We start from the raw sequence: 44,820 nt of genomic DNA, 5'->3' as shown, positions 1-44,820 counted from the left end.
GGTAACAACTCAAGCTGATGCGCTAACGCTCGTATCTGGCGAGCCCAATACTGCGAGCTCCCACACCGCTCAAGAGCGACTGTGGAAGGCTCCAAACGCACCAGGTGCTCCAGCAACTGCTTGCGGCGGACTTTCCGCTTCCACCCGCTGTGACCTTTAGGTGCCAGCCCAAAAAGCACAAACCTCTTCTTTGCGAGACGAATGCCAACCGTTGTAACCTTACTCATGGTCTCCTCCCACTCGTTTCTGATAGGAAAATTCTCCTTCCCTATCCTGGCGCATTGCGACGCCGATTAGGAGGGGAGGAGACCATCTCATCGACCTACCTGTGTTGGCGGTTTGCACGGAGTATGGGTGGTCAGCGGGGAGAAGGTTTCCAAAACTGTGCGGAGCCAGGGATGGCGGAGCCCAAGCGTCACAGGGATGTGCCGTAAGGAGCGTGTTATGGAAACCTTCTCCGCGCTGACCACTGGCACCAAATCAAGCCGGCTTGGAAGCCCCAATTATCCTGGTGCGTTGGGGCCGGAAGCCTGCCGTGGCCAGTAGCGCTAGCACCGCCGTCACACCGGCGGTAATCCCGTAAGCCATCGGATTCCACTCCAGGTACAGCGAGAAGCGGATCGCCTCGACCGCGTGGGTGAACGGATTGAACTGGCAGATCCAGTACAGCCAGGGGCTGGCCTCGTTCATGCGCCAGAGCGGATAGAGCGCCGAGGACATGAAGAACATCGGGAAAATGACAAAGTTCATCACCCCGGCGAAGTTCTCCAGCTGTTTGATCCAGGTGGCGATCAGCAGGCCCAGAGCGCCAAGCATCAGACTGGTCAGAATCAGCGCTGGCAACACCGCGAGGTAACCCCATAGCGGTGGCTCCACATCCACCAGCAGTGCCAGCAGCAGGAACACATACACCTGGCCAATGGACACCACGCCCATGGCCAGCAGTTTGGTGACCAGCAGGAACGGCCGGGGCAGGGGGCTCATCAGAAGCACCCGCATGCTGCCCAGCTCCCGGTCGTACACCATGGACAGGGCACCCTGCATGCTGTTGAAGAGGATGATCATGCCGCACAGCCCCGGGGCGATGTAGGTCTCGTAGGTGATGTAGGTTTCGTAGGGCGGGATGATGGAAATACCCAGCACTGCCCGGAACCCGGCGGCGAACACCACCAGCCAGAGCAGTGGCCGCACCAGGGCGCTGGCGAAGCGGGTGCGCTGCTGCCAGAACCGCAGCCACTCCCGGGTCTGGATGCCCACAAAACAGTGCCAGTAGTGTGCTGCCTTCATATCAGCCGGCTCCGGTCAGGGAATGGAAAGTTTCGGCCAGATCCCGGGTGCCTTCGGCTTCGCAGATGGCCTGGCCATTGCCGTCGGCCAGCAACTGGCCCTGGTGCAGGATCAGCACCCGGTCGTCAGTGCGAACTTCTTCGATCAGGTGGGTGGCCCAGAGTACGGTCAGGCCGTCTTCTTCGCACAGGGTACGCACGTGCTCGTTGAGCGCTTTTCGGCTTGCAACGTCCAAACCCACCGTGGGTTCGTCGAGTAACAGCAGCGAGGGTTCATGCAACAGGGCTCGGGCAATTTCCACGCGCCGGCGGTGACCGCCGTTGAGCTGGCGGACGGCATCGTTGGCCCGGTCCAGCAAGTTGAAGCGTTCCAGTTCCCGGTCACCGCGGGTGCGGGCTTCTTTGCGGGACAGCCCGTGTAACGCCGCGTGGTATTGCAGGTTCTGGCGAACGGTCAGGTCCAGATCCAGGGCATTCTGCTGGAACACCACGCCAATCTTGCGCATGGCCTCCGCCGGCTGCTTTTTCAGTGATTGGCCACCCAACAGAATATCACCCTGCTGCAGGGCCAGCAGCCGGGTGAGCAAACCAAAAAGGGTGGATTTACCCGCCCCGTTTGGCCCGAGCAGGGCGTGAAAACGGCCAGAGGTCAGCACAAAGCTGACCTCCCGGAGCACCGGCTTGTCGCCGTAACGAAAGCTGAGGTTGCTCGCTTCGATGGTCATGACGTCGGATCGATGACCACACCCCAGGGGTAGCGGCCCACCTTGATGGATTTAATGACCTTCATGTCCTCCAGATTGATCACGGACACGTCCCCGGAAACGCCATTGGTGGTGTACAGATGCGTCTCGTCCTTGTCGAGATCCAGCTGCCAGACGCGTGCACCCACCAGCAGGTAATCCAGAACCTCATAGGTTTTTGCGTCGACTACCGCCACATGATTTGAGGGGCCAAGCGCCACAAACGCGTACTTGCCGTCAGACGTCAGCTCAATACCTACCGGTTGGACCCGATCCTGATTCACACCGGGCACCTTGAAGGACATCTCGTGGATCTGCTCCAGGTTTTCGACATCGATGATGTGCACGGTGCCGCCAATTTCCGCGGAGGCCCAGGCAGTCTTGCTGTCCTTGCTGAACTCCACGTGGCGCGGACGCTGGCCCACTACGATGTTCTTCTCGATCTCGAAGGTCTCGGTGTTGATCCAGTGCAGCATGCTGGTGGTTTCGGAGGTGTTCACGGCCCACTTGCCATTCGGGCTCACCGCCATGCCCTCCGGCTCGATACCTACGTCAATCTGGGCGAGCACCTCTTTGCTGTCGACATCCACCACGGTCACGATGGCGTCGTCCTCGTTGGCGATGTACAGGTGCTTGTTATTCGGATGCAGCGCGAATTGTTCCGGATCTTCACCGGAAGGCAGGGTGTCGACAATCTTGCGGGTAGCCAGATCCAGCACCTGAACCGTGTCATCGTCGCTGGCGCAGATGTAGAGCTTGGTATAGTCCTTGGAGAGCAGAATGCCCCGGGGCCGCTGGCCGACGTCGATGGTTTCAATCACTTTCTGCGTTTCGGTATCGATTACCGACAGGGTGTTGTCCTTCTCGTTGGACACATAGGCCACGCTGGCCAGGGTCGGTGTCGACAGACCAATCATCGTGGCCAGGGCAGCGCGCTTGATCAGGGTTTTCATGGTATCGCTCCTTTTTGTTGTAACCGGTAAGGCGGTATCGGTTTAGCCGTTGATCCGGCACTCGCTTTCTGGCCGGTCGAAACCGAGGGTGTCCATCTGGCTGTTGGGGTGGAGAAAGCCTTCGAAGGGTGCGCGCGCCACCAGTCCCCGGGGATGAACCAGCGGAATCGGTTGTCTCAGCTGGCCATTCCAGTCGCGGAAAGTGAGCTTACGGCCCTTGAACGCAGCCAGTTGGAACTTGTCACTGAACAGGTAATTCCGGATCTCGGCGGGACTGGCGGAGTTCAGGTCGGTGATGGCGGTACCGATGGAGCGAACGGCTGTCCAGGCGGCGTAGTCCTCGCTGTTCATGTCCCTGCCTGCCAGCTCGCGAAAACGATTCTGGAGCTGGGCAGCCCCCCAGCTCTCCACTACCCGGTGCCAGGTAACGGGTGACATGCCCTGTGTACCCACCACCGGTCGCGGCAGCCAGGTATTGAAGGGCACGTACTCGCCAAAATCCCCGCGTACATCAGCAACCACCACAGCGTCGTAATCGCTGGCCTGGGTGAATAGCGGCAGCTCCTTCGAGGCGGTTCGGCGCAGGTCGGCGTCAAAGGTCCAGGGCTTGTCTTCGACGATCTCCAGCCCGAAGCGCTTCGCTGAACGGTGGAAGGCATCGGCCCAGCCTTTGTCGGCTTCGGTTGGCCCGGTAATCAGGAACACCTCATCCCAGCGTCGCTGGTTCAGCCACTGGCCGAGGGCATCGGTGAGCATCGAATAGCTGGGCATTGTGTGCAGCAGGTTCACGTGGCACTGGCCGGTGCGCAGGGCGTCGTCTTTGGCGCCGGCATTGAAGATCAGGGTGTTGTCGCCTGCTTTTTCCGTGAGGGTTTTCAGGGTCGAGGCCGGCGCGTTCACCACGAACAGGTCGAGACCGCTTTCGCGCATGGTCTCAAAGGCCGCGATAGCCGCTTCTTCGGTATCGGCAACGTCACTCTGGAGTGAGTAGGTCTGGCCCAGAAATTTACCGGTGGTGCTGTTGTCGTTCATGGCCAGTTCGGCACCCCGAAGGCCGGCATCGTCCGGCTCCGGGATCACGTTGGAAAGTACCGGTCCCTGGTCCGGAATCCACTGTAGATAGCCAATCCGCACGTCCAGGGATTCCGCCTGCAGCGGGCATGCTGCTGCCATGGTGATTAATGAAGTGGCCGCTGTCCGGGACAGAAAAGACATGGGGTTCTCCGGTTTGTTGTTGTGCTTCCAGCTTATGGAAGGGGGAGAAGCCCGGAAATATTCAGAAAGTAGGAATCAGGCAGTACCAAAGGATGAGATTTCCGCTCGGGGACCAAAAATCTACTACCAAGGAACTAAGCCAAAACCCCCAAAGTGGCATTCGGATTGGACATGGGGATTCCTAGACTGGTGGTCAGCAAGTTGGCAACTGACAAATCCAATAGCCAACCACGGGGAATCCAATAACAGAGGTAAGACCAATGGCAATGTCCTTTTCACTCAAAACCATCGTGGCTTCGGCCATGTTTGGCCTGGCCGGCTTCGCTATTGCCCACGGCAATGTCACACCACAGGAAGTGGATACGGGCAACCTGCCGGAGCTGGGTGACGACGTGCGCATCGAAAACCCCTTCCGTGAAGGCAGTGAGTTCGGCGAGTTCAACGCCCAGGCCATCAAAATTGGCGAGAGTGCCTATGCCGGCAACTGTGCCGCCTGCCATGGCATCCGGGCGATGTCTGGGGGCCTGACGCCTGACCTGCGGGAACTGACCGAATGGGACGACGAGTATTTTATCAATCGTGTTCGCAATGGGACGGATCGGGGCATGCCTTCCTGGAAGAAGAGCATGGATCAGAATGCCATGTGGGCAATCCGCTCCTATGTGGAATCCCTGCCCAAGCCGGAGTGATGAACTCGGCCCCTGTCAAAACGAGCGCCTGAATTCGGGTCGGCCATCTGCCGGCCCTTCGTCGTTGGGAGAAAAGGTGGGAGAAAACAATGAAAAGTCTACTTCGAATACTTGCCCTGTTGCTGTTCGCCCAGGTGGTCATGGCCCAGGAGGTTAACGACGGAAACGAACTGCTCAACCGGCCTGCGGAGCGCACCTACGACATCATTCTGGATTCCGGCTATCTGAAAGTCGGCGTCTACGAGGATTTTCCACCGTATTCCTACCAGATTGATGGTGAACCACGAGGCATCGACATCGAACTCGGGCGACGGATTGCCGAGGAAATGGGCGTTGAGTTCAAGGTGCACTGGATCATCCCCGACGAGAATCTCGGAGACGACTTGCGTAATAACGTCTGGAAAGGGCACTACCTGGCCAAACAGCGGCTTGCTGATGTGATGCTTCGGGTGCCCTACGACAAGACCTACGCCTACATGCAGGATTCCACCGGCGAATACATCAACGAACAGGTCGTTCTGTTCGGCCCGTATCAGCAGGAAACCTGGCAGATTGCCTACAACCCCGAAAAGCTTGATGCCGTCGAAACCGTGGCGGTTTTTCAATACAACCGTATTGGCGTCGAGATAGATACCTTGCCTGATTTTTATCTGACCTCCGCGTTCGGCGGTCGCATGCGGGAACAGGTTCGCCATTACACCAACGTGGCGGACGCGTTCGAGGCCATGCGCAAGGGTGAGGTAAGTGCCGTGATGGGTATGCGCTCGGAGATCGATCACGAACTGGCCAAATCCGAGAACGCCATGTTCGAAGCCGCTGGAAACGGGTTTCCGGGTATCGGCAAACAGGTATGGGATGTGGGTATGGCGATCAAACACACCCATCGCCAGCTGGGCTATGCCCTTGAAGCCATCATCGACAGGCTGGTGAAGACCGGCGAGATGAACGAGCTGATGGCCAGCCAGAAACTCCGATACAGCGTGCCGGGTTATTACCGGGAATTTCTGGATGAGCAGGCTATCGCCAGGGCTGAAGGGGATCTCTGAGGGTTTGCCCCGAACGCCGGGGCCGGAAGATCCGGTGTAGTCGTACTACCAAGTGATGAGAAAACCTGTTCCGGCGAGCAATTGTTGGTTTTGCCCCCGAGGCGAAGAATCGTATCAGAGGCGGGAAAAGTTCCCGGTTCGGCCTGAAACGAACTCAAGAGAACTGAAAACAAGAGACTTGGAGAGCGCAACCATGAGAACCAACAAGTTCGGGATTCGCATTGCGGCCAGCGCCCTGGCCATGGCTGTTTCCTACGGGGCCCATGCGGTAACCGACGAAGACATCATCAACGATCACAAGACCCCTGAAGACATTGTCAGCTATGGCATGGGTACCCAGGGACAGCGCTACAGCATCCTGGAAGATCTGAACACCAGCAACGTTCAGTATCTGCAGCCGGCCTGGGCTTTCTCCTTCGGCAGCGAAAAAATGCGCGGCCAGGAATCCCAGCCGCTGATCAAGGACGGCGTCATGTACGTGACCGCCTCCTACTCCCGCATCTATGCCATCGATGCCAGGACCGGCGAAGAAATCTGGCAGTACGATGCCCGTCTGCCCGATGGCATCATGCCCTGCTGTGACGTGGTGAACCGCGGTGCCGCCATCTACGGCGACAAGGTGATCTTCGGTACCCTGGACGCCAAACTGGTTGCCCTGAACAAGGACACCGGCAAGCCGATGTGGATCAAGAAGGTGGCCGATTACCAGGCCGGTTATGCAATCACCGCCGCGCCCATGGTCATCAAGGGCAAGGTCATTACCGGCGTTTCCGGTGGTGAATTCGGTATTGTCGGCAAGGTGGAAGCCTACGATGCCAATACCGGTGATCTGGTATGGACCCGTCCGACGGTAGAAGGCCATATGGGCTATGTCTACAAGGATGGCAAAAAGATCGAAAACGGCATTTCCGGTGGCAAGGCAGGCGTGACCTGGCCCGGCGAAATGTGGAAGAACGGCGGCGCGGCTACCTGGCTGGGCGGCACCTACGATCCGGACACCGATTCCCTGTTCTTTGGTACCGGTAACCCGGCGCCCTGGAACTCGCACCTGCGCCCCGGCGACAACCTGTTCTCCTCAAGCCGACTGGCGATTGATCCGGACGACGGCAGCATCAAGTGGCACTTCCAGACCACCCCGAACGATGGCTGGGACTATGATGGTGTTAACGAACTGATCTCCTTCAACTACGAAGAGAACGGTAAAACCGTGAAAGCAGCGGCCACCGCCGACCGTAACGGGTTCTTCTACGTACTGAACCGCGAGAACGGTGACTTTATTCGTGGCTTCCCGTTCGTGGACAAGATCACCTGGGCAGAGGGCCTGGATCCGAAGACCGGCCGTCCGATTTACACCGAGGGCGGACGCCCGGGCAATCCTGCCGATATGGAAGGTGGCAAGGGTGAAATGGTTCTGGCTCAGCCAGCCTTCCTCGGCGGCAAGAACTGGATGCCCATGGCCTTCAGCCAGCAGACCGGTCTGTTCTACGTGCCCTCGAACGAGTGGTCCATGGATATCTGGAACGAGCCTGTGTCCTACAAGAAGGGCGCTGCGTTCCTGGGTGCAGGGTTCACCATCAAGCCGGCCAACGATGACTACATCGGCGTACTTCGGGCCATGGATCCGAAAACCGGTGAGGAAGTCTGGCGTTACGAGAACACCGCACCGCTGTGGGGTGGCGTGATGACAACGGCCGGTGGTCTGGTGTTCACCGGTACGCCCGAGGGCCATCTGAAGGCGTTTGATGCCAAGACCGGCGAAGAGCTCTACCGCTTCAACACCGGTTCCGGTGTCGTGGGCACGCCCATCACCTGGACCATGGATGGCGAGCAGTACGTCTCTGTGGCGTCCGGCTGGGGTGGCGCGGTTCCGCTCTGGGGTGGCGAAGTGGCCAAGGTAGTGAAGGACTTCAACCAGGGCGGTATGGTCTGGACCTTCAAGCTGCCGAAGGATCGGGTTGCCAGCAACTGATCCAAGCGAAAGTGAAAAAAAAGGTCGCCCTGGGGCGACCTTTTTTATTGAGCTGTCCGTTAGATCAGGCGGCCTGATTACGGGTTGTCTCGCTGACCGACTGATGAATGTCCTCGAACAGTTTTCGATCCGTCTGGCCTATCGGCAAGTCGTAGGTGATGGTGGCACCGAATGCCTGTGGGTCATGGGGATCGTTGCGCACCTTGTCGAACACCAGCAGTCGGGTGCCCAGGTAAAAACCTTCCTTCAGATCGTGGGTTACCATGAAAATGGTGGTGCCGGTTTCCTGCCAGAGTTTCAGCAGCAGGTCGTGCATGTCACCGCGAATACCCGGGTCCAATGCGCCGAAGGGCTCATCCAGCAGCAGAACCCGTGGGCGCATGATCAGCGACTGGGCAATGGCGAGTCGCTGCTGCATGCCGCCCGACAGTTCATGGGGCCATTTGTTGGCCGATGGGCTCAGGCCCACCGACTCCAGCATGTCGTCCACTTTCTCGAGAGCTACCTTGCGGGCGCCGCCGAACAGCTTGCCCAGCCAGGGTTTCTGTTCCAGCTCCAGACCCATCAGCACGTTCTGGCGCACCGTCAGATGTGGGAACACCGAGTAGCGCTGGAATACGATACCCCGGTTCCGGTCCGGCTCGCCGGGGAAGGCCTCGCCCTCCAGTAGCAGCTCGCCGCGGGTCTGGGTTTCCTGGCCCAAAAGCATTTTCAGGAAGGTGGACTTGCCACACCCGGAGGCGCCCACGAGGGTGCAGAACTCGCCCTGTTTCACGCTCAGGTTCAGGTTCTCCAGGATCACCTGATCGCCGTATTCCTTCCAGAGATTGTTAACGGTGATAAAGCTCATCAGTGGCCTCCTGCGTTGTACCAGGGGAACAGCCTGCGGTTTGCCAGACGCAGGCACTGGTCGATAACAATGGCGAGAATGGTGATCCAGATGACATAGGGCAGGATCACGTCCATGGCCAGGTAGCGTCGCACCAGGAAGATCCGGTAGCCGAGGCCTTCGGTGGAGGCAATCGCCTCGGCGGCAATCAGGAACAGCCATGCGGGGCCAAGGCTCAGGCGCACGGTGTCGATCAGGCGGGGCAGCACCTGGGGCAGGGCCATGCGGGTGATCACCTGCCAGGAATTTGCGCCCAGGGTCTGGATCTTGATCAGCTGCTCGCCCGGGAGCTCGCGAACCCGCTGGGCCACATCCCGCATCATGATGGGCGCAGTGCCGATCACGATCAGCATGACTTTGGAAAGCTCGCCCAGCCCGAACACAATGAAGAGAATCGGTAATATGGCCAGCGGCGGCACCATGGAAAGGGCAGAAACCAGAGGAGCAAGGTTGGCCCTGACCAGTGGCAACACTCCATTGAGAATACCGACCACCAGCGCCAGCGAGGCGGCGATACCGACGCCCATTCCAAGGCGCGCCAGACTGGCGGTCGTGTCCTGCCACATCAGGTAGTCGCCGCTGCGACGGTCCTCCTGAAAAGCCATGCGATCCACGGCCGCGGTCATCTGCTCCAGACCTGGGAGGAGTTTGTCGTTAGGGTTGTCTGCCAGGCGCTCCTGAGACGCCAGGCTGTAAATGAGCATGATCAACAGAAAGGGCAACAGGCCCAGGATGGTAGCGGAAACACGCCCGGGGTGATGGTTGATCATTCGCATGAATCGTCTCCTCTGGTTACACAACACGGCAAGGTCATCGCGGGTAACAGCGTCCCTTGCGATTCAGTCTCCCGGGCTTTTGTCCCGCCGTGTAACCTCCCCAGAGGTCGGTAACTCTCGGACCAGCCATCCGGGAATCTTGACTGCCCGGACCGGAACCCTAGTCACCCATTTTGTCCGTCGCTCTGTCTGCGGTGTTGTGAACAGTGCTTTGAACGGATCGGGTTTTTGAAAACCGTCAGTCGGAAACAGTGCAGATGGCATGCCAGATCCGAAGAGCGGGCGAAAACGGGTCATCCCGGCAAAAGCATCGGCAAAAATATGCACCGGGTTGGTGCGGCATAGGTTCGGATGCTCGATCATGACGCCTTTCCCGAGAGCAAGGCCCGGGCGGCCGCAAGGATGCGATTGTGGCTTGCAGCCTCCCGGCCCGCACCACCGGCAACGTGGCCCCAGTCCGATTCCAGCGATTCCACGGTTGCGCCGGGCATCCGGCGGCGATCCTCACTGGCGTCCTCCTCGGTAAAGTAGAGATCGGTGGTGCAGGGCATCATCCGGGTAGGCATGGCAATGGCAGAGAGCGCCGCTTCGTAATCCATGCCGAATACGGGGTTGTCGCTGATATCGCCGTTCTGCCAGGTGTTCAGTACGGTGAGCAGATCATTGGCGTCCTGGCCCAGCTGATCCTGCTCCCAGAATCGAAGCAGCTCTTCAATGGAGCCAAAACCCTGTTCGCGCCAGAGCTCATGACGGAAAAACGCCTGGGAATAAGCCCAGCCCGCATAAACCCGGCCGAAGGCCCGGAGTCCGCGTTCGGGTGGAGTCCGGTAGCGGCCATTCTCGAAGGCGTGGTCACAGGTCAGTGCCGCCTTTACGCCCTCAAGAAATACCCGGTTGTGGGGATAGCACCGCGCGGTGCAGCAGGTGGCCAGCACTGCGCGCACCTGCGTCGGAAACAAACAGCCCCACTGCAGCGCCTGCATCCCGCCCATGGACCAGCCCATCACCAGCGCGATCCGGGCGTCTCCGAAGATGTCCTCCACCAACCGCTTTTGTAGCATCACGTTGTCATACAGGGACACGGCAGGAAAGCCCGGGCCGCCCTGTGCTCCGGCGGTGTTCGAGGGTGAGGATGATTCGCCTGCGCCCAACAAAGCGGGAATAACGATGCAGTAACGGTCTGGATCGAGGGGGCTGTTGCCTCCAACCCACGGGTGATTACCCGCGGCTGCACCACCGTAGTACGTGGGCAGCATAATCAGGTTGTCTTTTGGTGCGTTCAGCTCGCCGATGCGGTGGTACCGCAATCTCGCGGAGTGCAACGTTTCGCCGGAAGTCAGAGGCAGGTCACCTGCTTCGTAATCTTCTACAAGCCATTGCTTCGACGCCATTTTCCCCTCTCTTTCAGGCTGACTGTTTGCCTGAAGTCTCTCGCCTTCGCTCTTATATATACACGCTGGCATGTAAGTTGAATGGCAAAAACAAAGAAAGAAACGTGCCAGAACCCAAACTGATTGCCCGCATGACGGGCCGGAGAAAAACAGGATGACGGAATTGACCAACACCCAGGCCCTGAAAGAGAAGCTCACAGAGGAAGGTGTGAAATACGCCATTGCCAGCTACGTGGACATCCACGGTGTGACCAAAGGCAAGTTCGTGCCCGTGGCTCACTTGGGGCAAATGATGGAAGGCTCGGAGCTTTACACAGGCGCCGCCCTGGATGGCGTGCCCCAGGATATCTCCGACGACGAGGTCGCCTCCATGCCGGATGCCGATGGGCTGGCCATCTGCCCCTGGAATCGCCAGCTGGCCTGGTTCCCGGGCAATCTGTTCCTGAACGGCGCGCCTTTCGAAGCCTGTTCCCGGAATATTCTACGTCGTCAGCTGAGTGCGGCGGCCGATATGGGGTATCGCTTCAATCTCGGTATTGAAACCGAGTTCTTCCTGTTCCGGGATACCGAGGATGGCGGCTTTGCCCCGCTGAGTGATCGCGACAACCTGGGCAAGCCCTGTTATGACCCCCGCACGCTCATGGATAACCTGCCCATCATGGATGAGCTGGTAGACGCCATGAACGAGCTGGGCTGGGATGTGTACTCGTTTGATCACGAAGACGCCAACGGCCAGTTCGAAACCGACTTCAAATATGCCGACGCACTGACCATGTCCGACCGCCTGGTGTTCTTCCGGATGATGGCCAACGAGATTGCCCGCAAACATGGCGCTTTCGCGAGCTTCATGCCCAAGCCCTTTGCCGACCGCACCGGCAGTGGCGCCCACTACAACATGTCGCTGGCGGATCTGAAAACTGGCGAAAACCTGTTCGAGCCCAAGGGCGACGATCTGCACAACTGCGGTATCAGCAAGATCGCCTATCACTTCACTGCCGGTGTACTGAAACATGGCGCTGCCATCAGTGCCGTGATTGCGCCGACAGTGAACAGCTACAAACGGCTCGTTCGCCAGGGCAGCATGTCGGGTTCCACCTGGGCACCGGTATTCATGTGTTATGGCTCCAACAACCGCACCAATATGATCCGGATTCCCGGCATGGGCGGGCGCATCGAATGCCGTGCCGCAGACATTGCCTGCAATCCCTATCTTGGCAGTGCGCTGATTCTCGCTGCAGGGTTGGAAGGCATCCGTGAAGGTCTGGACGCGGGCGCCCCCCACCACGAGAACATGTACAACTACAGCGATGCCGAGATCACCGAGCAGGGCATTGAGTATCTGCCCCGGAACCTGGGCGAGGCGGTGGAGGCCTTTGAGGCCGATCCGCTGGCGAAAGAAGTCTTCGGTGAAGCCATGTTCAAAAGCTTTATCGACTTCAAGAAAGGCGAGTGGGAGAGCTATCAGAACCACGTGTCGGCCTGGGAAGTGGACCGTTATCTGAAAATGTTCTGATAGCTACAGGGCCTGATGTCAGCTTCGGAAGCCTGGATCGATGCGGTCCAACTTCCGGAGAAGTCCTGGCCAGGCAAGGTTGCCACCCATGCCCTTGGTGACCTTTTTGGCCTGCTCCCGAATGGAGCTGAGAATGGTATCGGGAATACGTACCAGCGGCTGGCCTCCGGACATGGCCTGAATCTGGACCTCGCAGGCGCGCTGCAGGATGTACATGTTCAGGAAGGCCTCGGCGACGCTGGGTCCCGTGGTCAGCAGGCCGTGGTTGCGCAGGATCATGAAACGGGCGTGGCCCAGATCTGCCTGCAGGCGCGCTTTCTCGTCTTCGCGCAGCGCCACGCCTTCGTAATCGTGGTACGCGAGTCCGGATAGCGGAAAAAGACTTTGCTGGGACAAGGGCAGCAAGCCTTCCTTCTGCGCTGACACAGCGACACCGGCGGTCGTGTGGGTGTGCATGACACAGGCAGCATCCTCACGAACCGCATGGATGGCGCTGTGAATGGTGAAACCGGCAGGGTTGATGTCGAAATCGTCTGGATTGATCTTGTTGCCTTCCTGATCAATGCGCACCAGGCTGGAAGCCGTAATTTCCTCGAACATCATTCCGTAGGGGTTGATCAGGAAATGATGCTCGTCACCGGGAATTCGCACCGAGAGATGGGTGAAGATAAGGTCGTCCCAGCCGTAGAGAGCAATCAGTCGGTAGGCGGCGGCAAGGTCAATGCGAAGCTGCCACTCCTCCTCACTGACTTCACCCTTTTTGGATGGAATTGCCAATTGCTCGGACATAGTGCTGACCCCTCGGAATCGGTTGGTTTTATTGTTGATTGACGGTCAATGTAGCGCCCGCAAGAATCGGATGGAAGGGGGCGAAGCAAACGCGCATCATATGGATGATGGGTTGTGCGCACATGAAGGAGCCGAAGCATGGAAAGTTTCCGAACCCCGATGCAGGACGAGAAGGATAGTGACGCGAAAGCATCCATGCCCGTTGCCGATCGAATGGTCGCACTGGCCAGGTACATCGAGAGCCGGCCAGATGAGCCGTTGAGCCTTGCCGACCTCGGCGCTGTGGTTGGGTTGTCGCCATCCCGCGTACAGCGGGTGTTCAAGGAAACCTTCGGTGTCTCACCAAAGGCTTATCAGGATGCACTGCGCCTGAACCACTACAAGCGGGCGTTGAGAACAGGCCGGACCGTGACCGATGCAATCTACGATGCCGGCTTTGGTTCGGTCAGTCGCGTCTATGGCAAGGCAGACCGACAGGTCGGCATGCCGCCTTCCCGCTACGGCAAGGGTGGGGAAGGTGAAACCATTGCCTATGCCTGCCGGGAAACGGCTCTCGGCCTGCTGATGATGGCCGCCACCGATCAGGGTGTGTGTTTTGCCGAATTCGGGGATGATGAGACGGCACTGGGAGATCAGTTACAGAAGGAGTTTCCGAAGGCTCGACTGGCTCCGTCTGGGGCAAAGGCATCGCCGGAGCTGGATGCGTGGATGTTGGCTCTGGATGAGCATTTGAGCCAGAACATGCCCAGACCGGATGTCCCTCTGGATATCCGTGGCACGGCTTTTCAGACAAGGGTCTGGAAACTCCTGCTAAGCGTCCGTGAAGGTGAGGTGGTAAGTTACACGGAGTTGGCAAGGCGACTGGGCGAGCCCAAAGCCGTTCGGGCTGTGGCCTCCGCCTGCGGGCGAAACCGCATCGCCGTGCTGATTCCCTGCCATCGGGTGTTGCGCAGTGACGGTTCCCTCGGTGGTTACCGCTGGGGCCTCGACCGAAAACAGCAATTGCTGGAGAAAGAGCGCTCAGCCTCGACCCAGTAGCACCCAGAACTGTCGCTGGAAAAACGCCGTTTCCTGTTTCAACGAAAACAGCTTCGGCGCAAACAGCCAGGTCTGGGTAATCCCCATCAGATAGGTGTAACTCAGCAGCCCCAGATCCTCAGGATCTTCCTGCGTACTGATCAGACCCCGCTCAGCGGCCTGGCCCACCAGATCCCGGAACATCGTAATAATCGACCTGGTCAACGCCCGTTCCCGCTTCAGCGTCCGGCTCATGGCATCGGTCAGTTCGGTCTTGTTCAGCAGAATCTCGAACGACTGGCGATATTTACGATCATTGGCCAGCAGGCCCAGCCAGCGCTCGATGAAATGGTCCATGGCCTCAATGGGCGTTTCCCGCATGCCGGCACATTCCGCAACCAGCGCTTCCAGTGGTTCCTGGGAGTAAGCCAGCACGGCCTCGTACAAATCGTCCTTGTTCTCGAAATGCCAGTAGATTGGTCCACGACTACAACCGGCTTCTTTGGCGATACGACTCAAGGTTGTCAGTGAGTAACCGTCCCGGCTGAAGAGCTTCAGAGCAGCTTCCAGGACCGTTTGGCGTGTCTTTTCGGCATCTTCCTTGGTACGGCGCATAGGTCTTTTTCTCGACGCTTCACTCAGGGTATGGGGGTGTGGGCTGATGGCTTCTCCAAAACTGTGCGGAGCCATGGATGGCGGAGCCCAAGCGCCCCAGGGATGGGCCGAAGGAGCGTGTTTTGGAGAAGCCATCAGCCCACACCCATGCTCCGAAGCCCACAAAAAAGGGCACGACTAATCGTGCCCGATCCTAGCAGAGTTTTAGAAGACGATCGCTCAGATCTCCCCGTCTGCCGCCATCTGCATGTAGCTGTCGTTAAACCGAAGCTTCACATTACCGGTGTCACCCATGATCGACCCATCCGGAAACTCGATGCCGACAAAGTCCGGGCTCATGGCACCCTGACCCAGCAGCCCCTTCTCGAAGGAGAACTGGCGAACGCTGTCCATGGCGTCCAGGGCTTCATTGCTGTTAATGAAATCCACTGACATCTGCGGTTCCCAGAACATCTTCATACCGGCCAGTTGAGCCTCATAACCGGCCTGGTCGGTGCCGGAGAGCTCTCCGAGAAATGCTCGCGCTTCCTGACCTTCTTCACTATCGGAGGCGAGGATGTTCATGGTTTCGTACCAGGCACCTACAAGCGCCTTGCCCAGCTTCGGGTTGTCGGCCAGGGTTTCCGTGTTCACCAGCGTCAGATCCTTGATGTGACCCGGAATCTGACTGGAATCGAACAATTTGGTCGCGCCCGGGTAGGCTTCCACTTCCGCCAGCAGCGGGTTCCAGGTAGCCACATGGCGGACATCGTCGGTCTGGAACGCGGAAACCAGATCGGCATCGGAAATGTTCACCACGCTCAGATCACGCTCTTCGAGACCGACGCTTGCCAGTGCCCGTGCCAGAAGATAGTGCGATACGGAGAGCTCAACCAGGTGAACGGTTTCACCCTCCAGCTCTTCGATGGTCTTGGCATCCTTGGATACGAGGCCGTCGTTACCATTGGAGTAGTCGCCCACGATAAGCGCAGTCGTGTCCACGCCGGAGGCGGCCGGAATCGACAGGCCATCCATGCTAGTGGCTACCACACCGTCAAACTGGCCGGCGGTGTACTGGTTGATGGACTCGATGTAGTCGTTCACCTGCACGATATCCACCTCGATATCGTACTTGTCCGCCCACTTCTTCATGATTCCGTAGTCCTCGGCATACTGCCAGGGCACCCAGCCGGCATAGATGGTCCAGGCGATGCTGAAGGAATCCTTTTCCTGGGCCATTGCACCCATGGACAGGGAGGCCGTGAACAGACCGGCCGCCAGACGTTTGGTGATGTCGCGTGTATTCATGGTGTCTCTCCTCGGGCCTTGCCCGTGTTTGCAGGTTTGGTCTTTCTTCAGTTTTTTGGGGTTGCTGGCATTACTCGGTAATCTCTTCGACAATCACGACCGGCGTTCCGGGCGAGACCGCCTGTCCCGCTTCCCGGCGCACGTCTACCACGCGTCCGGTTACGGGGCTCAGTAATTCGATTTCCATTTTCATGGATTCAATAACCGCCACCGGCCGCTGGGCATCGATGGTGTCGCCTGGCTTGACCAGGCACTCCCAGAGGTTACCGGCTACGTGGCTTTCCACCGCGTGCTGGCCTGCTGGCAGGTTGGCAATGTCGTCTTCGCCGGTGTCCTCGATCGGTGCTTCGGAGCTGAAGTTGATTTGGCCCGACTCGATCCAGCGCTGCAGCTCCTCATCGAAGGCCCGTTTGCGCTTGGCTGTGAAGGTCTGAATTTCGTCGTCGTTGTTCGCCAGAAACTGCTCGTAGTCCTTCAGATTGAAGCGGGTTTCCTCGACCTTTATCGGGTAGTCGCCATTGGGAAAGTCCCGCCGGATTTGTTGCAGTTCTTCGGCACGGACCTCGTAGAAGCGCACCTGGTCAAAGAAACGGAGCAGCCAGGGCTTGCCGGGCTCGAACAGGTCGGTCGTGCGGTAGCGGTTCCACATCTGCAGGGTGCGACCAACAAACTGGTAACCGCCCGGGCCTTCCATGCCGTAGATGCACAGGTAGGCGCCGCCGATGCCTACGGAATTTTCCGCGGTCCAGGTCCGGGCCGGGTTGTATTTGGTGGTCACCAGCCGGTGCCGGGGATCCAGCGGGGTAGCGACCGGCGCGCCCAGATAAACGTCGCCCAGGCCCATCACCAGATAGGTTGCCTCGAAAAGCGTCTTTTTTACCTCATCGATGCCGTCCAGTCCGTTGATGCGGCGGATGAACTCCAGGTTGCTCGGGCACCAGGGGGCATCCTTGCGCACCGACTGCATGTATTTCGCGATGGCGGTCTGGCAGGCTTCGTCATCCCAGGACAGGGGCAAATGAACGATGCGCGCGGGCACATCCCACTCGGGCTGTTTTTCCAGTTCCTTTTCGGCGCCGATCAGCAGATCCAGCAGCGTGCGCTGGTTCAGTTTCTGGCTATCGTAATGCACCTGCAGGGATCGGATGCCGGGGGTCAGTTCCAGAATGGCATCGTGATTCTGCTCGCGCAGCCACAGCATCAGCGCATGGGCGCGGAAGCGCAATCGGATATCCAGCTCCATTGGGCCGTATTCCACCAGCACGTAGTTGTCGCCGGCGGCCCGATAAACCACGCCGGTTTCGTGTTCATCGTCACTGAGTGACGCCAGAATCGGAGAGGTTGGCGTGATCGGTTTGATATGGGCGGTCGCTGCGGTCAGGGTGGCGATGGACTCGTCGAGGGCTTCCCGCAGGGCCACAGCCTGGTCCTGACTTACCGGAACAAATCTAACCTTGTCACCGGCTTTCAGCTGGCCCAGTTTCCACAGGTCAGCGCTGATGACCGTCACCGGGCAGACAAAGCCGCCCAGGCTGGGGCCATCGGGACCGAGAATCACCGGCATATCGCCGGTGAAATCCACGGTGCCCACGGCGTAAGCGTTGTCGTGAATGTTGGACGGATGCATGCCGGCCTCTCCGCCGTCACTGCGCGCCCACTGCGGTTTCGGGCCAATAAGTCGTACGCCGGTGCGGCTCGAGTTGTAGTGAATCTCCCAATCGCTGGCGAAGAAGGTGTCAATATCTTCGTCAGTAAAATAATCCGGCGCGCCATGAGGCCCATAGGTAACGTGCAGTTTCCAGGTCTTGCCGATGGTCGGTTTGAGGTCGGCAGGGAGAGTGGTCAGGCCGGTTGGCTCAGACTCCGCCAGGGCCAGCACATCGCCGGCCCGCAAGGCGCGGCCGCAATGGCCGCCGAACTGGCCGAGCGTAAAGGTGCTGCAGGAGGTCAGGTATTCGGGGCAGTCCAGCCCTCCGCGGAACAGCACGTAGGCCCGGGCGCCGTCCGCCGTGGTGGCGCCCAGCTTCAGGGTGGCGCCAGCGGGCACGTCGATCACCTGCCAGGAAGCCATGGGCTGATCATCCAGTGTGGCGTCCAGCTGGGCGCCCGTCAGCGCAATCTGGGTGGCGCGGTTGAAAGTGAGCACCGGCCCCTTAAGGGTGATTTCCAGGCCTGGAGCCCCTTCCGGATTACCCAGCAGTCGATTGCCAAGCCGGAACGAATAATTGTCGAAAGGACCCGACGGTGGTACGCCAATTTCCCAGTAGCCGATGCGCCCGGGGTAGTCCTGGATGGTGGTCAGGGTGCCGCCACTGAGCACATCCACGGTGGCCGGCTGGTAATCGAATTCGTTCAGGGTTCGAGTAAACAGTCTGCCCTCGGCAAAGCGCGGGTCGTCCAGTACCTGGCGCACGTATTTCAGGTTGGTCTCGATGCCATAGAGCTGGCTGTCGTCGAGTGCCTGCATCAACCGCTGGCGGGCCGATTCGCGATCGGCCTCATGCACAATCACCTTGGCGAGCATGGGATCATAGAGCGGCGACACCTCCGTACCCGGTTGGATCCAGGTGTCGATTTTCAGGCCATCCTCTTCGGGCCAGGCCACGTTGGTGAGCAGGCCTGCGCCGGGCTGGAAATCCTTGTTGGGGTCTTCCGCATAGATCCGGGCCTGGATGGCGTGGCCGGAAGGCGCGAGGTTGCTGCCCAGTTTTGCCAGGTCGGGCAGGGTGCCTGCGCCCAGTTCCACCATCCATCGGACCAGATCCACGCCATAAACCTGCTCGGTCACACCGTGCTCCACCTGTAAGCGGGTATTCACTTCCAGGAAGTAGAACTCGGTGGTGTCCGGGTCGTAGATAAACTCCACGGTGCCGGCACTGCGGTAGCTGATACTTTCGCCCAGCTGGCGCGCGGTGGCGTGCATGCGTGTGCGGACGTCCTCGGTGAGCCCGGGAGCCGGTGCTTCTTCAATCACTTTCTGGTTCCGGCGTTGGGCGGAACAGTCTCGCTCGCCGAGGGCCAGAACCTGGCCTTTGCCATTGCCAAACAGCTGCACTTCCACATGGCGGGCATGTTCCACAAATTTTTCCAGGAACACGCCGTTGTTGCTGAAGTTGTTCTGGCTCAGGCGCTGGACCGACTCGAAGCTCTTGCTGAGATCGTCCGGGCCGTAGCAGCGGGACATGCCAATGCCGCCACCGCCGGCGGTGCTTTTGAGCATCACCGGGTAGCCGATGGTGTCGGCGGCTTTCAGTGCTTCTTCCAGATCGGTCAGCAAGCCAGTGCCCGGGAGCAGTGGCACACCGGCGCTTTCCGCCAGTGACCGGGCCGTATGCTTGAGACCGAATTGCTCCATCTGCTCGGGTGTCGGGCCCAGGAAGACCACGCCCGCGGCGTCACAGCGTCGGGCAAAATCGGCGTTTTCGCTCAAGAAGCCGTAGCCGGGGTGGATGGCGCCGGCACCGCTCTTGCGGATTACCTCGAACAGTTTGTCCTGATCCAGGTAAGTGGTCGCTGCCGGGCCGTCTCCCAGGGAATACGCCTCGTCCGCCTGCCGTACGTGAAGCGAATCGGAATCCGCTTCGGCGTAGACGGCAACCGAGGTCAGCCCCATGTCACGCAGCGTGCGAATAACCCGGCAGGCGATGGCGCCGCGGTTGGCGATCAGGACCTTTGAGAATCTGCCGCTCAGCTCCATACCAGCACCTCAATCGGTGTCGGGTTCCAGCCGTTGCAGGGATTGTTGAGCTGCGGGCAGTTGGAGATCATCACCAGAACGTCCATCTTCGCTTCCAGCTCCACGTATTTGCCGGCATCGGAAATCCCGTCCGCGAAGGTGAGTCCGCCGTCGGCCGTGACCGGGACATTCATGAAGAAGTTGATGTTGTGGGTGATGTCCCGTTTGCTCATGCCCAGTTCTTCACGTTCGGTGACGGCCACCAGCCAGCTGTCCCGGCAGGCGTGCATGCACTTTTTCTCGAGGGCATAACGGGTTGTGTTGCTCTCCGCCGCGCAGGCACCGCCCAGGGTGTCGTGACGGCCGCAGGTGTCTGCGGTGATTTCCAGCATCACGTTGTTTTCAGAAGACATCAGCTTCGAGCCAGCCGTCAGGTAGACGTTGCCCTGCTCGCGGATGGTGTCGACGGCGCTGTAGCGTTCGGTCGATGAGATGGTCTCCTCCCCTCCTAATCGGCGTCGCAATGCGCCAGGATAGGGAAGGAGAATTTTCCTATCAGAAACGAGTGGGAGGAGACCATGAGTAAGGTTACAACGGTTGGCATTGATCTCGCAAAGAACACGTTTGTCCTTTTTGGGCTGGGCCCTAAAGGTCACAGCGGGTGGAAGCGCAAAGTGCGCCGCAAGCAGTTGCTGGAGCAGCTGGTGCGTTTGGAGCCTTGCACAGTCGCTCTTGAGGCGTGTGGGAGCTCGCACTATTGGGCTCGCCAGATACGAGCGTTAGGGCATCAGGTTGAGTTGTTACCGCCTCAACATGTGAAGGGCTATCTTCGAGGTCAGAAAAACGATTACAACGATGCTCAGGCCATTGCGGAGGCCAGTGAACATGGGCGAATTCGCCCGGTGCCGATCAAAGAGGTCGAGCAGCAGGATGATCAGATGCTGCACAAGCTGCGCCAGGGCGTGAGCAAGGATCGGGTACGAATCAGCAATCAGCTTCGAGGATTGCTGGCCGAGTACGGTGTGATCATGCCCCAGGGAATAGCGGCGCTGCGCCGGGAGCTGCCACTGGCACTGGAAGACGCTGACAACGGGTTGAGCGAGCGGGCCCGGCAGTTGTTGCACCGCCAGTATCAGCGTTTTCTGGAAGTAGAGCAGGAACTGGCCTGGTACGACCAACAAGTAAAGCAGAGATCGAGACAGGATGAGACCTGTCGGCGCCTGCAAGCGATACCGGGCGTTGGTGAAGTCGTCGCCAGTCTGCTGAAGGGCTGGATGGGTGATGGCCGCCAATTCCGGCGAGGCCGAGACGCTGGCGCAGCGCTGGGCCTGATCCCCCGTCAGAACAGCACCGGGGGCAAAGACGTCTTACTGGGAATCAGCAAGCGAGGCGACCCGTACGTACGCGCCCAACTGGTTCACGGGGCGAGAGCGGTGGTTGCCCGTGCGGACGGGAAAATGGACCGCCTCAGCCGATGGATCCAGCGACTCAAGGCAGAGCGAGGGTTCAACAAGGCAACCGTCGCATTGGCCAACAAGTTGGTTCGCATTGCCTGGGTGATTATCGCCCGAGGCGAGCACTACCAGCCATCGGAGCAACGGCTGGCGGTATGAATAAGTCAGGGATTGACTGAGCTAAATCACCGACGCGACGTCGGAAAGTAAAGCGGTTACCCTTCCCGCAGGTTGCGAGGGTCACAGCAATCGATGGCATAACAGGTCAGACCGGCCTGCCGAAAACCTGACTAATCCAAGGGCCCCAGAGGCCGTTAGGTCGATAAGGACGGCAGGCGCGGATCTTCCATCAAGGCCAGAGGCGACAAAGCCGCCTCATCAAACAGGCCGGATATACGGGCGCAAACCTGTCCCTGACATTGAGTGCTGAGACCTTGCAAACGGGGAGGAGACCATATACGGATTGAGGTCCGGCTCGTAGCGATGGGCCTTGCTGACGCCGGAACGGAGGTTATCCGGAACCACCAGTTCCGGCACGCCGCCCAGGAACTCGAAGGCTCGGATGTGGGAGCCGATCCAGTCCGGCAGGGTCTGGCTCCAGGTGGCCTCGGCGTAGGTGTAATTAGACGCACCCATCACCGCCACAAAGACCTGCGCCTCATGGATCTCACCGGTGGTGCGATCAATGACGGGCACCGTGTGCCCAGCATAGTCCACGAACAGCTTTTCACCGGCTCGGTGGTCCTGACGCATCACCAGATCCAGCTTGCCCTGCCAGGCCCGGTAGTGCTCGCAGAACCAGCTGTACTGGTAGCCATCCGGATTGGCTTCCCGGTACTCCTGCCAGAGCAGGAACAGGGTGACGTTCTTGCCCCGGAGTTCATCGTGGATTCGCTTCCAATCCGGAATGCCTCGGGCCTGTGCCGGCAGATCCGGTGGTGGCGGGAACAGCCGTTGCTCCAGCTGGGCTTCACTCAGATCCTCTGGCAGCGGCCAGCCAAGCTCCGCCTCAGCAGCACGCCGCAGATACTCGCTCACAGTGGGGCGACTGATGCCGCAGGCTGCGGCAACCTGCCGGTTACTCAGCCCTCGCTCCCACTTGAGGCGAAGGACTTCTTTGATTTTACGCATGGATAACCTCTTCGCTGGCATCTGACCCTCTCCGGATGAAAAGGAGCAGAGTACCGTTAGTTATCCCGCGCCGGACGTTTTGATGGGGAAATCAGGCAGCCTGCCAAGGTGGCAGCTTTGCCGTGGAATCAGTGGCAGCTTTCGCGTGGAATGGGTGGCAGGCTTCGTCTGGAATCAGTGGCAACCTTGGTCTGGAATACGCAGGCGCTACCTATTACACGCTAGTATCAAGTTTCTGACGTAAATCGAAGAGTGGGTCGTGACGACCCAGCCCAGAGTGTGCGGTTGAGGTCCCGAGATTGTTCAATGACCATAGGAATCGGGCAAGTCGTTGAAGCCCATTTGGGTGTGGTGGAAAAGTTTGATCGCTGAAGACTGATTCTGTGTATTCGATTGCAGTGTGGGTCGTGACGACCCAGCGCGATTTATCCAGATGAAGTCCCGAGGTTGTTCAATGGCCATACGAAGGCAGTGGTTCGCTACGACCCACTTCTCTATCGATAAGTTGTGCTCGTTGATGGTAATTGTTCACCGAGAATCGCGGGGTGGGTCGTGACGACCCAGTGCACTGTGTGCGGTTGAGGTCCCGAGGTTGTTCAATGGCCATAGGAAGGCAGTGGGTCGCTACGACCCACTTCTCTATCGATAAGTTGTGCTCGCTGTGCATATTCCGGCCCATCATGAACACCCATTCCGGACGAACGTGAACACCAGTTCTGGTTCAACGTGAACAGCCATTCTGATCGAAGATGAACGCTTTTCCGGATTTTCCGGAATCGGTGTTCACGATGCCGGAATCAGCGTTCACATTCCCGGAAACGGTGTTCACGTTCAACCGGAATCCTTCTTAACGCATTGTTTATTCAACCGTTTGCTACTCTGACTCCTTTTTTTGGGAGCGGAGTTGTGCCAGCAAAGAGAATTCCAATGCGTAAAATCAGAGAGGTGCTTCGCCTAAGGCTGGAAGCCGGGCTCTCGATCCGGCAGATCAGTGCCAGCACCAAGACCAGTGTCGGGGCCATTCAGAAGCTGTTGGCCCGGGCCGATGCCTTGAACCTCAACTGGCCGTTGCCCGAGGATTTGGACGATGGCCGCCTTGCGGCCCTGTTCTATCCCGGTGCCGATCCCACCACATCGACTCGCTATCAGGTGCCCGACTGGGCCACTGTCCACCAGGAACTCAAGCGTAAAGGGATGACCAAGCAGCTGTTGTGGGAGGAATACACAGCTCAGTACCCCAATCGTTGTTACAGCTACTCCCAGTACTGTGACCGTTACCGGCACTGGCTGAAGCAGCAAAAGCGCTCCATGCGCCAGACCCATAAGGCCGGGGAGAAGTGCTTCGTGGATTACTGCGGCCCGACCGTGCCGATCATCAACCCGCAGACCGGTGAGGTACGCACCGCTCAGGTGTTCGTGGCGGTGTTGGGTGCCTCCAACTACACCTACGCTGAAGCTACCTGGAGCCAGAGTTTACGAGACTGGCTATCCAGTCACGTGCGTACCTTTGAGTTCTTCGGTGGCATTCCGGAGATGGTCGTGCCGGACAACCTGCGCAGCGGTGTCAGCAAGGCCTGTCGGTACGATCCAGAGCTAAACCCCAGCTACCAGCAACTGGCCGAGCACTATCAGGTGGCCATCCTCCCGGCCAGGCCCTACAAGCCCAAGGACAAATCGAAGGCGGAGGTCGGCGTGCAAATCGTGGAGCGTTGGATCCTGGCCCGGTTGCGTCACCACACCTTCTTCACTCTCGCCGAAGCCAACCAGCGCATCCGGTCACTGCTTGAAGAGCTGAACAGCCGCCCGTTCCGGCGGCTGCCGGGTAACCGGCAAACAGCCTTCGAGACACTGGATCAGCCAGCCCTGCGTCCCTTGCCGAAACAGCCCTATGAGTACGTCGAGATCCGGCGTTGCCGGGTCAATATCGATTACCACATCGAGTTCGACCAGCATCATTACTCGGTACCACACCAGTACGTGGGCGAGCAGGTGGAAGTCCAGGCCAGCGATCATCTGGTGCAGGTCCACTTCCGGCAACGCCAGGTGGCAAGTCACCCACGGCGTCACAGGCCGGGCACCACCACCGAAGCCGGTCATATGCCTGCCCGGCATCGAAAACAGCAGCAATGGACCCCGGGGCGTCTCAAGAACTGGGCCCGGGACATCGGGCCAGACACGCTGATCTGGGTCAGTGATCGACTGGCTGAGCGGGAACACCCGGAGCAGGCCTACCGTGTCTGTCTCGGGTTGCTCAACCTGACTCGGGAGTACCCCAGCCAACGCCTGAATGCCGGCTGCCGCATCGCCAATCGGGAAGGTCTGAACCGGCTGAAGCACATCAAGGCCATTCTCCGGAGCAACCGGGACAAGCTGCCAGAACAATTGCCCCTGAACGCCGAACTCCCCCAGCACCACGAGAACATCCGTGGCCCGAAGAGCTTCCACTAGGACATCACTCATGAGCACGACACAAACCCTGGCAAGACTGAAAGACCTGAAACTGGGCGGCATGGCTGCCGCCCTGGAACACCAACAAAACCAGCCGGGCACCTACGACGACCTGCCGTTCGCCGAACGCCTGGAGCTGTTGCTGGACCGGGAGTTCCAGACCCGGGAGCACCGGAAACAGGATCGTCTGGTACGCCAGGCCCGCTTCAAACTCCGGGCCTCGATCCAGGACATCGACTACCAGCACCCCCGCAACCTGAAGAAAGCTCAGGTCGCCCAGCTGGCTCAGACCGACTGGCTGGAGCGTGGCCAGAACCTGTTGATCACCGGCCCCTGCGGCAGCGGTAAAACCTACCTGGGCTGTGCACTGGGGCATCAGGCTTGCCTGAACGGCCTCAGCACACGGTACTACCGAATCTCCCGGCTACTGCTGGAACTGACTCAGGCCAAGGCTGACGGCACCTACCAGAAGACGCTGAACCAGCTGGCCAAAGTGAAGTTGCTGATCCTGGATGACTGGGGACTCGAAGCCCTGAAACCGGCACACCGGAACGACCTGATGGAGATCATGGATGACCGTCACGGCACGCACTCAACCATGATCATCAGCCAACTGCCTACGGATCAGTGGTATGCCGCCATCGGCGATAACACTCTGGCTGACGCCATCCTGGACAGGCTCATGCACAACGCCCATCGCTGGGCTCTGAAGGGGGAATCGATGAGAAAACGACTTCAGGAAATTGACTGAACGTGAACACCCGGAGTACAAACTCCGGTGGGTGATGCGTTAAGAAAAATGGCGTTCACGTTCAACCGGTATGGGTGTTCACGTTCGCCGGAATACGCACGCTGATGGTAATTGTTTACCGAGAATCGCGGGGTGGGTCGTGACGACCCAGTGCACTGGATGCGGTTGAGGTCCCGAGGTTGTTCAATGGCCATAGGAAGGCAGTGGGTCGCTACGAGCCGCTTTTCTATCGATAAGCTTTGCTCGCTGATGGTAATTGCTCACCGAGAATCGCGGAGTGGGTCGTGACGACCCAGTGCACTGTGTGCGATTGAGGTCCCGAGGTTGTTCAATGGCCAGAGGAAGGGGTGGGTCGCTACGACCCGCTTCTCTATCGACAAGTTTTGCTCGCTGATGGTAATTGTTCACCGAGAATCGCAGAGTGGGTCGCGACGACCCAAAAGAGGGTAAAGGTGCACTTGGGATTCTATGGAGCCGCAGGTTGGCAGGTGTGACGAGCGGGCCTATCGGTCCCACACACGTCCATCGAACAAAGTTTTGAGCGTTAAAATTTACGCGCCTTTGTTTCGCGTCATTAGGTTCGTAATCAAGAAGCATTTGCGCACAAATATTTGAACACAAATCAACCAGTTCGGCCTGAAATTGAGATTCTTGGACCCCCTGTGGAGCCCCGACGAAAACAGCAGCTTTTTGGTCTCAACCAAATGGTTTATCGGCAGGCAATAAAAAAGACCCAGGCATTTCTGCGAGGGTCTCTTTAAGTCTTTGATCTTGGTAGCAAAAATTTCGCTATCAGCTTTGTAGATCGAAGATCGGAAAAGATGGTAGCAAGGGGCGGAGTCGAACCGCCGACCCCAGCATTATGAGTGCTGTGCTCTAACCAACTGAGCTACCTTGCCATTTCGCTTTGGGCATCGCCCCAAACGAGGCGCGTATTTTCAGTAAATGGGCCCTTCCTGTCAAGGCTTGGGCGCAGTTTTTCCTGAAAAATTACACGTTGAAGCGGAAGTGGATAACGTCGCCGTCTTTGACGACGTAGTCCTTGCCTTCCAGACGCCATTTGCCGGCATCCTTGGCCCCGGCTTCACCGTTGTACTGAACGAAATCGTCGTAGCTCACTACTTCTGCCCGAATGAACCCGCGTTCAAAGTCGGTGTGGATTACACCGGCTGCCTGGGGCGCTGTGGCGCCGATTTTCACGGTCCAGGCGCGGACTTCCTTTACCCCGGCGGTAAAGTAGGTCTGCAGGCCCAGCAGGCCGTAGCCGCCGCGAATTACGCGATCCAGGCCAGGCTCTTCCATGCCCATCTCCTCCAGGAACATGGATTTTTCATCGTCTTCCAGTTCGGAGATTTCGGCTTCGATCTTGTTGCAGATGGGCACAACCACGGCATTTTCCGACTCGGCGATCTTGCGCACCGTGTCCAGATGCGGGTTGTTCTCAAACCCGTCTTCGCTGACGTTGGCAATGTACATGGTCGGCTTCACGGTCAGCAGGCAGAGTTCCCGGATCAGGGCCATCTGGTCCTTGTCGAGGTTCATGCTGCGCACCGGTTTGCCCTCGTTCAGCACGGGCAGCAGTTTCTCGAACATCTCCAGCTGGGCCTTGGCTTCCTTGTCACCGCTCTTGGCCACGCGTTGAACCCGCTTGATGGCCTTTTCAACGGTTTCCAGATCGGCGAGGGCCAGTTCGGTGTTGATGACTTCGATGTCGGAGGCCGGGTCTACCTTGTTGGCGACATGAATGACATTGCCGTCTTCAAAGCAGCGCACCACGTGGGCGATGGCATCGGTCTGGCGGATATTGGCCAGGAACTGGTTGCCCAGGCCCTCGCCCTTGGATGCGCCTGCCACAAGGCCGGCGATGTCGACAAATTCCATGGTGGTCGGGACGACACGTTCCGGCTTTACGATTTCCGCCAGCTTGTTGAGGCGCGGGTCCGGCATGGCGACGACACCGGCGTTGGGCTCGATGGTGCAGAACGGGAAGTTTTCCGCGCCAATGCCGGATTTGGTCAATGCGTTGAACAGGGTAGATTTGCCGACGTTGGGAAGGCCGACGATGCCGCAGTTAAATCCCATGGAATGCCTCTGCTGGTACTGGAAAAATTTGAGCGGATTATACCGGTTTGAAACTGTGCAGGCGATTCATGGCGCCGGGGAGTTTGCCGCTGGCTGCATCCGGTAATACCCGCATGATTTCGTCGATCACTGCGTTCAGTTCCTCGGTTTCCTGTTTGCCCAGGCGGCCGAGGACGTACCCGGTTACCCTGCGGCTGTCGCCGGGGTGGCCGATACCGATGCGCAGTCTCTGGAAATCGTTGGTGCCCAGGTGGGCGATAGCGTCACGCAGGCCGTTGTGTCCGCCGTGGCCGCCACCTTTCTTGAGCTTTGCGGTACCCGGGGGCAGATCGAGTTCGTCGTGGGCAATCAGAATCTGTTGGGGCTGAATCTTGAAGAAGTCTGCCAGCGCCTTGATGGCCAGGCCGCTGCGATTCATGAAAGTGGTCGGATTCAGGAGGTGCAGGTCCAGGCCCTGCCATTGAATGCGGGCATAGAGCCCGTGGTACTTCTTTTCGGGGCGGAGCGTCTGGCCCGCGGTGCGAGCCAGAGCTTCCACGAAGAGGGCGCCGGCGTTGTGGCGGGTATTCTCGTAGTCAGCGCCGGGGTTACCCAGACCAACCACCATGACAATATCCTGCGCCATTCGCCGTTGCCCTCCTCAGTTAAGGAGTGATTACTCCTTGTCTTCGCCGCCTTCTTCGCTTTCTTCGCCGTCTTCGGCTTCGTCATCAACCTTGGCGCCGCGCGGCTTATGGATAGCCACAACCGGCAGGTCGTGATCTTCACCCTGGAGCAGGGCGGCAATCTTGACGTCTTTCGGCAGTTTCAGGTCGCTCAGGTGAACTACCTGGTCCATTTCGACAGTGGTCATGTCCACTTCGATGAACTCGGGCAGGTTCTGCGGCAGACAGATCACTTCAACTTCGTTGATCTGGTGGTTCGCTACACCGCCCTGGAGCTTGATAGCCGGTGCAGTGTCTTCGTTGATGAAGTGCAGCGGTACGTTGACGTGGATCTCGTGGTCCTTGTCAACACGCAGGAAGTCAGCGTGGGTCAGGATCGGCTTGTACGGGTGACGCTGCAGATCCTTCAGGATTACGCTTTCTTTCTTGCCGTTCAGCTCAACGGTCAGAACGTGGGAGAAGAATGCTTCGTTCTCCAGGGCTTTCTTCAGCTCGTTGTGCCAGATGGCAATCGGAGTTGCATCCTTGTTGCCACCATAGATGATGGCCGGGATTTTCCGTTCCTCACGACGCAGGCGGCGGCTCGCACCTCTCCCCTGATCGTCACGAGGAAATGCTTCGATAACAAATTCCTGAGACATGGTAATAACCTCAATCGTCACCTGAACTGCCCGCGACCAGGCGTAGGATCAGGTGATGTTTCTGAAAAGCCGGATTTTTCCGGCTGACTAAAAGAGTCGGGAGCCTGTGTAGGCTCCCGACCCGGTAACTGCTTGTAATGCCTTGATATTACGACCGAAAGGTCACTCAGGCATTCTCGAACATGGCGCTGATGGACTCTTCGTTGCTCACGCGACGAATAGACTCCGCAAGCAGCCCGGCCATTCCGAGGACGCGGATTCTATCACAATTATGCGCTTTGTCACCCAGCGGGATGGTATCGCAGACCACAAGTTCGTCCAGCTGTGAGGCATTGATGTTATCAATGGCCGGGCCGGAGAGAACCGGGTGGGTGATGTAGGCAACCACGCGGGCCGCGCCGTGTTCTTTCAGGGCGTTGGCCGCTTTGCATAGCGTGCCGGCGGTATCGATGATGTCGTCCACCAGGATGCAGGTCTTGTCTTTGACATCACCGATGATGTGCATTACCTGGGAAACGTTCGCTTTCGGGCGACGCTTGTCGATGATGGCAAGGTCAGCGTCGTCCAGGCGCTTGGCCACGGCACGGGCGCGAACCACGCCGCCAACGTCCGGAGATACCACGACAAAGTTCTCGAAACGCTGCTTGAAGATGTCTTCAAGCATGACCGGTGTGGCGTAGATGTTGTCCACCGGGATATCGAAGAAGCCCTGGATCTGGTCGGCGTGCAGGTCAACGGTCAGGACCCGGTCAACGCCGATGCTGGAAATCATGTCTGCGACCACCTTGGCGCTGATGGCAACACGGGTAGAGCGTACCCGGCGATCCTGGCGCGCGTATCCGTAATAGGGGATAACGGCGGTGACCCGTGTAGCGGAAGCACGGCGAAGTGCGTCGGCCATCACGATCAGTTCCATCAGGTTATCGTTGGTGGGGTAGCAGGTCGGCTGGATGATGAACACATCATGGCCGCGGACATTCTCATTGATCTCGACGGTGGTTTCCCCGTCGCTGAAGCGGCCTACAGTGGCCTGACCCATGGGAATGTGGAGTTTGCGGGCAATCGCTTGAGCCAGTTCAGGGTTGGCGTTGCCAGCGAAGATCATCAGTTTGGACACGACGGCATCCTTCTCAGTATCGGCGTTTGATTCAGAAGAAGCGGGAGAAAGGTGGCTGGGGTGGCAGGATTCGAACCTGCGCATGACGGGATCAAAACCCGTTGCCTTACCACTTGGCGACACCCCAGTATCGTGCTTTTTTGGCATCATTTCAGCTCTGTTAGCTTTTTGTGTAGAGGTGAAATGTTCACCCCTTTAGCTACGAACCCCGTGACGCCGGAGGGTTTGCTTTCCCAGATGATCCGGGCTGCGGATTCTGTCGGGAAACGTCCAAATATGCAAGCCCCGGTTCCGGTTAATCTTGCAGGTCCGAATTGTGAAAGCCATTCCAGGCTCTGGTTAACCTCAGGATACAGTTTTCGAACTACATCCTCACAGTCGTTTCGGTACCTCGAGGCGTCTCCCTCAAAAGCGGGCGCTATTTTGATTCTCGGGGTGTTCCTTGTCAACCCTTGCTCGGAAAAAATCTTGCCAGTGTTTATGTTGCAGCCGGGCTTGAGGACAACGAACCAGTCTTCCGGCGGATTTGTGTTGGTCAGTGTTTCACCAACTCCCTCGCCAAAGGCGGCATGGCCCCGGACAAATACCGGAACATCGGCGCCCAGGCCGAGGCCGATTCCGGCAAGCTCATCGGTGCTCAAGTCGAGCTGCCAGAGATAGTTCAGGCCCAGCAGAGTGGTTGCAGCATTGGAGCTGCCGCCGCCGAGGCCGCCGCCCATGGGCAGCCGTTTGGTGATGCCGATGGTGACCGCGGGCAAGTCGCCTTGAGCCCTCTCAAGGAGTGCTCTGGCCGCTCGAATGATGAGGTTGTCCTCGTCGTCGACACCGGGAACAGACTCCGCGAGCCTCACCCCCGGCTCGCCGGATGTCAGGGTGAAGCTCAGTTCATCGCCGTAGTCCAGAAACTGGAACAGTGTCTGAAGCTCGTGATAGCCATCATCCCTGCGCCCGACAATGTGCAGGAACAGGTTCAGCTTGGCCGGTGAGGGCAGTATCAGGTCAGGTGTCACTCGGGCTGCTCCTGCCAGTCGCTGACCACCAGGCGTACCCGCTTGTCGTCCTTGAGCGCGGTAATCCGGGCGGGCAGCGCAGGGTAAGCAGAGAGGAAGGCCTGCCAGCGGTCGTAGCGGATTTCCCAGCCGTTCTGGCGGATTATGGCCAGGGTGCCCTGATTATCAAACAGCAGGCGATAGTCGCTGGCGGGGGATGGCAGGCCCCGAATCCACCAGGTCAGATTCTCCAGTGGCAGCTGCCAGCCCGTGGCCGCCTCGACCAGCGCTTCCGGTTCGCCCGAGCGGTAAGTTTCGCCGTTCGGCAGGGTCAACTCGATAAACCCGGGAACCCCTTTGAGTGTTGTGCTGCCCATACCGAGGAACGATGAGGAGAGGGCAAGATCGTAGGCTTCGCCATCCTGAATCCAGTGATTGATGATGGCGCTTCCGCTGTCGGATGGCTGGCGTACGGCCAGCTTCCCGGACAGCTTCCAGTGGTCGAGTTTGTCGAGACTGACTGCGCGAGTGGTCCAGTCAGCCGGAGGCTGGTCTGTCATGCCCTCCGGCAATGGCTCGATCTGGATCGTAGTGCAGGCGCCGAGGGTGGCAAGCATTGTCAAGGCTGCCAGGGTTCGGACCAGATTCATTCCGGCTGACCGCTATTGGTCAATCGGTCAATGGTTTCCCTGAGCACCTCGTGGTCGCTGTCCTGCTCCAGACCCTCCTGCCAGATGATCCGGGCCTGTTCTTCGGCTCCGTTCATCCACAGCGCCTCACCATAGTGAGCGGCAACTTCCGGATCGGGGAAGGCGGCCCAGGCGCGGGAGAGGTAGTCGAGCGCCGGCTCGAGCTGGCCTTCGAGGAACAGGACCCAGCCCATGCTATCGAGGATGGCCGGATTGTCCGGGTCCAGCCGCAGTGCTTTCTCGATATAGCCGCGGGCTTCTCTCAGTCTGTCTGTTCGGGTGGTCAGGATGTAGCCCAGGGCATTCAGGGCAACGGCGTTTTCCGGTTCCTGTTCGAGAATGTGCTTCAGGTCGGCTTCGGCGTAGGCAGGCTGTCCGATGCCATCGTAGAGCATGGCCCGGGCGTACCGGATCTCGATATTGTCCGGATGTTCTTCCAGGGCTGCCGTGGCGGTGCTCAGGGCCTGCTGTTGTTGTTCCTGATCCAGCAGCAGGTTCACCTCCAGCAGCCAGAAGTTCTCTGCCTGGCGGGGATTGGCCTCGCGTAGCCTGCGGATGCGGTCAATGGCGTCCTCAAGCTGGCCATTCTCGGCCAGCAGAGAACTGGCGCGGGCCAGGGCCGGGAAGTAGTAATTGCCCTGTTCCACGCTCTGGTAATAGCCAATGGCCTGCTCGGTATTGCTTGCCTGGTCTTCAATGCGGCCCAGGTAGTAGTTGGCTTCGCTGGTATGGTGGCCCTGTTCGGCCAGTTGTGTCAGTTCTTGCCGGGCCAGGTCGGTCTGCCCGTTTTCAAGAGCGACCAGTGCATGAGAGAGTCGCAGGCCCGGCGTGTCCGGGTACCGCTTTACGAGGCGATTGAATTCATCCTGGGCAGCCTGTAATTCACCTTCATTTATAAGCATGCGGCCGTAAAGGGTGCCCATTTGTCGGTTGCCCGGAAAGCGGCGGGTGTTGGTCAGCAGGTAATCCAGGGCGCTGCTTTTCTGATCGGTCTGGTAGAGCAGATCGCCCTTGAGAATGATAGCCGGCTGGAAGTTTGCGTTTTCCTGCAGCAGTGGTTCGAGTCTGTCCAGGGCTTGCTGTGGCTGCCCGGTTACTTTCAACAGGAGCGCGATGCTGTATTCCAGTTCCGGGGTGTCGGGGTGGCGGTCCGACATCTCATTGTAAAGAGCGAGCAGTTCCTGCTGTTGCTCTGGCGGCAAATTGGCCGCCAGAGCGGCAAGGCTGTCGAAGTCAGCATCGCCGCCCTGATCCATGATCCGTTCCATGTGATGGATGGCAGTTTGGAGGTCGTTTCCCTTTACGGCCTGGATGGCAGAAATCCTGTGGGCCTGGAGATTATCCGGGTCGATGTCCAGCCACAGCTCGGCGAGCTGTTTCTGGGCGTTATCGCCGTTCAGGGATTGGGCGATTCGCATCGCCCGCTCGATCACCACCTGGTCTCGGGACTGTTTGGCAGCCTTCAGGTAGTTAACCAGGGTAATGTCGTAGCGTCCGCGCTGGGCTGCAATTTCGGCAGATAGAAGCAAATAGAGGGTTTCGGGCTCAAAATCGGCGTATTCAACCGGCGGTTGTGGTTCTGTCTTTTCCCCAGCGGCGACGGTTTCGCTCTTGGCAGGCGCTTCCTCTGTGCCGGTGAGGCTGGCACAGCCTGCCAGCGTGAGGCCAAGCAGGCAGGTAAACAGAAACGGTACGGATTTGTGCATGCAACTTCCCATGATCTGTCGAAAACGCATCTGAAATAACCACGCTCCAGCCCCGGAATTGAGGTAGATCGGGTCGCGGCCTCAGCCGAATCCCTATAATGGCATAAGCACCTGATCTTGCCCAACCTGTCCGCACTTGCCGAAGCTGCGGTGGTTTTGGGTGGCAGCTCAGGCCGCTGGCCGTTAAAATGTCCAGTAATTGCGCGTCTATAAACCGCTCATCGGCAAAAGGTTGTACAACCACGAAATGGCACTGGTAACGCTGGGAATCAATCATCGCACGGCCCCCGTAGAGCTACGGGAGCGAGTGGCGTTTACGCCCGAGCGTATGGCGGAGGCGTTCGCCGAGCTGCGTGCGACGTCAGGCGCCACCGAGGCGGCGATACTGTCTACCTGTAACCGGACCGAGCTGTACCTGGCCGGCGATGATGACTGCGCACCCATGGTGCTTCGCTGGATGGCCGGCTTCCATGGAATGGACGCCGCGGAACTGGAAGAAGCGCTGTACGTGCACCGCGATGGCGATGCCGTCAGGCACATGATGCGAGTGGCCGCCGGCCTGGACTCCATGGTGCTTGGCGAGCCACAGATCCTCGGGCAATTGAAGGATGCCTATTCGCTGGCCAGGGAACACGGCGCCAGCGGCTCGTTCCTCTCCCGATTGTTTGAACATACCTTCTCGGTCGCCAAACGAGTGCGGACCCAGACTGCCATCGGTGAAAATCCCGTTTCTGTTGCCTATGCCGCGGTGAGCATGGCGCACCACATATTTGCCGACATGTCCCGCAACAAGGCCCTGTTGATCGGTGCCGGCAAAACCATCGAACTGGTGGCCCGGCACCTTGCGGATGCCGGCGTGAAAGACTTCCTGGTGGCCAACCGTACCCTTGAGCGGGCACAGGCACTGGCAGAATCCCGTGGTGGCAAGGGCATTGTGCTGTCCGAGATTCCGGAACATCTGGCCGATGTCGACATTATTATTTCTTCAACGGCAAGCCCATTGCCGATCCTTGGTAAAGGTGCCGTTGAGCGAGCCCTGAAGAAACGCAAACACCGCCCCTATTTCATGGTGGATATTGCCGTGCCCCGGGATATTGAGCCGGAGGTGGCCTCGCTGGATGACGTGTATCTCTACACGGTGGACGACCTGCGCCAGGTTATCGAAGAAAATATCCGCTCTCGTGAGGGTGCGGCCCGGGAGGCCGAGAATCTGGTGGCGTCCGGGGTTCAGGATTTTCTGAACCAGCTAAGGGCGCTGGATGCGGTGTCCACGCTCAAGCAGTTCCGTCAGCGTGCCGAAGTGCTGCGCGATGCGGAGACCGAGAAAGCCCTGCGCGCCCTGCGCAATGGCACAGATCCTGAAACCGTGCTGCGCAGTATGGCACGCGGCCTCACCAACAAACTCCTGCACGAGCCCTCTGTGCAGGTTCGCAAGGCCACCACAGAAGGTCGCACCGAGGTGACAGAGTGGCTGCGTGAGTTGCACCAGCTGGATGCACTGGACGCGGACACGACGACAACCCCGGAAAAACTATGAAGCCATCGATCCAATCCCGCCTCGAGCAGCTTTCTGACCGCTTCGAGGAAGTCAGCGCATTGCTTAGTGATTCTTCCATTATCTCCCAGCAGGACAAGTTCCGGGACCTCTCTCGGGAGTTCGCCGAGATTGAGCCCATTGTTCATTGTTTCCAGGCCTGGCAGCACTCTCTGGATGACATCGAGGCTGCGCGCGAACTGGCGAAAGACGGCGACGCCGACATGCGGGAGATGGCCGAGGAAGAACTGCAACTTGCCGAGCAGAAGAGCGAGGAGCTCGATGAAGAGCTCCAGCGCCTGATGCTGCCGAAAGACCCGAACGACGGCAAGAACGTATTTCTGGAGATTCGCGCCGGCACCGGTGGTGACGAAGCTGCCATTTTTGCCGGCGACCTGTTCCGGATGTATCTGCGCTATGCCGAGCGCCGGCGCTGGCAAGTGGAGGTCCTGAGCGAGAGCGAAGGCGAGCACGGCGGCTTCAAGGAACTGATTGCGCGCGTGGCCGGTGACGGAGTGTATGGTGCCCTGAAATTCGAGTCTGGTGCTCACCGGGTGCAGCGTGTTCCGGAAACCGAATCCCAGGGCCGGATCCATACCTCCGCCTGTACTGTGGCGGTGATGCCCGAGGCCGATGAGGCCGAGGCCATCGAGCTCAACAAGGCGGATCTGCGGGTAGACACGTTTCGTGCGTCAGGTGCTGGCGGCCAGCACGTGAACAAGACCGATTCGGCGATCCGGATAACGCATTTGCCAACGGGCATTGTGGTGGAATGCCAGGAAGAGCGTTCCCAGCACAAGAACCGCGCCAAGGCGTTGAGCCTGCTGGCCTCTCGGCTTCAGAATGCCGAGACCGAGCGGCAGCAAAAGTCCATGGCCGAGACCCGCAAGAGCCTGGTGGGCAGTGGCGACCGGTCCGAACGGATCCGTACGTACAACTTTCCCCAGGGGCGGGTGACGGATCATCGGATCAACCTCACCCTTTACAAGCTCGACGAAGTCATTGCCGGTGACCTGGACGCCGTCGTCGTGCCTCTGCAGCAGGAGCACCAGGCCGAGCTGCTCGCCTCTCTCGCCGATGACCAGTAAACCCTCACTGACCTGCGAAGCCCTTCTGAAGGAGGCATCCAGCCGAATTGAAAGTGATTCGCCGAGGCTGGATGCCGAGCTGCTGCTTAGCAACATTACGGGGCTTAGCCGAACCAGTTTCCGGGCCTGGCCGGAGCGGGAAGTGACCAATGCTCACGCTGAGGCCTTTGAGGCGCTTGTGCAGGAGCGCGTGGCCGGCAGGCCTGTGGCACATTTGTTGGGGCATCAGGAATTCTGGTCACTGCCGCTGAAAGTCAGTGCCTCCACCCTGATTCCAAGACCGGATACCGAATGCCTGGTGGAAGTTGCTCTTGCTTTGCCGCTACCACCGCAAGCCAGTGTGCTGGATCTGGGAACAGGGACGGGCGCCATTGCCTTGGCTCTCGCCAGTGAGCACGTGGGCTGGCGAATATCTGCCTGTGATGCCGAGCCCGAGGCAGTGGCACTGGCCCGTGAAAACGCCGTTGCCCTTGGCCTGAACCTTTCCGTGGTCCAGAGTTCCTGGTTTTTGGGGCTGGAGCCAGAGAGGTTTGATCTGATTGTCTCCAATCCACCCTATATCCCCGATAGCGACCGCCACCTTGAGGAAGGGGACGTTCGATTCGAACCTGCCTCGGCCCTGGTATCCGGGAGCGATGGCCTGGATGATCTGCGGCTGATTATCAGCCAGGCGCCGGACTGGCTGGTTGAAGGCGGCTGGCTTCTGGTTGAGCATGGTTTCGATCAGGCAGAGGCCGTGGCACAGTTGTTTCACACTCGCGGGTTTAAAGCCGTTGAGACCCGGCAGGATTATGGCAACCGGGATCGGATGACACTCGGACAATGGTCTTCGGGTGCCTAAAAGTGGAGATGCAGATGCTCAGTGACGACGAATTATTGCGCTACAGCCGGCAGATCCTGATGCCCCGGTTCGATATTGCCGGCCAGGAAAAGCTGCAGTCGGCCAGGGTTCTTGTGATCGGTGCCGGCGGCCTGGGGTGTCCTGTCGCTTTGTATCTGGGCGCCGCAGGTGTCGGGACCCTGGCCCTGGTGGATGACGATAATATCGAACTGGCCAACCTTCAGCGCCAGATCGGTTTTGAAACCTCGCAGCTGGGTGAATCCAAAGCGGAAAGCCTTGCCGATCGGATGCGTCGGATCAACCCGCTGGTGTCCGTTATCGCCCTGAATCAGCGCCTCGAAGGTGAGGCTCTGACGCGGAAGGTCGCGGAGGCAACCCTGGTGGTGGATTGCACGGATAACTTCAACACCCGGTTTGCGCTGAACCGTGCCTGTGTGGCGTCGAAAGTGCCGCTGGTGTCCGGTGCGGCTATTCGGGGCGAGGGACAGGTTTCGGTTTACGACAGCCGGCGGGAGGAAAGCCCCTGTTACCATTGTCTTTATCCGGAACAGGGCAATGAGGATCTGACCTGTTCAGAGGCGGGGGTTATTGCGCCACTGGTCGGGATGATCGGGGCGACCCAGGCCATGGAGGCCATAAAGGTGATTTCCGGGGTTGGCTCTCCTCTGGTGGGGCGATTGCTGATTCTGGATGCCTGGGAGATGCAGTGGCGGGAGATGAAGCTGGCTCGGGATCCTGATTGCCCGGTCTGTTCTGGCTGACTTTGGTGTCTGCGGAGTTGGCGATGGTCTGCCCAAAACACGCCGTGAATACGTCCCTGTAGGCTCCGCTCCGCCATCCATGGCTCCGCAGGGTTTTGGGCAGACCATCGCCAACCCCGCTTCCGGGTTTTGAGTCAGCCCTCCAGAGACTTTCAGTTCTTCAACTCTTGGAACTTGGCTATAGCCTCCTTCCTGCTTTCTTTAAGATCAACGATCTGCCTCGGATACCCCTTCGGAATAACACCACCTTTCGTACCCGGATCGTGAATCCGTTTGCTATCCAGTTTCGCTAGCTCCGGTACCCACTCCCGGATGAAATCCCCATCGGGATCGAATCGCTCGCTCTGGGTAACCGGGTTGAAAACGCGGAAGTAGGGGGCGGCGTCGGTGCCGGTGGAGGCGCTCCATTGCCAGCCGCCGTTGTTGGAGGCCAGGAAGCCGTCGATCAGTTTTGACATGAAGTAGGCTTCGCCCAGGCGCCAGTCGATGAACAGGTTTTTGGTGAGGTACATGGCGGTGATCATGCGCAGGCGGTTGTGCATCCAGCCGGTCTGGTTGAGTTGGCGCATGGCGGCGTCGACGATGGGGACGCCGGTGTTGCCGGTTTTCCAGGCTTCGAACTTGTCGCCCGGGGTGTTCCATTCGAGGGCTTCGGTTTCCGGTTTGAAGGCGCGGTGCATGCTGACCCGGGGGTAGTGGTACAGGATGTTGATGTAGAAATCCCGCCAGGCGATTTCGGTGATCCAGGTTCCCAGGCCTTCCTGGTTGCCGCCGGCGCCCTGCGCCTGCCGGCCGGCTATCAGGCATTGCCGGCCAGAGAGAACACCGTTGGCGAGATAAGGGGATATCTGGCTGGTGCCATCGATGGCGGGGAAGTCACGCTTTTCCTTGTACGCACCGCCGCGTTTTTCGAGGAAGCGCTCGAGCTGGTCGTGGGCGGCATCTTCACCGGTTGCAACGAGGGGCTCGGGGGCGTCTCGAAAGGCTTCGGGTATGGTGTCGATCTGTTCCGGGCTTACGGCGTTACCCCTGGCTTTGGGCGTTGGAAAAAGACCCGGATGGGTTTCTTCTATCCAGCTGCGCCAGCGTCTCGAAAACGGTGTGAATACGGAGTAGGGGTCATTCTGTTGGGTGAGGATCTCGCCTACTGGTGCAACTGTCTGGTCGCGGTATTTGCGAACGGCAATGCCGAGTTGATCAAAGCGGTGTTTCAACGCCTTGTCGCGCTTGCGCTCGTTAACGCCGTACTCCTCGTTAAAGTGCAGCGCTGTCACCCCGTGCTCTTCGCAGTGGCTCTCGAGTTTGCCAAGGCTGTCGTCGAAGCGTTTTGCCTGAATAAAGGACAGCGGTATACCCAGCTTGGCCAGCTCTTCGGCCAGGGCGTTGGCGTGGGCGACGACGAATTGCACCCGGGCCGGCGACCAATCGTGTTCCTGCCATTGGTCCGGGGTGAGAATAAAACAGGCTCGCACCTCTTCGCTGCTTTCGCAGGCGGCTGTGAGGGCGGGGTTGTCGGCAACCCGGAGATCGTTTCGGAACCAGACCAGTTGTGTCATCCGTAATCCATAGTTGTCTGAGGGATTGATGTAAGTGTAATTACAGCCCGGTGTATCAATAAAATCACCAACTTGGATATTCGCCCGGGCTGGCTGATTGGATTATAGTTAGGATACTTTTACAGCAATTCAGCCGGCCGATCCTCAAGGAGTTCTGTGGCAGGAATGGAGAACAACAGCGAAGGTCGCCGTGACGGCGTTTGGGCCCAGCCTTATTCACTGGCTTCCGGCCAGACCCAGTATCATCAACTGGGTCATATTCGTTTGTGGGTGACTCTGTTGGACCAGGAATGGCAGATTCGTTCAGAAACGCTGGAACTGGATACGGATCCGGCCAGCTGGACAGAAACCATCGGCCACACTCTGCCTTCGGCTTCTGTGCCGCTGCAGCGTTTCATTCGGGAAAACCAGTCGTCGACCGTGACATTCCTGCCGGCACTCGCAAACATGCCTACCGTGATTCGTCCTTTCCAGCCCCTGACGATTCCCGCCGGCGGCCGTTGCACAATCTACGTGGGCACGCTGGTCTGGATGAAGGTCTGTGCCGGCGACAAGCAAACCGTGTTGACGGAAATTCCCCTGGCGTCGCCTTCGATGACCTGGGTGGGCAGAAATACCATGGAGGGCGAGCTTTGTTATACCTCTCATAGTTTTGCCCGTCTTGTGCTTGAGGCGGTGCCGAAACGCCCCTGGCGAGCCGTCACGCCGGTGACGCTGATCAACCGGCGGGATGAGCCCCTGCTGCTTGAGCGCTTCAGTCTGCCCACGCCGTTGCTGTCATTGCACCAGAACGATCGGGGCCAGCTCTGGACGCCGGGGGTAACCGTTGAAGTTGAGACCGACATGAATTCAGCGAGTCTGCATGTGGAACAGTCGTTGCTGGCCGCAGCGGGCACCTGCCGGCCGGTGGCGGATGCTCGTGAAAAAATGGCCCGCGGCCGGCTTGTCCGGGCGTTTGACCGGATGTTTGGCTGAAACGGATCTGATGGAGTCGACGCTTTGCTGGAAACAATGCAAACAGGCGTAATGCAGTTTTTTACCGATATTGCCTGGGGGCAGTGGATCAGTTCCGCCTTTCTTGTTGTGTTGGGGCTGTTCCTCGGGTCTCTGGCGGCCCGCAGTGTCGGCCGTTTCATGGCGCAGCGCACCTCCCGCCATCATACCGTCATGGTTCGGCGGCTGGTGTTTTACGTCATCGTGGTGCTGTTTTTTGTGGCGGCCCTGCGGGAGGCCGGGTTCTCTCTGGATGTGGTGCTCGGCGCTGCCGGTATCCTCACCGTTGCCATTGGTTTTGCTTCTCAGACCTCGGCGTCGAACATGATCAGCGGCCTGTTTCTGCTGGTGGAAAAACCCTTTGAAATCGGTGACTTCATTGAGGTAGACGCGACCATCGGGGAAGTCGTCGGCATTGATATGCTGAGCGTGAAGTTACGCACGCCGGACAACCTGTACGTGCGGATTCCCAATGAAACCCTGATCAAGACAAGGGTGGTCAACCGTTCCCGGTTTCCGATACGCCGGCTCGACCTGACGGTGGGGATTGCCTACGCTGAAGATGTAGAGCGGGTGGAAAGTCTGCTTCTGAATCTGGCAGAAAAGAATCCGGTCTGTCTCGAAGAACCCAAGCCCTTCACCTTGGTGACAGCGTTTGGTCCATCCTCGGTCGATCTGCAGTTCTCTTACTGGGTGCCGAAGGAAAAGGTGCTTGAAGGGAGAAGCGGCATGATGGTCGCGATCAAGAAAACCCTGGATCGGGAAGGCATTGAAATTCCGTTCCCCCACACCAGCGTTTATGCGGGTAGCCATTCAGAGCCGTTCCGTGTTCAGCTGTTGGGGCCGGAAAAAATCACTGAAAAGGATCTCCCGGATGTCGACAAAGACAGCTGACGTTATCAAAACCATCCCACCGACCCCCGCCGAGAGTAAGATGAGTCTTGGCTGGCGGGAATGGGTGGCGCTGCCGGACCTGGATATCAGCCGTATCAAGGCGAAAATCGATACCGGAGCCAGAACTTCCTGTCTCCACACGTTCCGCACTGAACCCTACACGGAAAACGGTGAACGGCGCGTGCGCTTCTGGGTTCATCCGGTACAGAACGATCTTCACCAGGTGGTGGAGTGTGACGCCAGGGTGCTGGATGAGCGGAACGTGTCTGATTCCGGCGGCCACAAGGAAATGCGCCTGGTCATCGAGACCACGCTGCTGATTGGCGGCCAGAAATGGCCCATTGAAATGACATTGACCAACCGAGATTCCATGCGGTTCCGGATGTTGCTTGGCCGTACCGCTATGTCAGGGCGCTCAGTGATCTATCCCGAAGCTTCCTATCTTGCCGGCGAGCCGGCCTTAAGGACTGAAAAATGAAAATAGCGGTACTGTCACGAAACCGTCACCTCTACTCGACCCGCCGTCTGGTGGAAGAGGGCATTAATCGTGGCCACGAAGTGAAGGTGATTGACTGCCTTCACTGTTCGATGAATATCACCTCGGCCAATCCACAGATCCACTACCACGAGGAGGTCCTTGAGGATTTCGATGTGGTGATTCCGCGGATCGGTGCATCGGTGACGTTTTACGGAACGGCAGTATTGCGCCAGTTCGAGATGATGGGCGTGTTTCCGGTGAATGAATCAGTGGCTATCAGCCGTTCCCGGGATAAGCTCCGCTCGCTGCAACTGCTGGCCCGTAAGGGTGTGGGAATGCCGATTACCGGTTTCGCGAACAAGCCGGACAACGTTCCGGAGTTGCTTCAGATGGTGGGCGGGGCGCCGGTGGTGATCAAGCTGCTGCAGGGTACCCAGGGCATCGGCGTGGTGCTGGCAGAAACCCGCAAGGCCGCGGAGAGTGTTATTGAAGCCTTCATGGGCCTGAAAGCGGATATTCTCGTGCAGGAATTCATCAAGGAAGCCGGCGGTGCCGATATCCGTTGCTTTGTGATCGGCGACAAGGTGATCGCGGCCATGAAGCGTCAGGGTGCCGAAGGCGAATTCCGTTCGAACCTGCACCGGGGCGGCACTGCCTCCCTCATACGCATCACCCCCCAAGAGCGCAGCACGGCCATCAAGGCCGCCAAAGCCATGGGTCTGAACGTTGCCGGTGTTGACCTGCTCCGCTCCAGCAGGGGGCCTCTGGTAATGGAGGTGAATTCGTCGCCTGGCCTTGAGGGCATCGAGAACGCCACCGGCAAGAACGTTGCCGGCATGATCATTAACTGGACCGAAAAGAATCAGAAGCCCTGGAAGACCCGGACCAAGGGGAGAGGCTAAAGCATGGCTCGTGCCCCCTATGAAATTGCCGGGACCCAGGTAAAGGCCGGAACCCGGCAAACCGTGGAAGTTCCGGTCGCCAAGCTGTACACCCATACGCCGCTGCACATTCCCGTTGAGGTTGTGCACGGCCGGCGAAGTGGCCCGGTATTGATGGTGTGTGGTGCCATTCACGGTGACGAGATCAACGGTGTTGAGATCGTTCGTCGGGTGCTCACCAATTCGGCGTTGAGGCACCTTCGGGGCACGTTGGTTGCGGTGCCTATCGTGAACATTTTCGGGTTCGTGCAGCGCACCCGATACCTGCCTGACCGGCGGGATCTGAACCGCTGTTTTCCCGGCAGTGAAAGTGGCTCCCTGGGCGGGCGTATTGCCTACCTGCTGCGCACCCAGATTATGGAGCGGGTGACCCACATTATTGATTTGCACACGGGTGCAGTTCATCGATTCAATCTGCCGCAAATTCGTGCCGAGCTGAAAAATCCGGAAACCGTGCGCATGGCCGAGGCCTTTGGTGCCCCGATCATAATCAATTCGGGGCTCCGAGAGGGAAGCCTCCGGGCCTACGCTGATTCACAGGACATTCCGGTGATCACCTTCGAAGGCGGAGAGGCTCTGCGATTTGATGACGTGGTGATCGGCAGCGGTGTGAAAGGGGTTATTCGGGTGATGCGTGAACTCGAAATGATCCCGGCGAAGAAGGGGCCCAAGGCACCGAGAAAGCGGTCTGAAACCGCGGCCAATTCCCAATGGGTGCGGGCGGATATCGATGGGATCATGAGGCCTGTCGCCCGGCTGGGCCAGAAGGTTCGCAAAGGCCAGAGGCTGGCCATGGTGGCGGATCCCTTCGGCGAATCGGAAACCGCGGTGGTGTCACCCTGCTCAGGTATCGTAATCTGCGTGAATAACCTGCCACTGGTAAACGAGGGCGAGGCAATTTACCACGTCGCCCGATTTGACGAGCTCAGCGAGGCGGAAAAAGCGATGGATTATTTCCGCAGCAGCTACGAGGGCGATGTCGGCGACGATGTGGTTCCCGTGCACCCCTGGGATGACCGGCAGAAATAACCGAGAGGGCTGTCATGATCTGGGATCAGTCGTTTATCGAGTTGGCGCCGCTGCCGCGGGGTTTTCATCTGGTCACCAATGAAATCCTTGCCCAGGCGCCGGACCTGACCAACTGCGAAGTCGGCTTGCTGCACCTGTTCATCCAGCATACCTCCGCTTCGCTGGCGGTGAACGAGAACGCCGATCCGGATGTGCGGGGCGACCTGGAACGCCATTTCAACGTCATGGTGCCGGAGAATGCGCCGCACTATGAGCACGTTATGGAAGGGCCCGACGACATGCCGGCTCATATCAAAAGCATCCTGGTCGGCCCCTCGCTGACCCTCCCGGTCAGCCATGGTCGCCTGGCACTTGGAACCTGGCAGGGACTTTATCTCTGTGAGCATCGGGATCGAGCCGGTAGTCGTCGTATTGTGGCGACTCTTCAGGGTCGCTGGTAGCCAGAACCCGAAACGCCCTACGTGTCGGGATTCACCCATCTGCTCTTTCCGATGGGTGGATTTTCACCCATTTTCCAGCGCCTGACCTTGCTCTGATTCTAGTAAGGCCCTGTTTTTCCGAATTAATCGAGATCTGGTCTGCTCCTTGCTGATTGGGTTACCCACCGGAGCTGTTAGAGCTTCGTTGAGCACCCAACAAACAAAATGAATCGGGAGCATTCCTTATGAAAACCCAAGCCGTAATGGCGGTGGCCTTTGCCTCCACCTTCGCAGTCGCAACCCCCGCAACAGCCCAGGATCGTTCGGACTGGCCGAGCAACTTCACCGTTGGTACCGCCAGTCAGGGTGGAACCTATTTTGCCTACGGTTCCGGTTGGGCGAACTTTGTGGCTGAAAACCTGGGCGTTTCCGGTGGTGCCGAGATCACCGGCGGACCGGTTCAGAATATGGCGCTGGTGCACACCGGCGACCTGAAGTTTGGCCTGACCACCATGGGCCCGGCTCGGGAATCCATGGACGGTAACAGCCCGCTTGCGCCGGGCATGAAGATGGACAACGTCTGCGCCATGTTCCCGATGTACGAAACACCGTTCTCGGTGACCGCGCTATCCAGCTCTGGCATTACTTCCATCGCCGATATCCCTGATGGCGCCACGATCGGTTTTGGTCCGGCGGGCTCCACCTCGGACACCTACTTTCCGCGCATGATGGAGACCCTGGGTGTGAACTTCGAACGCC

Annotated in this window: 39 protein-coding genes, 2 tRNA genes, 2 pseudogenes and 1 riboswitch (1 of these 44 cut by a window edge); of the genes and pseudogenes, 19 read left to right on the top strand and 24 right to left on the bottom strand. The window is 58.8% G+C overall.

Annotation, left to right across the window (positions count from 1 at the left end; translation table 11 throughout):
* From AC13DD_RS10595 to AC13DD_RS10575, 5 genes and pseudogenes are all read right to left on the bottom strand, one after another.
* Window positions 1-227: pseudogene (locus tag AC13DD_RS10595) on the bottom strand (IS110 family transposase); the annotation flags it as partial.
* A gap of 253 nt (window positions 228-480) precedes the next feature.
* Window positions 481-1,287, bottom strand: a complete 807-nt coding sequence (locus tag AC13DD_RS10590; protein ID WP_092030421.1) for an ABC transporter permease — start codon at window positions 1,285-1,287, stop codon at window positions 481-483.
* Between the two features lies 1 nt (window position 1,288).
* Window positions 1,289-2,011 (bottom strand): ABC transporter ATP-binding protein, encoded by a 723-nt coding sequence (locus AC13DD_RS10585; RefSeq protein ID WP_092030419.1) that lies wholly within the window; start codon window positions 2,009-2,011, stop codon window positions 1,289-1,291.
* A complete protein-coding gene (locus AC13DD_RS10580; RefSeq protein WP_104270855.1) occupies window positions 2,008-2,982 on the bottom strand; it encodes a YVTN family beta-propeller repeat protein in 975 nt (324 codons plus the stop codon). Before AC13DD_RS10580 ends, AC13DD_RS10585 begins: the two co-directional genes overlap by 4 nt.
* 42 nt (window positions 2,983-3,024) lie before the next feature.
* Window positions 3,025-4,197 carry an ABC transporter substrate-binding protein gene (locus AC13DD_RS10575; RefSeq protein WP_273043905.1) on the bottom strand — a complete coding sequence of 391 codons (1,173 nt, stop codon included), beginning with the start codon at window positions 4,195-4,197 and terminating at the stop codon, window positions 3,025-3,027.
* A gap of 260 nt (window positions 4,198-4,457) precedes the next feature.
* Here AC13DD_RS10575 and pedF point away from each other — a divergent pair, with 260 nt between their 5' ends.
* The 3 genes from pedF to AC13DD_RS10560 all read left to right on the top strand — a co-directional run bounded on the left by pedF (window position 4,458) and on the right by AC13DD_RS10560 (window position 7,901).
* Window positions 4,458-4,886, top strand: a complete 429-nt coding sequence (gene pedF / locus AC13DD_RS10570) for a cytochrome c-550 PedF (RefSeq protein ID WP_273093942.1) — start codon at window positions 4,458-4,460, stop codon at window positions 4,884-4,886.
* Window positions 4,887-4,975: 89 nt separating this feature from the next.
* Entirely contained in the window at window positions 4,976-5,932 is a 957-nt protein-coding gene (locus tag AC13DD_RS10565) for a substrate-binding periplasmic protein (protein ID WP_482931112.1), read from the top strand.
* A 193-nt stretch (window positions 5,933-6,125) separates the two neighbouring features.
* Window positions 6,126-7,901, top strand: coding sequence for a PQQ-dependent methanol/ethanol family dehydrogenase (locus AC13DD_RS10560; protein WP_053113108.1), 1,776 nt, complete (start codon window positions 6,126-6,128; stop codon window positions 7,899-7,901).
* Window positions 7,902-7,965: 64 nt separating this feature from the next.
* Here AC13DD_RS10560 and AC13DD_RS10555 read toward each other — a convergent pair whose 3' ends face one another.
* The 3 genes from AC13DD_RS10555 to AC13DD_RS10545 form a co-directional block, all read right to left on the bottom strand.
* Window positions 7,966-8,751 (bottom strand): ABC transporter ATP-binding protein, encoded by a 786-nt coding sequence (locus AC13DD_RS10555; protein WP_482931111.1) that lies wholly within the window; start codon window positions 8,749-8,751, stop codon window positions 7,966-7,968.
* Window positions 8,751-9,566, bottom strand: a complete 816-nt coding sequence (locus AC13DD_RS10550; protein ID WP_482931110.1) for an ABC transporter permease — start codon at window positions 9,564-9,566, stop codon at window positions 8,751-8,753. Before AC13DD_RS10550 ends, AC13DD_RS10555 begins: the two co-directional genes overlap by 1 nt.
* 66 nt (window positions 9,567-9,632) lie before the next feature.
* Window positions 9,633-9,741, bottom strand: a riboswitch (guanidine-I (ykkC/yxkD leader).
* Between the two features lie 184 nt (window positions 9,742-9,925).
* A complete protein-coding gene (locus AC13DD_RS10545; protein ID WP_482931109.1) occupies window positions 9,926-10,957 on the bottom strand; it encodes an alpha/beta fold hydrolase in 1,032 nt (343 codons plus the stop codon).
* A gap of 154 nt (window positions 10,958-11,111) precedes the next feature.
* Here AC13DD_RS10545 and glnT point away from each other — a divergent pair, with 154 nt between their 5' ends.
* Window positions 11,112-12,470, top strand: coding sequence for a type III glutamate--ammonia ligase (gene glnT / locus AC13DD_RS10540; protein ID WP_482931108.1), 1,359 nt, complete (start codon window positions 11,112-11,114; stop codon window positions 12,468-12,470).
* 18 nt (window positions 12,471-12,488) lie between these two features.
* Here the strand turns inward: glnT and AC13DD_RS10535 are convergent, their stop codons facing one another.
* The gene (locus AC13DD_RS10535; protein ID WP_008171006.1) at window positions 12,489-13,259 is read right to left on the bottom strand and encodes a class II aldolase/adducin family protein; all 771 of its coding nucleotides are present in this window, start codon (window positions 13,257-13,259) and stop codon (window positions 12,489-12,491) included.
* Between the two features lie 138 nt (window positions 13,260-13,397).
* Here AC13DD_RS10535 and AC13DD_RS10530 point away from each other — a divergent pair, with 138 nt between their 5' ends.
* Window positions 13,398-14,297 (top strand): bifunctional transcriptional activator/DNA repair enzyme AdaA, encoded by a 900-nt coding sequence (locus AC13DD_RS10530; protein ID WP_482931107.1) that lies wholly within the window; start codon window positions 13,398-13,400, stop codon window positions 14,295-14,297.
* On the opposite strand, the gene AC13DD_RS10525 is transcribed toward AC13DD_RS10530, so the two are convergent.
* From AC13DD_RS10525 to AC13DD_RS10510, 4 genes are all read right to left on the bottom strand, one after another.
* On the bottom strand, window positions 14,280-14,891 hold the full coding sequence (locus AC13DD_RS10525; protein WP_482931114.1) for a TetR family transcriptional regulator: 612 nt from the start codon (window positions 14,889-14,891) through the stop codon (window positions 14,280-14,282). The genes AC13DD_RS10530 and AC13DD_RS10525 overlap by 18 nt on opposite strands.
* A gap of 219 nt (window positions 14,892-15,110) precedes the next feature.
* Window positions 15,111-16,178, bottom strand: coding sequence for a putative urea ABC transporter substrate-binding protein (locus tag AC13DD_RS10520; RefSeq protein ID WP_104270869.1), 1,068 nt, complete (start codon window positions 16,176-16,178; stop codon window positions 15,111-15,113).
* 70 nt (window positions 16,179-16,248) lie between these two features.
* Complete coding sequence (gene uca, locus AC13DD_RS10515; RefSeq protein WP_482931106.1) at window positions 16,249-19,875, bottom strand: urea carboxylase; 3,627 nt, start codon at window positions 19,873-19,875, stop codon at window positions 16,249-16,251.
* A complete protein-coding gene (locus AC13DD_RS10510; RefSeq protein ID WP_482931113.1) occupies window positions 19,866-20,543 on the bottom strand; it encodes a DUF1989 domain-containing protein in 678 nt (225 codons plus the stop codon). Before AC13DD_RS10510 ends, uca begins: the two co-directional genes overlap by 10 nt.
* Here AC13DD_RS10510 and AC13DD_RS10505 point away from each other — a divergent pair.
* The gene (locus AC13DD_RS10505; RefSeq protein WP_008172057.1) at window positions 20,433-21,467 is read left to right on the top strand and encodes an IS110 family RNA-guided transposase; all 1,035 of its coding nucleotides are present in this window, start codon (window positions 20,433-20,435) and stop codon (window positions 21,465-21,467) included. The two genes, AC13DD_RS10510 and AC13DD_RS10505, sit on opposite strands and share 111 nt — an antisense overlap.
* A gap of 300 nt (window positions 21,468-21,767) precedes the next feature.
* On the opposite strand, the pseudogene istA (AC13DD_RS10500) reads toward AC13DD_RS10505, so the two are convergent.
* Window positions 21,768-22,460: pseudogene (istA, locus tag AC13DD_RS10500) on the bottom strand (IS21-like element ISSpu5 family transposase); the annotation flags it as partial.
* An 885-nt stretch (window positions 22,461-23,345) separates the two neighbouring features.
* Between istA (AC13DD_RS10500) and istA (AC13DD_RS10495) the strand changes: the two are divergent.
* Window positions 23,346-24,887, top strand: a complete 1,542-nt coding sequence (gene istA, locus AC13DD_RS10495; protein WP_069184031.1) for an IS21 family transposase — start codon at window positions 23,346-23,348, stop codon at window positions 24,885-24,887.
* A gap of 10 nt (window positions 24,888-24,897) precedes the next feature.
* On the top strand, window positions 24,898-25,638 hold the full coding sequence (gene istB, locus AC13DD_RS10490) for an IS21-like element helper ATPase IstB (protein ID WP_069184032.1): 741 nt from the start codon (window positions 24,898-24,900) through the stop codon (window positions 25,636-25,638).
* 822 nt (window positions 25,639-26,460) lie between these two features.
* Here the strand turns inward: istB and AC13DD_RS10485 are convergent.
* The 9 genes from AC13DD_RS10485 to AC13DD_RS10445 form a co-directional block, all read right to left on the bottom strand.
* Window positions 26,461-26,537, bottom strand: a tRNA-Met gene (locus tag AC13DD_RS10485).
* 91 nt (window positions 26,538-26,628) lie between these two features.
* Window positions 26,629-27,720 carry a redox-regulated ATPase YchF gene (gene ychF / locus AC13DD_RS10480; protein WP_305966632.1) on the bottom strand — a complete coding sequence of 364 codons (1,092 nt, stop codon included), beginning with the start codon at window positions 27,718-27,720 and terminating at the stop codon, window positions 26,629-26,631.
* Between the two features lie 37 nt (window positions 27,721-27,757).
* On the bottom strand, window positions 27,758-28,345 hold the full coding sequence (pth, locus tag AC13DD_RS10475; RefSeq protein ID WP_474545733.1) for an aminoacyl-tRNA hydrolase: 588 nt from the start codon (window positions 28,343-28,345) through the stop codon (window positions 27,758-27,760).
* A 30-nt stretch (window positions 28,346-28,375) separates the two neighbouring features.
* Window positions 28,376-29,026, bottom strand: a complete 651-nt coding sequence (locus AC13DD_RS10470) for a 50S ribosomal protein L25/general stress protein Ctc (RefSeq protein ID WP_405418735.1) — start codon at window positions 29,024-29,026, stop codon at window positions 28,376-28,378.
* Window positions 29,027-29,192: 166 nt separating this feature from the next.
* Window positions 29,193-30,143 (bottom strand): ribose-phosphate diphosphokinase, encoded by a 951-nt coding sequence (locus AC13DD_RS10465; protein WP_008176348.1) that lies wholly within the window; start codon window positions 30,141-30,143, stop codon window positions 29,193-29,195.
* Between the two features lie 52 nt (window positions 30,144-30,195).
* Window positions 30,196-30,270, bottom strand: a tRNA-Gln gene (locus AC13DD_RS10460).
* A 19-nt stretch (window positions 30,271-30,289) separates the two neighbouring features.
* Window positions 30,290-31,153 (bottom strand): 4-(cytidine 5'-diphospho)-2-C-methyl-D-erythritol kinase, encoded by an 864-nt coding sequence (gene ispE, locus AC13DD_RS10455; RefSeq protein WP_482931105.1) that lies wholly within the window; start codon window positions 31,151-31,153, stop codon window positions 30,290-30,292.
* Window positions 31,150-31,782 (bottom strand): lipoprotein insertase outer membrane protein LolB, encoded by a 633-nt coding sequence (lolB, locus tag AC13DD_RS10450; RefSeq protein WP_273073323.1) that lies wholly within the window; start codon window positions 31,780-31,782, stop codon window positions 31,150-31,152. Before lolB ends, ispE begins: the two co-directional genes overlap by 4 nt.
* Complete coding sequence (locus AC13DD_RS10445) at window positions 31,779-33,527, bottom strand: tetratricopeptide repeat protein (RefSeq protein ID WP_288367796.1); 1,749 nt, start codon at window positions 33,525-33,527, stop codon at window positions 31,779-31,781. Before AC13DD_RS10445 ends, lolB begins: the two co-directional genes overlap by 4 nt.
* A gap of 247 nt (window positions 33,528-33,774) precedes the next feature.
* Here AC13DD_RS10445 and hemA point away from each other — a divergent pair, with 247 nt between their 5' ends.
* From hemA to AC13DD_RS10425, 4 genes are read left to right on the top strand one after another with little or no spacing between them, the layout of a single operon-like run.
* Window positions 33,775-35,064, top strand: a complete 1,290-nt coding sequence (gene hemA, locus AC13DD_RS10440) for a glutamyl-tRNA reductase (protein ID WP_008176344.1) — start codon at window positions 33,775-33,777, stop codon at window positions 35,062-35,064.
* Complete coding sequence (gene prfA / locus AC13DD_RS10435; protein ID WP_008176342.1) at window positions 35,061-36,149, top strand: peptide chain release factor 1; 1,089 nt, start codon at window positions 35,061-35,063, stop codon at window positions 36,147-36,149. Before hemA ends, prfA begins: the two co-directional genes overlap by 4 nt.
* Window positions 36,139-36,990, top strand: a complete 852-nt coding sequence (prmC, locus tag AC13DD_RS10430; RefSeq protein ID WP_008176340.1) for a peptide chain release factor N(5)-glutamine methyltransferase — start codon at window positions 36,139-36,141, stop codon at window positions 36,988-36,990. Before prfA ends, prmC begins: the two co-directional genes overlap by 11 nt.
* Window positions 36,991-37,004: 14 nt before the next feature.
* A complete protein-coding gene (locus AC13DD_RS10425; RefSeq protein ID WP_273073326.1) occupies window positions 37,005-37,751 on the top strand; it encodes a HesA/MoeB/ThiF family protein in 747 nt (248 codons plus the stop codon).
* Between the two features lie 152 nt (window positions 37,752-37,903).
* Here the strand turns inward: AC13DD_RS10425 and phrB are convergent, their stop codons facing one another.
* Entirely contained in the window at window positions 37,904-39,307 is a 1,404-nt protein-coding gene (phrB, locus tag AC13DD_RS10420; RefSeq protein ID WP_092030305.1) for a deoxyribodipyrimidine photo-lyase, read from the bottom strand.
* Between the two features lie 165 nt (window positions 39,308-39,472).
* Between phrB and AC13DD_RS10415 the strand changes: the two genes are divergently transcribed.
* From AC13DD_RS10415 to AC13DD_RS10385, 7 genes are all read left to right on the top strand, one after another.
* The gene (locus AC13DD_RS10415; protein WP_092030303.1) at window positions 39,473-40,282 is read left to right on the top strand and encodes a hypothetical protein; all 810 of its coding nucleotides are present in this window, start codon (window positions 39,473-39,475) and stop codon (window positions 40,280-40,282) included.
* 51 nt (window positions 40,283-40,333) lie between these two features.
* Window positions 40,334-41,194, top strand: a complete 861-nt coding sequence (locus AC13DD_RS10410) for a mechanosensitive ion channel family protein (RefSeq protein WP_008176333.1) — start codon at window positions 40,334-40,336, stop codon at window positions 41,192-41,194.
* On the top strand, window positions 41,175-41,672 hold the full coding sequence (locus AC13DD_RS10405; RefSeq protein ID WP_092030302.1) for an ATP-dependent zinc protease family protein: 498 nt from the start codon (window positions 41,175-41,177) through the stop codon (window positions 41,670-41,672). Before AC13DD_RS10410 ends, AC13DD_RS10405 begins: the two co-directional genes overlap by 20 nt.
* Window positions 41,669-42,574 (top strand): 30S ribosomal protein S6--L-glutamate ligase, encoded by a 906-nt coding sequence (gene rimK / locus AC13DD_RS10400; protein ID WP_008176329.1) that lies wholly within the window; start codon window positions 41,669-41,671, stop codon window positions 42,572-42,574. Before AC13DD_RS10405 ends, rimK begins: the two co-directional genes overlap by 4 nt.
* A 3-nt stretch (window positions 42,575-42,577) precedes the next feature.
* Window positions 42,578-43,642 carry a succinylglutamate desuccinylase/aspartoacylase family protein gene (locus AC13DD_RS10395; RefSeq protein ID WP_008176327.1) on the top strand — a complete coding sequence of 355 codons (1,065 nt, stop codon included), beginning with the start codon at window positions 42,578-42,580 and terminating at the stop codon, window positions 43,640-43,642.
* A gap of 14 nt (window positions 43,643-43,656) precedes the next feature.
* A complete protein-coding gene (locus AC13DD_RS10390) occupies window positions 43,657-44,082 on the top strand; it encodes a secondary thiamine-phosphate synthase enzyme YjbQ (protein WP_053114606.1) in 426 nt (141 codons plus the stop codon).
* A gap of 224 nt (window positions 44,083-44,306) precedes the next feature.
* Window positions 44,307-44,820, top strand: the 5' portion of a protein-coding gene (locus AC13DD_RS10385; protein WP_008176323.1) for a TAXI family TRAP transporter solute-binding subunit. The gene runs 464 nt beyond the window's last position; 514 of the gene's 978 nt are visible here — the first part of the coding sequence; its start codon is at window positions 44,307-44,309; its stop codon lies beyond the right edge, outside the window.

The sequence above is a fragment of the Marinobacter sp. L-13 genome (genome assembly GCF_056857715.1).
The sequence above is the reverse complement of the archived record's forward strand: the minus strand, read 5'-3'. Positions and strand labels throughout refer to the sequence as shown.

Excerpts from the sequence above, each read along its gene's own strand:
- AC13DD_RS10590 (WP_092030421.1), bottom strand. The coding sequence starts at position 1,287 with ATGAAGGCAGCACACTACTGGCACTGTTTTGTGGGCATCCAGACCCGG.
- AC13DD_RS10585 (WP_092030419.1), bottom strand. The coding sequence starts at position 2,011 with ATGACCATCGAAGCGAGCAACCTCAGCTTTCGTTACGGCGACAAGCCG.
- AC13DD_RS10580 (WP_104270855.1), bottom strand. The coding sequence starts at position 2,982 with ATGAAAACCCTGATCAAGCGCGCTGCCCTGGCCACGATGATTGGTCTG.
- AC13DD_RS10575 (WP_273043905.1), bottom strand. The coding sequence starts at position 4,197 with ATGTCTTTTCTGTCCCGGACAGCGGCCACTTCATTAATCACCATGGCA.
- pedF (WP_273093942.1), top strand. The coding sequence starts at position 4,458 with ATGGCAATGTCCTTTTCACTCAAAACCATCGTGGCTTCGGCCATGTTT.
- AC13DD_RS10565 (WP_482931112.1), top strand. The coding sequence starts at position 4,976 with ATGAAAAGTCTACTTCGAATACTTGCCCTGTTGCTGTTCGCCCAGGTG.
- AC13DD_RS10560 (WP_053113108.1), top strand. The coding sequence starts at position 6,126 with ATGAGAACCAACAAGTTCGGGATTCGCATTGCGGCCAGCGCCCTGGCC.
- AC13DD_RS10555 (WP_482931111.1), bottom strand. The coding sequence starts at position 8,751 with ATGAGCTTTATCACCGTTAACAATCTCTGGAAGGAATACGGCGATCAG.
- AC13DD_RS10550 (WP_482931110.1), bottom strand. The coding sequence starts at position 9,566 with ATGCGAATGATCAACCATCACCCCGGGCGTGTTTCCGCTACCATCCTG.
- AC13DD_RS10545 (WP_482931109.1), bottom strand. The coding sequence starts at position 10,957 with ATGGCGTCGAAGCAATGGCTTGTAGAAGATTACGAAGCAGGTGACCTG.
- glnT (WP_482931108.1), top strand. The coding sequence starts at position 11,112 with ATGACGGAATTGACCAACACCCAGGCCCTGAAAGAGAAGCTCACAGAG.
- AC13DD_RS10535 (WP_008171006.1), bottom strand. The coding sequence starts at position 13,259 with ATGTCCGAGCAATTGGCAATTCCATCCAAAAAGGGTGAAGTCAGTGAG.
- AC13DD_RS10530 (WP_482931107.1), top strand. The coding sequence starts at position 13,398 with ATGGAAAGTTTCCGAACCCCGATGCAGGACGAGAAGGATAGTGACGCG.
- AC13DD_RS10525 (WP_482931114.1), bottom strand. The coding sequence starts at position 14,891 with ATGCGCCGTACCAAGGAAGATGCCGAAAAGACACGCCAAACGGTCCTG.
- AC13DD_RS10520 (WP_104270869.1), bottom strand. The coding sequence starts at position 16,178 with ATGAATACACGCGACATCACCAAACGTCTGGCGGCCGGTCTGTTCACG.
- uca (WP_482931106.1), bottom strand. The coding sequence starts at position 19,875 with ATGGAGCTGAGCGGCAGATTCTCAAAGGTCCTGATCGCCAACCGCGGC.
- AC13DD_RS10505 (WP_008172057.1), top strand. The coding sequence starts at position 20,433 with ATGAGTAAGGTTACAACGGTTGGCATTGATCTCGCAAAGAACACGTTT.
- istB (WP_069184032.1), top strand. The coding sequence starts at position 24,898 with ATGAGCACGACACAAACCCTGGCAAGACTGAAAGACCTGAAACTGGGC.
- ychF (WP_305966632.1), bottom strand. The coding sequence starts at position 27,720 with ATGGGATTTAACTGCGGCATCGTCGGCCTTCCCAACGTCGGCAAATCT.
- pth (WP_474545733.1), bottom strand. The coding sequence starts at position 28,345 with ATGGCGCAGGATATTGTCATGGTGGTTGGTCTGGGTAACCCCGGCGCT.
- AC13DD_RS10470 (WP_405418735.1), bottom strand. The coding sequence starts at position 29,026 with ATGTCTCAGGAATTTGTTATCGAAGCATTTCCTCGTGACGATCAGGGG.
- lolB (WP_273073323.1), bottom strand. The coding sequence starts at position 31,782 with ATGAATCTGGTCCGAACCCTGGCAGCCTTGACAATGCTTGCCACCCTC.
- AC13DD_RS10445 (WP_288367796.1), bottom strand. The coding sequence starts at position 33,527 with ATGCACAAATCCGTACCGTTTCTGTTTACCTGCCTGCTTGGCCTCACG.
- hemA (WP_008176344.1), top strand. The coding sequence starts at position 33,775 with ATGGCACTGGTAACGCTGGGAATCAATCATCGCACGGCCCCCGTAGAG.
- prfA (WP_008176342.1), top strand. The coding sequence starts at position 35,061 with ATGAAGCCATCGATCCAATCCCGCCTCGAGCAGCTTTCTGACCGCTTC.
- prmC (WP_008176340.1), top strand. The coding sequence starts at position 36,139 with ATGACCAGTAAACCCTCACTGACCTGCGAAGCCCTTCTGAAGGAGGCA.
- AC13DD_RS10425 (WP_273073326.1), top strand. The coding sequence starts at position 37,005 with ATGCTCAGTGACGACGAATTATTGCGCTACAGCCGGCAGATCCTGATG.
- phrB (WP_092030305.1), bottom strand. The coding sequence starts at position 39,307 with ATGACACAACTGGTCTGGTTCCGAAACGATCTCCGGGTTGCCGACAAC.
- AC13DD_RS10415 (WP_092030303.1), top strand. The coding sequence starts at position 39,473 with ATGGAGAACAACAGCGAAGGTCGCCGTGACGGCGTTTGGGCCCAGCCT.
- AC13DD_RS10410 (WP_008176333.1), top strand. The coding sequence starts at position 40,334 with ATGCAGTTTTTTACCGATATTGCCTGGGGGCAGTGGATCAGTTCCGCC.
- AC13DD_RS10405 (WP_092030302.1), top strand. The coding sequence starts at position 41,175 with ATGTCGACAAAGACAGCTGACGTTATCAAAACCATCCCACCGACCCCC.
- rimK (WP_008176329.1), top strand. The coding sequence starts at position 41,669 with ATGAAAATAGCGGTACTGTCACGAAACCGTCACCTCTACTCGACCCGC.
- AC13DD_RS10395 (WP_008176327.1), top strand. The coding sequence starts at position 42,578 with ATGGCTCGTGCCCCCTATGAAATTGCCGGGACCCAGGTAAAGGCCGGA.
- AC13DD_RS10390 (WP_053114606.1), top strand. The coding sequence starts at position 43,657 with ATGATCTGGGATCAGTCGTTTATCGAGTTGGCGCCGCTGCCGCGGGGT.